Here is a 54,381-nt window from a genome sequence, read left to right on the forward strand (position 1 = left end):
GCGTTTTCACTACCTCTCGGCCTCGGCGCTGCTCGATGTGCCTTATGAATCGAGCCGGGGGAGCTACATCGAACTGGCGCAGCTGCTGCGGCGCATCTCGCGGCAGCCGCAGGAAGACCTGGCCGAGTTGTTCCGACGCATGGTGTTCAACCTGGCGGTGGGCAACAGCGACGATCACGTCAAGAACCATGGCGCGTTGCGGGGCGAAGACGGAAAGTGGCGTCTGGCGCCTGCCTTCGACCTCGTGATGCAGTTGAGCGGCCACACCGGTTATCAGGAACTCGCCATTCTTCCGGGGCAGCACGCGGCCAGCCTCGCGCTGGCGCGTGAGGCGGCACCGCACTTCGGGCTGACGGCCGTCGCGGCGGAAAAAGTCATCGTTGCGATTGGCGAAACGGTTGGCCTTCATGCAGCGGCCAGTGTGGCGTCTGCCGGCGGAAATCAGGCGCTCGTGCGGCGCGTGGCGAGCTTCATCAAGCAGCAGGCTGAACGCGTCGGGGCTTAGGGCTGGCTCGCGGCTTGCCCGACGGCGTTGATGAGGCGCAGTGAATGAGCCCTCGCCATCAGCCGCAGGTTCTGCACGGCCGCGCCCGCGGCACCCTTGCCCAGATTGTCCAGAACCGCGCTCAAGACGATCTGGCCTGTGCGTTCATTGCATGCGACGGCCAGGCTCATGTCGTTCAAGCCGTTGTGGACTTGCGGATCCAGTTCGGTCATGGGCTCGGCAGACGACATCGGCAGCACACGCACATGCGCCGTATCGCGATACCGCTCCAGCAGGCATTCGTGGATGCGTGCGCCCGAAGCATCGGCGGGAAGCATTCGCGCGTGCAGGCCGATGGTGAGCACGATGCCCTGCCGGTAGCTGGCATAGGCCGGCACGAAGAGGGGCCGCTGCGCCAAGCCCGCATAGACCTCGATTTCCGGCACGTGCTTGTGCTCGAGTGCAAGGCCATAGACCTTCAACGAACGCGCCGCCGCCCCCGCTCCCGCCCTTGTTACGGCCTCGTGCGCTTCCGCCCCTGCCCTGCCCTGGCCCGAATAGCCCGAGACCGCATGGATGACAAGCGGATAACCGGCGGGCAACAGGCCCGCATCAGTCAACGGGCGCAGCAGGGCGACCGCAGCCGTGGGATAGCAGCCCGGATTCGTGACCCGCAATGCCGAGGCGATGCGTTCGCCTTGCAGCGCATCGAGTTCCGGCAGGCCGTAGACCCAGCCCGGGCTGGTGCGGTGGGCCGAGCTGGCGTCGATGACACGCACCGAAGGGTTCTCGATCATCGCCACCGCGTCGCGCGCCGCGGCATCGGGCAGGCAAAGGATGGCAATGTCGCACTCGTTGAGCGCGACCCGTCGGGCGGCCGCGTCCTTGCGCAAGTCGGCAGGCAGTGTGCGGATGCGGAATTCCCCGCCCCGCAGGCGGTTTTGCAGGTCCAGGCCGGTGGTGCCCTGGTCGCCGTCGATGAAGATGTTGAGGTCCATGGCGTGCGATCGTAGGGACAGGACATCGATGGCTCCAGCTAAATATATGCAACCCCGGATTAAGAAAAGTTAAATTAGCGGCATGCGTGAACTGAGCCTCGACCATCTGCGCACCCTTGTCGCCATCGCCGATCTCGGCTCCCTGGCCAATGCCGCGCGCGCCCTTCACCTGGCTGCCCCCACAGTCACTGTTCAGATCGCGGAACTCGAGTCGCGCCTGCGTGGCCAATTGCTCGTTCGCGGGCGGGGGCCCGCGCAGCCCACCGCCTTGGGCGAGCGGTTCATCGCGCGCGCCCGCAGGCTGCTGGCGGATGCGGACGACGCCGTGGAAGACGTTCGGCGCCAGCTCGCCGGGCAAACGGGCCGTGTGCGGGTGGGTGCCTCGACGGGCGCCATTGCGCACCTGCTGCCGCCCGCGCTCGAACGTCTTGCCCGGAACCATCCTGGCATCGACGTGAACGTGCAGGTGCTGACCTCCAACGACAGCATGGCCCGGCTCGCCGCAGGCAGCCTCGACCTGGCGGTCGTGGCGCTGCCGCAGCCGCCTGTGCGCGGCGTTCATGTCACGCCCCTGCGGCGCGAGGCTGTCGTCGCCTTTCTGCCGGCGGACTGGAAAGCCCCCAGGCGGCTGACACCGCAGTGGCTGGCCCAGCACCCGCTGATCATGAACGACGCGTCCACACGTCTCTACCGGCTGACCGCGGAATGGTTCTCCGCGGCGGGCGTGCATTGCCGGCCGCGCATCGAACTCAACTACAACGACGCGATCAGGACGCTGGTCGCCGCCGGCTACGGCGCGGCCTTGCTGCCGGAGGAATCGCACGAGCCCACGCGGGACCCTCGCATCGCCGTTCGTCCGCTCAGCCCGGCACTATGGCGCCAGCTGGGTCTGGCGGTCAGCGACAGGGGCGCCAGCGGACCGACACGTTTCGTCCTGGATGCGTTGCTGCCTGAAAAGAACTCGGCCGCATGAGTCCGTGCCGGGCGCTGCGGGGGGCCGACTGCGGGGCCGCACCGCATCCCTCGCAGGACGATGCAACTGACACCGCCGCGATGACGCCGGAGCTTTGACTCACGCCGTCCAGCGAGATGTGCGCCATGACCTTGAGCGTTCTCATGCGGCTCTCCGTGCTTGGGTTGGGGGGTGCGGTTCGGTCGCCCTGGCGAGGCAGTCGCGGTGCGGGCAGCGCGCTGCGAATGGCAGTGGCGACCGGCGGCAACGTCGACAGCCACCGGCGAAAAGCGCCTACAGCGCAAGCCATCCACCGCGTACGCCGGCGTCCGCGCGAACGGCTAGTGTCGAGCTACAAAACCACTCCAACACAAGGACGTCTCATGAAGCTCTCTCGCACTCTGCTCGCGCTCGCTGCCGCTGGCGCATTCCTCACCATGGCCGGCGCAGCCGAAGCCAAAGGCTGCATCAAGGGCGCCGTGGTGGGCGGTGTCGGCGGCCACGTCGCAGGGCATCACGGCCTGATCGGCGCGGCGGGCGGCTGCGTGGTCGGGCGGCACATGGCCAACAAGAAGGACAAGGAAGCCGAAGCGGCCGCCATGCAGCGCGCGCCCGCGGAGCCCTCGTCCAATGCGCCTGCCAAGCAGTGACAGCAGCGCGCGCCAGCTAGGCGCGAAACCAGATCCTGACCGTCACATAGAGCGCATAGCCAAGGGCCACCACGATCCACAGCAGGAAGAACATGTTGGCCCAGTACTCGGCGGCATTGGCGGCCAAGGTATAGACCTGGGCCTTGCAACCTTTGCCCAGGCATGACACTTCGCCCCTGACCAGCGCGCCCAGCAGCGCGAACAACAGGTAGCACGACACGCCGGCGGTCAGCAGGAATCCGAAGGGCCCGACCAACCCTTCGGTACGTTGGTCGTTCTCGTCTCTGTAGCCTTTGCGCAGCTGGTTCTGTCCGAACTTGTACCAGGCGAAGCCGAGCGACAGCATCAATGAGTAGTAAATGACATCACGCATGGCCGCGATTGTCCACGGCGGCTGAACAGATCCGTCGGGTCTTGGGCTTTTGCATGGGTGTGGTCCGGTTCCTTGCGCAGCCTGGCACGGCTGATGCGTAGGGCGATGTGGAAGTGTCACGGGCGTTGCATACGCTGCGTGCTCCTCACCCACAACGCACAACAACAGGGAACGCATGCAACGCAGACTCGCCCTTCTCACCCCAGTGGCCGCCGCACTCGTCGCCACAGGCTGCGCCAGCTTCTCGCCCGGCAAAAGCCAGGCCCTGGCCCCGGGCCACTGGGACGCCTTCAACCGCGCGCAGATCGAGGGCCTGATCGCCGGCCTTGGCAAGGGCAGCCCAGGCTACAACGGCGCCAAGCCGCCCTATGTGGTGTTCGACTGGGACAACACCAGCGTCTTCCTCGACATCGAGGAAGCCTCGCTGATCTACCAGCTCGAGAACCTTGTCTTCAGCGCCACGCCCGCGCAGCTCGAAGTGGCGCTGCGCAAGAACATCCCGAAGAAAGATTTTCTTCCGGCCTTCAACAACGCGGCCGGCCAGCCCGTGAACATCGACCGCGTGGTGCCCGACATCGTGGCCAGCTACACGTGGCTGTACCAGAACTACAAGGGAATGAAGGGCGAGCAGTCGCTCGCGGTGGTGGCGATGAGCCCGCACTACGGCGCCTTCATCACCAAGGTTCGGTACCTGTACGAAGCCATCGGCGACACCTTCGACCACGACACGGCCTACCCGTGGGTGACGTACCTGTTCGCCGGCATGACCGAGGCGCAGGTGCGCAAGCTCACGGCCGACACGGTGGCATGGCAGCTGAAGGAGCCGGTGGTCAAGGTCAAGTGGACATCGCCCACCGCGCTGCCAGGTCGCTCGGGCGTGGTGTCGGTCAGCTGGAAGAACGGCCTGCGCCTGCAGCCCGAAATGCAGGACCTGTACGCCGCCTTCCGCAACGCGGGCTTCGACGTGTGGGTGTGTTCAGCATCGTTCGTCGACGTGATCAAGGAGATTTCCTCCAACCCCGCCTTCGGCTACAACAACCCGCCCGAGCGCGTGCTGGCGATGGAGCTGGAGCGCGACGCCCGGGGCGTGATCCAGCCCGAGTTCCGCCGCGGCTACGACCAGACGCAAGGCCCGGGCAAGACGAAGAACATCCAGCGCTTCCTGGTGAGCAAGTACGGCTACGGCCCGAGCTTCATCGCGGGTGACAGCGAAGGCGACCAGAACATGATGGCCGACTTCGCCGACACGAAGAAGGTGCTGATCGTCAACCGCCTGCGCGACCCGAAGACCGACATCGGCAAGTTCTCCGCCATGGCGGTGCAGAACTACGGCAAGGCCGACACGCGCTACCTGCTGCAGGGGCGCGACGACAACACCGGCGCGTGGGTGCCATCGCAACTGCACACGCCGCTGGGCGCAACGCAGGGCAAGGCGCTCAAGTAAGAGCGCCCTGCCCCGTTCGCAGCGAGGTCACTGCGCCTTCGCCGTCGCCACCGGCTTGATCGCATCGCGCACCTTGGCCACCTGCGCGGCCGTCACGGCCTCGCCCTGGTTGCCCCAGCTCGAGCGCGCAAAGCTCAACACGCTAGCCACGTCGGCATCGGTCAGGCGCCAGCCGAAGTCGGGCATGGCGATGGGCGACGGTGCCTGCGCGGTGCTGGGCATGGCCGAGCCCGCGAGCACCAGGCGGATCAGCGAGGTCGGGTCTTTCGCGTTCACCACGCTGTTGCCGGCCAGCGCCGGAAAGGTCTTGTTCGCACCCGTGCCGTCGGAGCGGTGGCAGGCGTTGCAGTTGTTCAGGTAGACCATCGCGCCGCTGTTGCCTTCGACCGTGCCGTTGCGCAGCGCCAGCGAGGTCGGGTGCTGCGGCGCGGCCGCGACCAGCGATGCCTGCGACGGTACGCCCTGCGCGCCTTCCTTGGCGCCGAGCGACTGCAGGTACGTGGCCACGGACTTCAGGTCCTGCGTGGACATGTGCTGCGTGCTGTTCTGCACCACGTCGACCATCGCGCCGAAGGCGGCCGTGTGGCCGGTGCGACCCGTCTGCAGGTACTGCACGATGTCTTCGGACGACCACTGGGCCATGGTGGGCCGGTCGGTGTGGCGCAGCGGTTGCGCGTACCAGCCGTCGATGATCGCGCCCGACAGGTAGACCTCGCCCTTCTTGTCGCTGGCCGCCTTCACGCCGCCGAGCATGCTGCGCGGCGTATGGCAGTCGCCGCAATGGCCCAGGCCCTGCACGAGGTAGGCGCCGCGGTTCCACTCGGCGCTGCGCGCGCCGTCGTTCTGGTAGACGCCCTTGTCGAGGTAGATCCAGTTCCAGCCGACCATCAGGCTGCGCATGCTGAAGGGCCATGGCAGGTCGGTGGCCGGCGGCTTCTGCGCGACGGGTTGCACGCCGTTGCGAAAGAAGGTGAACAGCGCATGCATGTCGTCGTCGTTCACGCGGGCGAACGACGGGTACGGCATGGCGGGGTAGAGCCGGTGGCCGTCCCTGGCCACGCCTTCGCGCAGCGCGCGGGCGAAGTCGGCCTCGGTGTAGGCGCCAATGCCCGCTTCGGGGTCGGGCGAGATGTTGGTGGAGACTATGGTGCCGAACGGCGTCTTCATCGGCAGGCCACCGCCGAAGGCAGGCTTGCCCGGCGCGGTGTGGCAGCTGACGCAGTCGCCGGCACGGGCCAGGTAACGGCCGCGCTCCAGCACGGGGTCTGCGGAGGCAGCGGGTGCGGCCACAGGCACTGTTGCCGGAGCGGATGCGGATGCCGCGCCAGATGCGGCTGCGGCAGGTGCGTCCGCCTTTTGCGCCACGGCCCAGGCCCCGGCGCAGAACAACACCGCCGCCGCAGCCACGACGCCGCACGCACGGTAAGCACGGCGCGCGCTCATGCCAGCGCCCCCGGGTTCTTCAGGTACTGCTCGCGAATGGCCTTGGCCGACCAGTAGGCCAGCGCGCCCACCATGCCGGTCGGGTTGTAGCCGAAGTTCTGCGGAAAGGCGCTCGCGCCCATCACGAACACGTTGGGCACGTCCCACACCTGCAGGAAGCGGTTGACGGCGCTGGTCGCGGGGTCGGTGCCCATCGGCGCACCGCCGGTGTTGTGGGTCGACTGGTAGAAGCGCACGTCGTAGTGGGCGTCGGGCTTCTGGAAGTTCATCTTCATCTGCTTGGGCCCCATGGCCTTGGCGATCTGCTCGACCTTGGTCCCGATGAACTGCGTCATGGCCAGGTCGTTGGCCTTCCAGTCGAAGGTCATGCGCAGCAGCGGCTGGCCGTGCACGTCCTTGTAGGTCGGGTCGAGGTCGAGGTAGTTGTCGCGGTAGGCCATCACCGAGCCCTGGCTGCCCACGCTGGCCTGGTAGATGTAGTTTTCCTTCACGGCCTTCTTCCAGCCTGCGCCCCAGGCGGGCGCGCCGGGCGGCAGGGCCATCTGCTGGATCGGCCGTCCACCGGTGTTGATGGCGTTGATGGTCGCACCACCGATGAAGCCGAGCGGCCCGTGGTCGAAGTTGTCGCCGTCGAAGTCGTCGATCACCGAGCCGCTGGCACCCGCGCCCACGAAGGGGTTCATCGGCTGGTTCTTGTCGAAGAACAGGCTGGCGCCGCCGTTGAGCTGGTAGGCGTAGTTGCGGCCCACCACGCCTTCGCCGGTGGCGGGGTCGTACTTCTTGCCGATGTTCGACAGCAGCAGCAGGCGCACGTTGTGGAACTGGTAGGCGCACAGCACCACCAGGTCGGCCGGCTGCTCGACCTCGTTGCCTTCGGCGTCGATGTAGGTCACGCCGGTGGCGCGCTTGCCGTCGGGCGACATGTTGACGCGAAGCACATGCGACCTGGTGCGCAGCTCGAAGTTGGGCCGCTTCATCAGCACCGGCAGCAGCGTGGTCTGCGGCGAGGCCTTCGAATACATGTAGCAGCCGTAGCGCTCGCAGAAGCCGCAGAAGTTGCACGGCCCGAGCTGCGCGCCGTGCGGGTTGGTGTAGGCGCGCGACGCGTTGGCGGCGGCCTGCGGGAACGGGTGGTAGCCCAGCTCGCGCGCGGCCTTTTCGAACAGCACCGCGCTGTTGACGGAGGCCAGCGGCGGCAGCGGAAACTCGTTGGCGCGCGCGCCTTCGAAGGGGTTGCCGCCGGGCTGGATCTTGCCGCCGATGTTGCCGGCCTTGCCCGAGGTGCCGCAGATCTTTTCGAACTGGTCGAAGTGCGGTTCGAGCTCCTCGTAGCTCACGCCGAAGTCCTGGATGGTCATGCCCTCGGGAATGAACTTCTTGCCGTAGCGCTCTTCGTAGGTGCTGCGAATGCGCAGGTCGCTGGGCAGCGGTCGCCAGTGGTGGCCGTTCCAGTGAACACCCGCACCGCCCACGCCGTCGCCGGGCAGAAAGGAGGCGAGTTGCCGGTACGGCACGGCGATCTCGCCCGGGGTGTGGCGGATGGTGACGGTCTCGCGCGACAGGTTCTGGAACAGCTTGCCGCGGATGCCGTAGCTCAGCTCGTCGGTGATGCGCGGGTAGGCGAAGTCGGGCTGGGTGTCGCGGTTCTCGCCGCGCTCCAGCGCCAGCACCTTCAGGCCTGCGGCGGTGAGCTCCATGCCCATGATGGCGCCGGTCCAGCCGAAGCCGACCAGCACTGCGTCGACGCTGGGTTTCTTGATGTTTGCCATGGTGGGTGCGCCCTTCAGCCCTGCGGGCCGGCGATGCTCACCGGCGGCAGGTTGTACTTGACGCCAGGGCGGTCGACCCAGTCGGCATAGTCGGCGCGCGCGCCGGGGAAGCCGATCATCTTCCAGGCGGCGGCGTTCTTGTTGCCGCCGTGGATGGGGTCGCTGAAATAGCCTTCCTTGGTGTTCTGCAGCAGGAAGCCGAAGAAGTCGGTCGCACCCACGCCGTCGAGCGTGACGCTTCCCGCCTCCAGGCCCTTGAGCACCTCGTCCTGCTGCGCCGCGCTGAGCTGCGCGAAGAGCTTGTCGGCGAACTGCTTGCGGCAGTACGCGTCGGTGGCCGCGATGCCCGCGCGGTACACCTCGCGCGGCGGCATCTTCTTCTGGTAGCCGAACAGCGGCGACACCTCCACGAACGGGCCCTGCATGTACCAGGTGGCCGCATGGCCGAAGGCGCCCTCCATCTGCCGGTCGATGAACTCGGGCACGCCCGCTTCGACTGCACCGGGGCCGGTGTCGTCGGAGGGGATGAGCCGTGCGACAGCGGCTTGCACGAAGCGCCACTCGTCGGCGTTGAAGTAGACCGGGGTGTAGGGGGACGCCGGGCTGGCTGCGGGAGCTGGAGCGGGTGCGGCGGGCTGCGCGAGCGCCGCCCCCGCAATGCCACCGGCGCCGAATGCCGTGGCGGCTGGCACGATGGCGATGGACCGGCGCAGGAAGCCGCGCCGGTCGGAATGCGAGACGTCTTTCATCGCGTTATGTGCGGCATGGGGCCGCCTGTTGTTGTGCGAACGTTCATCATGGCGATGCCGCGCGCAACATCTTGTAGGAAAGTGTCCTGCCTATCATGGAAGTCGCGCGACGCCTTTCAAGGCGCTTTCAAACCGATCACCCGATGGAGACAAGATGACTGCCACCCGCTACCCGCTCGCCGAACTGAAAGACCTGCCCGAGGACATCCGCACCGCCATCCTCGCGGTGCAGGAAAAGGCCGGCTTCGTGCCCAACGTGTTCCTGGGCCTGGCCCGCCGTCCCGCCGAATGGCGCGCGTTCTTCGCGTACCACGACGCCCTGATGCTCAAGGAGGAAGGTTCGCTCACCAAGGGCGACCGCGAGATGATCGTCACCACCACCAGCGCGGCCAACCAGTGCCTCTACTGCGTGGTGGCGCACGGCGCGCTGCTGCGCATCTACGAGAAGAAGCCGCTGGTGGCCGACCAGGTGGCGGTGAACTACCGCAAGGCCGACATCACGCCGCGCCAGCGCGCAATGCTCGACTTTGCAATGAAGGTCTGCGACCGCTCGCACGAGATCGACGAGACCGACTTTCCGCCGCTGCATGCCCACGGCTTCGACGACGAGGACATCTGGGACATCGCGGCCATCACCGCCTTCTTCGGGCTGAGCAACCGGCTGGCCAGCTTCAGCGGCATGCAGCCGAACAACGAGTTCTTCCTGATGGGGCGGGTGCCCCGGGAGAAGAAGTAAGGCCGGCCGCTGTCAGCCCTTGGCGCGGCAGGACGCGAGCGCGTCGAGGGCGGGCTTGTAGGTGGGCGTGTTCACGTCCATCACGCCCAGCACCGTGTGATAGAGGTTGTCGTGCGTCAGCGGCGCGTCGAGCCCCGCTTCCATGCACGATCGCGAGAGCTTGCGCCGCTCGCTCAGGCCGTCGCTGAACCACGTGACCATGGGCACGTGCTTCTGGGCCTCGGGGGCGAAGCTGTACGGCACGCCGTGCAGGAACAGGCCGTACTCGCCGAGCGACTCGCCGTGATCGCTCACGTAGAGCATCCCAGGGTCGTAGGTCTTGGACTGCGCCTTGAGCCAGTCGATCGTTTCGCCGAGGAAGCGGTCGGTCTGCGCGATCGAGTTGTCGTACACGTTCATCAGCTCGTTGTGCCCGCATTCGGCCAGTGCGTTGGTCTTGCACTCGGGCTGGAAGCGCTTCATGTCGGGCGCGGAACGCTTGTAGTAGGCAGGGCCGTGGCTGCCCATCTGGTGCATGACCAGCACGATGCCCTTGGCACGGCGCTCGGCCGGCAGCGCGGCGATGCGCTCGTCCAGGTTCTTCAGCATCACGTCGTCCAGGCATTCGTCGCCGTCGCACAGCGCCTTCTTGGTGGCGGCGTCGAGGCCGTCGAAGGCCGAGGCGTTGGGCACGCGCACGCACACGCCCTTGCAGCCGGCCTGGTTGTCGAGCCAGAACACCGCCAGCCCGGAGGCCTGCAGCACGTCCATGAGCGACTCGTAGTCGTCCTTGCGCGACTCGTAGCCCTGCTTGCCCAGCGGCGAGAACATGCACGGCACAGAAGCCAGCGTGTTGGTGCCGCAGGAGTGCACGTCGCGGTAGCTCAGCACGCCGCGCTTGGCGAGCTCGGGCGTGGTGTCGCGGGCGTAGCCGTTCAACGCGAAGTGGTCGGCCCGCGCGGTTTCACCCACCACCACCACGAACAGCGGCGGCTTGGTCTGCGCCGCATAGCTCGCGCCCAGCGCCGTGCCGGCCGTGATCGGAATGAGCTTGCCGCTGCGCTTGAACAGCGGCTTGATGAGCAGCGAACCCGTGGAATACAGGGTCGCGATGGGGTTCATCATGTAGCGCAGATGGATGTTGTTGCGCATCAGGGGCGCAAGCTCGCGGTTCATCGCCACGCCCGTGCCCACCGCCACGACGGCGGCCAGCAGCAGCAGGGCCACATTGCGCCAGAGCTTGGACAGGAAGCGCATCGGCAGGATGCGCACGCGCCAGAGCGCCCATCCCGCCGGCAGCGCGACGACCAGCACGTTGAAGGCCATGCGCCAGCTCAACAGGTCGCGCGCCTCGTTCGGATCGGTTTGCAGCGCGTTGGCGATCATGGTCGGGTCCATGACGATGCGGTACTCGAGCATGTAGTGCTGCACCACGGCGGCCAGCACGACCACGGCGAACCACACCGGCTTCATCCAGCGCGACCAGGCCGTGAACGACAGCATGGCCACCAGGCCGCACAGTGTGAGCAGGCTCATCACCGCGATGGTGAGCAGGTAGGTGCTCGGGGCACCGCCGATGCGGGCCAGATCGTTCCAGAGAGGCCAGTTGGTCGTCAGGACCAGGTAGAGGCTGAGCCACAGGACGACGACGCCGGCTGAGCGCGGCTGGGCCAGCCATCGGTCGAGGCGCGCCCACAGGCCGCTGCCCGCTCGTGTCTGCGACGTGCGTGCCTCTTGGGGCTCAGAGATATCCAGGCGCCGCAAGGGTGGGGGCGCAATTCGCGAAACAGACATGCGACAAATGTAAAGAACTCGCCTGAAGGGAGCCTGAACCGATCATTCAATCAACGTTCAGGCGCTGCGCACCCTGGAGCGCCACCGCGCCAGGCGCACGCGCGGCGCCATCAGGCGGCCCAGCGGCCGGCTGACGCAGCGCTCCACCACGATCGACACCAGCGCACCCAGCATCACGGCCGCCAGGATGTCGGAGGGGAAATGCAGGCCCAGGAACACCCGGCTCCAGGCGATGACCGCCGCCACCAGCAGCGCCGTGCGCATCGGGGCGCGCGAGGGCAGGCACCAGAGCGAGAAAGCCACTGCGAAGGCACCCGCCGCGTGCAGGCTGGGGAAGCCGGGTCGCACGCCCTGCGGCACCCACTGGATACCGAGGCCGTAGAACGCAGGCCGGGGAATGGGGGCCGCCGCGCGGATCCCTTTGACCATGAGCCACACCGCCAGCAGGCTCGCCAGCGCAGTGAAGAGCGCGTAGCGCCAGCGCCGACTGAACAGGGCGCACCCTCCGACAACCAGCATCAGCAGGGCGGGCAGCAGGTCGGAGGCGAACTCCGCGAACCGCAGGCTCCACGGGGGCACCGAGGCGCCCGCGTTGACGAGCCTGAACAGGGCGAAATCAAGATCCTGCATGGGCGGGCACGGCCGGCTTCAACACGCTCGCACGGCGGCGCGTGAACGCCACCTCGATGGCGAAGCCGACCGCCCAGCAGACCCAGCCCGTCCAGAGGGTGTGGCTCATGTAGTGAGCGCCACGCAACTGTTGCGACACCCCGAGTGCAAACCCCGCCACCACGGCCACGCCCAGCCAGACCGCCGCGGCGCGATCGGACACCCGGCGCAGCACGAAATAACCGCCCACATAGGCAAAGGCCGCCGAGGCATGGCCGGCCGGGAAGCATCCGCCGGGCCCGCCGTCGTTGACGCCCCACGACCAGTGCGACACGTAGCGCGCCACGCCGCCGAACTCCTGCAGGTCCCAGGGGCAGCTGGTCTGGCTCAGGTTCTTGAGGAGGCTGACGGCGATCACCGAGGCCAGTACCGTCAGGGCCAACTGGGCGCGCGCGCCCGTGGTCAAGCGCTTCAGGAAGCCGAGCGGCCAGCGGATGGCGGCGAGCAGCCCGATGACGAGCACCCAGCTCAGGTCGCGCGCGCCTTCATGCATGACATGGACCATGAAGGGGTTCGAACGCAAGGGAAAACCCAAGGCCGAGCCCGCCATGCGCGCCAGCCACAGGTCTCCACCGGTCGCGTCCCATGCCATCACTGCGGCGAGTGCGACGAGGGTCAGCACCCCCAGGCGGAAATTCGGGAAACGTGTCATGAGCGAAGGCAGGACTGAAAAACAGTCGCGAGCCTACGTTTGCGGCATGAACCGAGCCTGAAGCAACCTGAACCGAGTCTGACCGTTCGATCAGCCGCAACTCGGTGGCGCTAGACTCATTTGTTTCCTGGAAGGACATGGTTGTGCGCATATTGCTGGTCGAAGATGACACCGCGTTGGCGGATGCCGTGTGCAGCTACCTGCTGGCCAAGGCCTTCGTGGTCGACGTGGCGCCCAGCCTGGCGGACGCGCGCGGCGCCCTTCTCTCGGTGCAGTACGCGGCGGTGCTGCTCGACCTGCACCTGGGCGACGGCGACGGCCTGTCGCTGCTGCCGCAGGTGCGCGCCCTGCCCGAACGCCCCATCGTCATCGTGCTGACCGCGCGCGACCAGGTGACCGACCGCATCCGCGGGCTGGACGCCGGCGCGGACGACTACCTCACCAAACCCTACGATCCGGCCGAACTGCTCGCGCGGCTGCGTGCGGTCGAGCGGCGCCGCAGCGCCAGCAGCTCGCCCGTGCTGAAGCTCGGCACGCTGGAGATCGACCTGGCGCACGACATGGTGCGCAAGGACGGCACGCCGATCACGCTGACCCAGAAGGAATGGGCGCTGCTGCGCGTGATGGCCACGCGCCCCGAGCGCATCCACACGCGCGAGAACCTCGCGGACGCGCTCTACGGCTTCGGCGACGAGGCCGACAGCAACACGCTCGAGGTGTTCGTCAGCCGCCTGCGGCGCAAGCTCGGTCGCAGCCACATCCAGACGCTGCGCGGCCTGGGCTACAGGCTGTCGACCTCCGGAGACGACGAAGAATGAGCCTACAGCTGCGCGTGGGCGGGCGCGACTCGCTCGCCGGGCGCCTCACGCGCACGCTGATCCTGTGGGTCGGCGGCGTATGGCTGCTGTGCGTGTTCGCGGTGGTCTGGTATGTGGACCGCGAGATCAACCACAACTTCGACAACGAGCTGGTCGAGGTGTCGCACCGCATGTTCGACATGGCGGTGCAGGAGCTCGACAAGCTGCAGCACGTGAGCGGCAACGGCAACGCCCCCGGCGCCCCGCTGGTCGCGCCCAAGCAGCTGTTCTCGGAAGACGCGGTCATGTACCAGGTGGTCGACGTTCACGAGCACACGCTGCTGCGCTCCGCCGAGGCGCCGGTGGACGCCTTCGACGTGCCGCTGGCCGCCGGCTTCGCCAACAACCAGACCTGGCGCATCTACACCGTGCGCCACCCCACGCTGGGCCTGTACTTCCAGGTGGCCGATCCGCTGGACGAGCGGCGGCGCGCGCTCAACCGCACGCTGTTCGGCCTGATCATTCCGCTGGGGGCCGTGCTGCCGCTGCTCGCGCTGGTGCTGCGCAACGTGGCGCGCGCCGAACTGCGCGTGCTGCAGCAGCTGGCCGGCGAGATCGAGAAGCGCAGCGGCGCCGATCTGCGCCCCATCACCCTGCCCGGCCTGCCGCAGGAGCTGCGCTCGGTGGGCGACCACGTCAACCGGCTGCTGGAGCGGCTGTCGCAGTCGCTGGACGTCGAGCGTGCGCTCGCCGCCAACGCGGCGCACGAACTGCGCACGCCGCTGGCCGCGGCGCGCCTGCGGCTGCAGACGGCGCTCGAGCACGACCTGCGGCGCAACGACGTGCAGGCCGCGCTCGACGCACTGCAGCTGCTGAGCCACCGCGCCGAGAAACTGTTGCAGCTATCGCGCGCCGAATCGGGTGCGTCGCTGGCACGCGCAAGTGTCGACCTGGTGCAGCTTGCCGGCACGGTGGCGCAGGAGTTCTGGCAAGACCCGAACGTCAGCGAGCGCCTGACCTTGAAGGTGCCCGACAGCGCCGCCCCGGTGGCGCTCGGCGATGTCGACGCATTGGCCATCGCCCTGCGCAACCTGGTGGAGAACGCGCTGCGCTACGGCGGCGGTGGGCGCGTGGCGATCGAGGTGATGGCGCCCTGCACGCTGGCGGTGCGCGACTTCGGCGCGGGCGTGAACGTCGAGCAACTGCAAACGCTGCAAAAGCGCCATGTGCGCCACAGCTCGGACCACGCAGGCTACGGGCTGGGCCTGTCGATCGTGGGGACCATCGTCGAGAAGCACAACGCCAAGCTGGTGCTGTCGTCGCCGCCCGCGGGTGCGGCGCAGGGGTTCGAGGCGCGCATCGTGTTGCAGGCGGCCTGAACTTCTTCAGCGCCCGCCGCTTTCCTTCTTCGGCACGTAGCCATACGAGTTGTCGAACCCGAACTGCCCGGCGTCGTACATGGCCGACATCTTCTTCACCAGGTGCTGCTGCACCGCCTTGGGCAACGCGAAGTAGGCGCCGTTGGCGGTGGTCTTGCGCTCGCCGTCGAGGTGCCCGGTGATCGCGTGGATCGTCGCCTTGATGCCCTTGTGGAACGTCACGATCTTGATGCGGCCCACGTAGTCGTCGTTGTCGATGCCATCGGCGCGGTCGGGGTTGTAGAAGCGGTACACCAGCACGGGGTCGACCAGCCCATCGCCGTCGATGTCGGTGAGCTCGATGAGCCTGGAGCGGAAATTGACGCCCGCCTCGTCCTTGCCGGCAAAGTCGCGGATCGCCCATTCCTGCGCCAACGTGTTGTCGCCCTCGACCCGGTACAGCGAAGCCCGGACGACCGAGGACAACTGCTCCTCGGGAAACGGTCGGTCCTGTTTTTCGCCGAGCAGCAAGGCATGGCTGCCGGCCTTGTCGGTGTAGCAATAGCGCTTGAACACGGGGAGTTCGAAGCCTGTTTTCTTCAGCGCGTCGACGCTCAGGAACCGCGCGTCGGCGGGGCATTCACGAGCGGCGGCGACAGTTGGGGTTTTGCCGGCCTGTGCCTGCGCATGGCTCCAGGGGGCCAGCAAGACCAGGGATGCGAGCGCGCAGGACTTGAATTTCATCGGCACCTACTCGCTCACCAGCGTGCGCAGCCAGTCGGGCAGCGCCAGCGCCTTCTGCTTCGGAAAATCGACCCAGATGGTGGTCGCGCCACCGGCCGCGCACACCACGTCGGGCGCCTCTTCGCGTGCCATGGTGGCCCAGCTCTCGAAGGTGGTGCGGCCGGGGTCGCTCACGTACATCTTCAGCAGCACATTGCCCGGGTACTCGATCTGCCGGTAGAAGTTGCAGAAGGCGTTGACGATCACCATGCCCTCGCCGCCCGGCTCGGGTTCGAAGCCGATGGAATGCATCCAGTCGATGCGCGCGGTTTCGAGGTAGCGGAAGTAGGTGCCGTTGTTCAGGTGGCCCATGGCGTCCATGTCACCCCAGCGGATGGGGATAAGCTTCTCGTACACGAGCTTCTTCTTTTCGGGAATTTCGATTCTCATCGGTGCGCCTTGATGGATGCGAGGATGCCCAGCACGAACAGCAGCGCCGCCACCCACTCGGTGGACTGCGGCCAGCGGCCGTCCCAGGCAAAGGAATAGAGCAATGCGAACAGCGTTTCGCTGACGATCAGCTGGCCGCAGAGGCTGGCCGACAGGCGCTGGCTCGCGATGTTCCAGAGAATGGTCGCGAGCCACGACGAGCCGAAGCCGCCCGCCAGCGCGACCCACACGAAAAGCATGCCGTCGGGCCGCGACTGCAGCGTGGCCAGGTCGCTGCCCGCCACCACCCACAGCAGCAACGCGCCCAGGCCGGTGGCAATGCCGAGCCAGTTGGCCCAGTCGGTCGCGTTGAGTTCGGTGTGGCGCTGCAGCCAGGCGGCGTTGAGCAGGCCGTAGAGGGTCCAGCTGACCATCGCGCCCAGCGCGAATGCAACGCCCCAGCCAAAACGCGCGCCCCCGGCGCCCGCGCCGTGCTGCGCGGCCCATGCGCCCCAGACCATCAGCGCGATGCCCGCACCCGTGAGCAGCAACCCGGGCAGCAGTGCGCGCATGCGCAGGCCCGCGGGCCGGCCGAGCAGCATCATCCAGACCGGAATCGTGCCGATGATGAAGCTCGGCACCTCGGTGCCCGCGGCCTCGATGCCGAAGGCCAGCAGCAGGTAGTAACCGCTGAAGCCCAGCACGCTGAGGCCCCGTGCCGCCACTGCCTGCCGGCCGCTGGGCCAACGCACGGCGGCCGGTCGTGCGAACACGGCGAGCCCCGAGACGGCGCCGAACACCAAGAAGCGGGACGCGGTGATGTCGACCATGCCGAAGTAGCCCACCATGCGCGGCGCCACGAACACCAACCCCCACAACGCCCCCGCGGCCAGTCCGGCCGCAACGCCGATCCAGGCCCGCGGGCTCAGAGTGCGAACCCGTCGTCGGCCGCGATGACGGCGCCGTTCACGAAATGGCTCTGGCCGCTGGCCAGCAGCACGATCAGGCCGTCCAGGTCCTCGGGCTTGCCCACGCGCTTGCGCGGCAGCATGCCGACCAGCTTGGCGCCGGCCTCGGTGGACCAGTGCGCTTCGTTCAGCTCGGTCGCGATGTAGCCCGGGCACAGCGCGTTCACGTTGATGCCGAAGCGGCCCCACTCGAGCGCCATGGCCTTGGTCATCTGCACCACCGCGGCCTTGCTCATGCAGTAGGTGCCGATCTGCGGCATGACCTTGAGCGCCGCTGCCGAGGCGATGTTGATGATGCGCCCGCCGATGTAGGTGCCCGGCGCCTTGCCCTTGGCGCGCGCCAGCATGCGCTTGCCGACCTCCTGCGCGACGAAGAAAGAGCCCTTCACGTTGGTGTCGAAGATGTAGTCGTAGTCGTCGGGGGTCACGTCCTCCAGGCGCTGCGTGGCGCTCACCCCCGAGTTGTTGACCAGCACGTCGATGGGGCCGACCTCGGTTTCGGCGCGCGCCACGGCGGCCTTGATGCTGCCGAATTCGGTGACGTCGAGCTCCACCACATGGGCGTCGCCGCCCTCGCCTTCGATGCGCGCGCGCAACTCCTTGAGCTTGTCGACGCGCCGGCTGGCCAGCACCACCGCGGCGCCGGCGCGTGCCAGCGTTTTCGCGAACTGGGCGCCGAGCCCGCTGGAGGCACCGGTGACGAAGGCCACGCGGCCGGAAAGATCGATGCTGTAGGCCATGAACTTGAATCCTGTGGAGTCGCGCAGGTGACGCGCAAGCCGCGCCCACGGATGACGGGGGTTGCGCCTGTACGCCGCATAAAATGCCTCCGCAAACCCGGGAAGCATGTCCCGCGCCTCGAAAAATCATTATCGACCCAACCCACATGACCCACGACGAAATCCTCGCCCAGTTCGGCCCTCGGGAAGCCATGGAATACGACGTGGTCGTGGTCGGCGGCGGCCCTGCCGGCCTCTCGACCGCGATCCGGCTCAAGCAGCTCGCCGCACAGCAAGAGAAAGAAATTTCGGTCGTGGTGCTCGAGAAGGGCTCAGAGCCCGGCGCGCACATCCTGTCGGGCGCCATCATGGACCCGCGCGCCCTGAACGAACTGCTGCCCGACTGGAAGGAACTCGGCGCGCCGCTGAACCAGCCGGTGACCGACGACGCGATGGTGTTCCTGGGTGAAAAGGGCAGCTTGCGCACACCCAACGCCTTCCTCCCGGCCTGCTTCCAGAACCACGGCAACTACATCATCAGCCTGGGCGCCTTCACCAAGTGGCTGGCGCAGCAGGCCGAGAACCTGGGCGTCGAAATCTTCCCGGGCTTCCCGGCGGCCGAGGTGCTCTACAACGAGAACGGTTCGGTGCGCGGCGTGGCCACCGGCAACATGGGCGTGGGCAAGGACGGCGAGCCGACCGAAAACTTCCAGCTCGGCATGGAACTGCTGGGCAAGTACACGGTGTTCGCCGAAGGCGCGCGCGGCCACCTGGGCCGCCAACTCATTGCGAAGTACAAGCTCGACGAGGGCAAGGACCCGCAGACCTACGGCCTCGGCGTGAAGGAGGTGTGGGAAATCGACCCGAAGCGCCACGTGCCCGGCTTCGTGCTGCACACGGCCGGCTGGCCGATGAAGAGCGACACCTACGGCGGCGCCTTCCTGTACCACATGGAGGACAACAAGGTCACCATGGGCTTCATCACAGGCCTGGACTACAGCAACCCGTATCTCAGTCCGTTCGAGGAAATGCAGCGCTGGAAGCTGCACCCCAACATCCGCTGGTACCTGGAAGGCGACGAGGCCAAGGGCATCAAGCCGGCCAAGCGCATCGGCTACGGCGCGCGCGCCATCACGGCCGGCGGCCTGCAGTCGCTGCCCAAGACCGTGTTCCCGGGCGGTGCCCTGGTCGGCTGCGAGGCCGGCTACCTGAACGTGAGCCGCATCAAGGGCAGCCACGCCGCCATCAAGACCGGCATGCTGGCCGCCGAAGCCGCGTTCGACGCAGTGCAGGCCGGGCGCCAGCACGACGAGCTCACGGCCTACCCGGAGGCGTTCGAGAAGAGCTGGCTGCACGCCGAGCTGAAGAAGGCGCGCAACTTCAAGGCCTGGTTCAAGAAGGGCCTGGGCGTGGCCACCCTCATGAACGGCATCGAGCAATGGCTGCTGAAGGGCAACATTCCCTGGACCCTGCGCCGCACCAAGCCCGACCACCTCTACCTGAAGCCCGCCGCCGAGTGCAAGCCCATCGTGTACCCGAAGCCCGACGGCAAGCTCACCTTCGACCGGCTCTCCAGCGTGTTCATCAGCAACACGAACCATGAAGAGCAGCAACCGGCCCACCTGACGCTCAAGGATGCGACGGTGCCGGTGAACATCAACCTGGCCAAGTTCGCGGGCCCCGAAAGCCGCTACTGCCCGGCGGGCGTGTACGAGTTCGTGGGCACCGAAGACGGCAAGCAGCGCCTGCAGATCAACGCGCAGAACTGCGTGCACTGCAAGACCTGCGACATCAAGGACCCGACACAGAACATCGTGTGGGTGACGCCTGAAGGGGGCGGCGGGCCGAACTACGTGGGGATGTAAGGCGCGGACTTCGCCTGTTTTCAGGAGCCCTCTTCGGAGGGCTTTTTTGTTCGACAAGGAGACAAGACAACCATGCACATCGTCATCACCGGCGGCGCCGGCTTTCTGGGCGCGCGCCTCGCCCGCACCCTGCTCGCGCAAGGCCAGCTCTCGCTTGCGGGCGCACCCGCTCGCACTATCCAGCGCATCACCCTCGTGGACCGCGCCCCGCCGCCGGCCGACCTGGCGGCCGACCCGCGCATCGCCGCCGTCACCGGCGACCTCAACGCGCAGCTCTGCGCCGATGCGGACACCACCCTCTGGCGCGAGGCCGACGCCATCTTCCATTTGGCCGCGGCGGTCAGCGGCGAATGCGAGGCCGACTTCGACCTGGGCATGCGCAGCAACTTCGCGGCCACGCACGCGCTGCTCGACAAGGTGCGCGCGCTCGGCACGAAGCCGGTGCTGGTGTTCGCCAGCTCGCTCGCGGTGTTCGGCGACTCGCCCGAGCAGCCGCTGCCCCCGGTCATCGAAGACCACACGCTACCAACGCCGCAGACCAGCTACGGCATCCAGAAGTTCATCGGCGAGCAGCTGGTGGCCGACTACACCCGCAAGGGCTTCGCGCGCGGGCGCAGCGTGCGGCTCATGACGGTGAGCGTGCGACCGGGCAAGCCCAACGGCGCGGCCTCGGGTTTCTTCAGCGGCATGATCCGCGAGCCGCTGGCCGGCTTGCCCGCCGCCTGCCCGGTGCCCGACGCCACGCCTGTCGCCATTGCGTCACCCGCGCGCACCATCGAGGGCATCTTGCGCGCCGCCGAAGCGACCGATGCGCAATGGGGCCCGCGCACCGCGCTCAACCTGCCCTCGCTCGCCACCACTGTGGGCGACATGGCCGCGGCGCTGGAGCGCGTGGCCGGCAAGGCGGCCACCGCCCTGCTCGACCGCACGCCCGACCCCGCCATCCAGCGCATCGTGAAAACCTGGCCCGGCCACATCGAAACCGCGCGCGCCCGGGCGCTGGGGCTCGCGTCGGACGAGAGCTTCGAGGCGGTCATTCGCGATTACGTCCGTGAAAATCCCGACGCGGTAAAGCTCCCGGGTGTTGCATAGTCCGGTGCGCCTGACGCGCACCTGACCCCAACCCGGAGACATCATGAAACTCGGCCACATCGCCGCCGCCTGCCTTTCGCTTGCCCTGGGCACCTCCGCCCTCGCGCAGGCCCCGACCGTCCTGAAGATCGGCTACGCGACCTCCAAGGAGTCGCACTACGGCGTGGGCTCCACGGTGTTCTGCGACGAGATCGAAAAGGGCACGCAAGGCCGCTTCAAGTGCCAGCATTTCGCCAACTCGGCCCTGGGTGGCGAGCGCGAGCAGATCGAGGCCATCCAGCTCGGCACGCAGGACCTGGTGAACACCTCGACCGGCCCGGTGGGCAACTTCGTGCCCGAGGTGAAGATCGTGGACATCCCGTTCCTGTTCCGCGACTACGACCATGCCCGCAAGGTGATGGACGGCCCGATCGGCCAGGACATCCTGACCAAGTTTCCGAGCAAGGGCATCGTCGCGCTGGCCTGGACGGAAAACGGCTTCCGCCACATGACGAACAGCAAGCGCGACATCGTCAAGCCCGCCGATGCGGCCGGCCTGAAGATGCGCACCATGGAAAACAAGGTGCACATGGACGGCTACCGCACCTTCGGCATCCTGCCCACGCCCATGGCCTTCCCCGAGCTGTTCGGAGCACTCCAGCAAGGCACGGTCGACGGCCAGGAAAACCCGATTCCGGTGATCCTGGCGTCGAAGTTTTCGCAGGTGCAAAAGCACCTTTCCCTCACGGGCCACGTGTACTCGCCGGCGCTGCTGCTGCTGTCGCCGAAGGTGTGGAACAAGCTGTCGGACGCCGACAAGAAGGTGTTCACCGACGCCGCGAAAAAGGCCGCCATCGCCCAGCGCAAGAAGGTCAACGACGACGAGAACAACGGCATCGCCCAGCTCGAGAAAGACGGCATGAAGGTCACGCGCACGGTCGACGGCGCCGCCTTCCGCGACGCACTGAAGCCCGCCTACGTGAGCTACGCCAAGGAATTCGGCGCGGACAACATCAAGAAAATCGCGGACGTCAGGTAAGCCGTCACGGCTGAAACGCTTCCACAACGCGCCCGGCCCGCCTCAGTGCGCCGGGCGCTTTGCCTTTTCGACAGAACCGAGACACCTACCGTGCAAGCCTTCGAGCGCTACTTTCTCGCCGCCAACCGCTGGGCGCTGATTCTTCTGCTGGCCGCCATGTCGGTCATCATCTTCACCAACGTCGTGCTGCGCTACACCACGAACCAGTCGCTCGAATGGGCCGAAGAGGTGTCGCGCCACATGATGATCTGGCTCACCTTCCTGGGCGCCGGGCCGGTGCTGCGCTACGGCGGGCACATCGCGGTCGAGAACCTGCAGGACGCGCTGCCGCACGCGGGCGCCGTCGCGGTGCGCGCCTTCGTCGCCGCGCTGCTGTTCGCCTTCTTCGGCTTCATGGTCTGGTACGGCTGGCTCTACATGCAGCGCACCATGTTCCAGCTGACGGCCGTGACGCAGATTCCGTTTGCCTACATCTACAGCGCCATGCTCATCGGCGGCGTGCTGCTGACCGTGCACTGGCTGCTGGTGGTGCGCGGCTACGTGCTGCGGCGCGAGTTCGCCTCCGACGACCACTTCGACGCCAATGCGTCGGCGTCGCTGTAAGGGAACGACCATGGACGCCAGCATTGTTCTGATCGTTTCCGCCTGCGTGTTCCTGGCCATCGGCGTGCCGGTGGCCTTTGCGCTGGGCCTGTCGACCGCCACCACGCTCATCCTTGCGGAGAACTACCCGCTGATGGTGCTGCTGAAGGAAACCTTCACCGGCATCGACAGCTTTCCGCTGATGGCGGTGCCCTTCTTCATCCTGGCGGCCGAGCTGATGAGCGGCGGCTCGCTCACCGAGGTGCTGCTGCGCTTCGCGGGCCAGTTCGTGGGCCACCGGCGCGGCGGGCTGGGCTACACCAACGTGGTGTCGCTGACCTTCTTCTCGGGCATCTCGGGATCGGCGCTGGCCGACGCGGCGGGGCCGGGGTCGATGCTCATCAAGATGATGGCCAAGGCCGGCTACGACCGCTCGTACGCGGCGGCGCTCACGGCGTCGACGGCCATCGTGGGGCCGATCATTCCGCCCTCGATCATCATGATCATCTACGCGCTGCAGGACGAGACGGTGTCGGTGGGCCAGCTGTTCGTGGCCGGCATCCTGCCGGGCATCCTGATTGCGGTGGCGATGTGCATCGTGAACTTCCACGTGTCCAAAAAGCGCAACTACAAGGGCGAAGGCCGCACGCCGCCGCTGCGCGACATTCTCATCACCACCTGGAAGGCGATTCCCGCGATCTTGCTGCCGGTGGTCATTCTGGGCGGCATGCGCGCCGGCTGGTTCACGCCGACCGAAGCCTCGGTGGTGGCGGTGTTCTATGCGCTGGTGTGCGGCAAGTTCGTCTACCGCACGCTCGAGTGGAAAGCGCTGCCGGACATTCTTTCGCGCTCCGCCCTGCTGTCGGCGTCGGTGCTGATCATCATCGGCCTGTCGGCCTCGTTCGCCTGGGTGCTGACCATCGAGGGCATTCCGCAGCAGATGGCCGAATGGCTGGTGGGCATGAACCTCTCGCCGTGGATGTTCCTGATCATCGTCAACGTGTTCCTGCTGCTGTTCGGCATCTTCATCGAGCCGCTGCCGGGCGTGATGGTGCTCGCGCCGATCCTCGCGCCGGTGGCCATGAAGCTGGGCGTGGACCCGGTGCACTTCGCGATGATCGTGATCTTCAACCTCACGCTGGGCATGATCACGCCGCCCGTGGGCGGCCTGCTGTTCGTGACCTGCAACGTGTCGAAGGTGCCGATGTCGGCGCTGGTGAAGGAGCTGGTGCCCTTCCTTTGGGCGCACGGCGCGGTGCTGATGATCCTGACCTTCGTGCCGGCGTTGAGCACGTGGTTGCCGCGGGCGCTCGGGTTCAAGTAGCGCGGTTTCTTCGAAAGCTCAGCCGTCCTGGTGCAGGTACTGGCTGGGCGGCACGCCCAGCGCGCGGCGGAACATGGCGGTGAAGGCGCTCGGGCTCTCGTAGCCGTGCGCCAGCGCCACTTCGAGAATGGACGCGCCCGCGGCCAGCTTCGGCAGGCTCAGCAGCAGCCGCGCCTGCCGGCACCATGCGCCGAAGTTCATGCCCGTTTCGCGCTGGAACAGACGCGCCAGCGTGCGGCTGTTCATGTGCAGGCGCAGCGCCCAGTCGTCCAGCGACGCGGGCAGCGACGGGTCGCGCACCAGTGCCTCGCACAGCGCGGCCAGTCGCGCGTGGCGCGGCATGGGCACATGCAGCGACAGGGCCGGCGCCCGTTCGATCTCGTCGAGGATCAGCTCCATCACCCGTTCGTCGCGACCGCCAGGCGCATAGTCCAGCGCAAGCGACGCCGCCGTGACGATCAACGCCCGCAGCAACTCGCCGACACGGATCACGCGGCAGTCGCCGCCCAGGTCCGCGCGCGTGCCGGGCTCGACGAAGACGGTGCGCATCTTCACCTCGCCCGCCATGCGGATCTGGTGCGCCATGCCGGCCGGCACCCACACGCCGCGCCCCGGCGGCACCACCCAGCTGCCAGCCACCGCGCTGACGAGCATCACGCCTGAAATTGCATGGATCAGCTGCCCGCGCCGGTGCGTGTGCAGCGGAATGAAGGCGTCGCCGTCGGGGTCTGTCGCCAGCACGGCCACCGCGCGCGGGGTCGACTCGCCCTCTTCGGGGCGCAGGTTCAGGCTCGGGTTCGGTTTGTCCATTTCTCGACGATAGATGCCAATTCGTAGCAGGAATATCTTCGCGCGGCTTCATACGATGGCTATTTTCAATGGACATCCAGAAAGCGATCGAATGAACAAGCGCCGCCTCGGCCTGCTCACCGGCACCCATGCCGTCAACGACCTCTACCAGGGCCTCGTGCCCGCCCTGCTGCCTTTCATGGTGCTGGAGCGCGGCTACAGCTATACGGCCGTGAGCGGGCTGATGCTCGCGGCCACCGGCCTGTCGAGCGTGGTGCAGCCGCTGTTCGGCCTGTACGCCGACCGTCACCCGCGCAGCTGGCTGGTGCCCACGGGCTTCCTGGTGGCGGCGCTGGGCGTGGTGCTGGCGGGCATCGGCCAGAGCTACCTGCTGACCTGGATCGCCATCGCGCTGTGCGGGTTGGGCATCGCGGCCTACCACCCGCCGGCCACGGTGGCGGCGCGCGCGGCCGGGGGCGCCTCGCAGAAGGCGATGAGCGTGTTCTCGGTGGGCGGCACCATCGGTGCCTCCTTTGCGCCGGTGCTCGCGGCCACGGTGGTCGGTGATGGAGGCCTGGCGCGCAGCTACCTGCTGGGGGTGCCGGCGCTGGCGATGGGCGTGGTGTGGCTGCTGGCGAATGCAGGGCGCGGCGGTGCGTCCGCCGCCACCGCAGCCGCCGCGCGCAAGGCCGCCGGCGAGGTGCTCAAGCCCCACAACGACTGGCGCGCCTTCGGGCTGCTGGTGGCGACCATCGTGGGCTGGTCGGTCCCGTACGTCACGGTGCTGTCGATGCTGTCGCTGCGCGTCACGCGCGACCTGCACGGCACCGCCTTCCAGGGCGCGGCGGCGCTCACCGGCTTCACCGCCGCGGGCGCGGTGGGCGTGCTGCTCGGGGGCTGGCTCGGCGACCGCATCGGACGCATGGGCACCATCCGCAGCGGCTACGTGCTGGCCCTGCCTTCGCTCGCCGGCCTGGTGCTCGCACCGACGCCCGGCTGGGCGCTGGCCTGCACCGCGCTGCTCGGCATGAGCATGTTCCTGCCCTTCGCCGCGCAGGTGACGCTGGCGCAGGACTACCTGCCGCGCAACCCGGCCACGGCCAGCGGCATCACGCTGGGGCTGGCGCTGTCGGTGGGCGGGCTGGTGTCGCCGCTGTTCGGCATGCTGTCGGACGCGCGCGGGCTGGGCGTGACTTTCACCGCGGTGCTGTGCGTGCTGGGCGCGGCGACGGTGTTGGCGCTGCGGTTGCGCAACCGTGTGGTGCAGGTGATGCCGGAGGGAGCGAAGGGCGCGGCGGCCTGAACGCTGGCGTGCGGTTGCGCAGCGCAAGGTGTCGTTCGATCGCTCGGGTCGAGCCGCAAGACGCTGGCGCTGCAGCGCGTGGGCAACCAGTGGCTCATTCGCAAGGAGATCGCGGGCGGATGACGCCGCCAGCAACCGTTGCCCGTGTAAACCAAACGGTTCATGAAGATGTCACCGCTTGCAACGATGCTGCAGCCCTCGACTCCCGAAAGCTGTGGCTGCCATGTTCCCCACCAAGACCGACAAGGCCCGCGATGAACTCCAGGGCGGCCAGCGCACGCTCAGCCAACGGGAGCGCGCGCTGCTGCTCATGGCGGACGGCCGGCGCTCGCTGACAGACTTCAGCCCGCTGTTCAGTACCCGGGACGAGGCCGACCAGGCGCTCCAGGCGCTGGTGCAGCGGGGCTACCTGCAAGACCCGCAGGCCGTAGCGGCTGCGGCTGCGGCCGCGCAGGCGGCGCAGGCCCCGGCGATACCCGCCGCCGACCCGATCCAGCTGAGCACCTCGGCCGACAACTTCGACGGCAAGCGCTCGCTGGCCACCACGCGCATGTTCCTGTTCGACATCTGCGAGCGCATGTTCGTGCGCCGCGACCCCAAGTTCGCCCTGCAGATGCGCGACGCCCTGCGCGAGGCGCGCGACCGCGAGGCCATGATGACCATCGCCGCGCTGATGCTCAGCGAAATCGAGAAGGCCGCAGGCCCGGAGCGCGCCGAATCGCTGCGCGAACGCATCGACCGGTTGCTGCCGCCGGCTGAAATCGTCCACTGACGCGAAAACCCCGGGCACCGCGATCCACTACACTCGCCCCGGTCAGGAGAGAGCCCCGCGCGACGGGGCCGCCGAAGGCGCAGGGGATTCCCGAACGCTCAGGCAAAAGGACTGACAAGGCGCCGGTACACACCGGCGTTTCCTTGCTGGAGAGAGGCCGCCGTACCTGAAACGATGCAGCGGCCCACCGAAGGAGCAAACCCCGATCGTGGGGCGAATCTCTCAGGTAAAGCGGACAGCAGGGGTGGCCCATGGCTTGCGTCATGGATTTCGTCTGCCCCTTTGGAGCGCCCCATGGCCTCTTCCGCTGCTTCCGCCCCCGACACCCCGCTGCTCAAGACCCCGCTGTACGACCTCCACGTGGAGCTCGGAGCCCGCATGGTCCCGTTCGCCGGCTACGCGATGCCGGTGCAATACCCCGCCGGCCTGATGGCAGAACACAAGCACACGCGCGACGCGGCCGGTCTGTTCGACATTTCCCACATGGGCCAGCTGCGCCTGGCCGGCCCCGACGCCGCTGCGGCGTTCGAGACCCTGATGCCCGTCGACGTGATCGACCTGCCCGCCGGCAAGCAGCGCTACGGCCTGCTGCTGAACGACGAGGGCGGCATCCTCGACGACCTGATGTTCTTCAACGAAGGCAACGGCTCGCTCTTCGTGATCGTCAACGGCGCCTGCAAAGCGGCCGACATCGCCCACATCCGGCAGAAGATCGGCGGCCGCTGCGACGTGCAGCCCCTGCCCGGCCACGCCCTGCTCGCGCTGCAGGGCCCGCAGGCGGCGGCCACGCTGGCACGCCTCTCACCCGGCATCGAGCGCTTCGTGTTCATGACCGGCGGCGCGGTGCGGATCGGCGGCATCGCTGCCTTCGTCACCCGCAGCGGCTACACCGGCGAAGACGGTTTCGAGATCTCGGTGGCTGGCACGGACGCCGAGGCGCTGGCCCGGCTCCTGCTGGCCCAGCCCGAGGTGAAGCCCATCGGCCTCGGCGCGCGCAATTCGCTGCGGCTCGAAGCCGGCCTGTGCCTGTACGGCAACGACATCAACACCACGACCACACCGGTCGAGGCCTCGCTCAACTGGGCGATGCAGAAGGTGCGCCGTGCCGGTGGCGCGCGCGAAGGCGGCTTCCCCGGCGCCGCGAAGATCCTGGCCCAGCTCGCCGCGGCCACCCCGGGGGCCGCCGGCCACACCGATCACGACACGCTCAAGCGCAAGCGCGTGGGCCTCGTCGCCCTGGAGCGCATTCCGGTGCGCGAGGGCACGGTGCTCCAGTCTTTCGAAGGCCACGACATCGGCATCGTCACCAGCGGCCTGCTCGGCCCCACGGCCGACCGCTGCGTGGCCATGGGCTACGTGGCCACAGCGTTCGCGGGGCCGGGCACGCGCCTGCAGGCCATCGTGCGCGGCAAGCCGGTGCCGATGGAAGTCTCGACGCTGCCTTTCGTGCCGACGCGCTATTTCCGGGGCTGACCACGGCTAGGCTCTGCACCCCGAATCAATTTTTTCCACGAGGAGTTTTTCCATGAGCATCAAGTACACCAAGGACCACGAATGGGTGTCGGCCGAAGACGGCGCGGCCACCGTCGGCATCACCGTGCATGCGCAGGACGCGCTGGGCGACGTCGTGTTCGTCGACCTGCCCGAAGTCGGCAAGAGCTTCGCGCAGGGCGAAGTCGCCGGCGTCGTCGAATCGGTGAAGGCCGCCGCCGACGTGTTCATGCCCGTGTCGGGCGAGATCGTCGAAGTCAACGAAGTGCTGCGCGCCGACCCCTCGCTTGCCAACAGCGACCCGCTGGCCACCGGCTGGTTCTTCAAGGTCAAGCTCAGCGAACCCGCGCAACTCGACGCGCTGCTCGACGCTGCCACGTACGACAAGTTCGCCGCCGAATCCTGATGCGCTGAGTTCTTCAGCCGCCTTTTCTTTTCTTCTCCAGCCTTCACCGCCATGCCGATTCCCGCCCTTCCCTCTTTGCAAGAACTAGAGAACGCCGAAGAATTTCTCGCCCGCCACATCGGCATCGATGCGGCGGACGAGGCGCGCATGCTGCCGGTGATCGGCTCGGCCACGCGCGCGGAGCTCATCGACGGCATCGTGCCGGCGGCCATCCGCCGCGCCAGGCCGATGCGGCTGCCCGCGCCGGTGACCGAGGCCGACGCGCTGGCCGAGTTGAAGGCGCTGGCGTCGAAGAACAAGGTGTTCAAGAGCTTCATCGGCCAGGGCTACTACGGCACGCACACGCCCGGCGTCATTTTGCGCAACGTGCTCGAAAACCCCGCCTGGTACACCGCCTACACGCCCTACCAGGCCGAGATTTCGCAGGGCCGCATGGAAGCCCTGCTCAACTTCCAGACGATGGTGTGCGACCTCACGGGCATGGCCATCGCCAACGCGTCGATGCTCGATGAAGCCACGGCCGCGGCCGAGGCCATGACGCTGGCCAGGCGCAGCGTGAAAGCCAAGAGCAACGTGTTCCTGGTGTCGGGCGACTGCCACCCGCAGACCATCGAAGTCATCAAGACGCGCGCCGCGCCGCTGGGCATCGAGGTCAAGGTGAGCACCGTGTCGGAAACGCTGCCGCTGCTGATGGTGAGCGGCGAGTTCTTCGGCGTGCTCGCGCAGTACCCCGCCACCACCGGCCACGTGCACGACCTGCGCCCGCTCGCGGGCCATGCGCACCAGTGCGACGCCGCCTTCATCGTCGCGGCCGACCTGCTGGCGCTCACGCTGCTGGTCGCCCCCGGCGAGTTCGACGCCGACATCGTCTGCGGCACCACGCAGCGCTTCGGCATGCCGCTGTGCAACGGCGGCCCGCACGCCGCCTACCTCGCCTGCCGCGATTCGTTCAAGCGCTCGCTGCCGGGCCGCCTGGTGGGCGTGAGCGTCGACGCGCACGGCCAGCCGGCCTACCGCCTGGCGCTGCAGACGCGCGAGCAGCACATCCGCCGCGAGAAGGCCACGTCCAACATCTGTACCGCGCAGGTGCTGCCGGCCGTGGTGGCCAGCATGTACGCCGTGTACCACGGGCCCGACGGCCTCACGCGCATCGCGCAGCGCGTGGCGGCGCTCACCGCCATCCTGTCGAAGGGCCTGTCGCAGATGGGCCGCGAGCCGGTCAATGCCACCGCCTTCGATTCGCTCACCGTGAGCACGGGTGACGACACGCAGACCATTCTGGAGCGCGCGCAGACGGGCGGCGTCAACCTGCGCCAGCGCCTGCAGCACCACCTGGGCATTTCGCTGGACGAGACCACCACGCGCGCGGACATCGAGACGCTGTGGGCGCTGTTCGTGCCCGCGGGCACCGCGATGCCCCGCTTCGACGACCTGGCCGCCAGCGCCACGCCGCTGATCCCCGAGGACCTGCGCCGCACCAGCGGCTTCCTCACGCATCCGGTGTTCAACACGCACAAGAGCGAAACCTCGATGCTGCGCTACATCCGCAGCCTGTCCGACAAGGACCTGGCGCTCGACCGCAGCATGATCCCGCTGGGCAGCTGCACCATGAAGCTCAACGCCACCAGCGAGATGATTCCGATCACCTGGCCCGAGTTCGCGAACATCCACCCCTTCGCGCCGGCAGACCAGCTGCAGGGCTACGCCCAGCTCGACGCGCAACTGCGCGCGTGGCTGTGCGAGGCCACCGGCTACGCGGGCATCAGCCTGCAGCCCAACGCGGGCTCGCAAGGCGAGTACGCCGGCCTGCTGGCCATCAAGGGCTTTCATGAAGCCAAGGGCCAGGGCCATCGCAACATCTGTCTCATTCCGTCTTCCGCCCATGGCACCAATCCGGCCAGCGCGCAGATGGTCGGCATGCAGGTGGTGGTGACCGCCTGCGACGCGCAGGGCAACGTCGACATGGACGACCTGAAGCGCGCCTGCGAAAAGCACAGCGCCCACCTGGCCGCCGTGATGATCACGTACCCCAGCACGCACGGCGTGTTCGAGACGCGCGTCAAGGAACTCTGCGAGCTGGTGCACGAACACGGCGGGCGCGTGTACGTGGACGGCGCCAACATGAACGCGCTGGTCGGCGTGGCGGCACCCGGCGAGTTCGGCGGCGACGTGAGTCACCTGAATTTGCACAAGACCTTCTGCATTCCGCACGGCGGCGGCGGGCCGGGCGTGGGCCCGGTGTGCGTGGTCGAAGACTTGGTGCCGTTCCTGCCGGGCCATGCGACCGCCGGCCTGGCCTCGCACGGCGTGGGTGCCGTGTCCGCCGCACCGCTGGGCAATGCGGCCGTGCTGCCGATCAGCTGGATGTACTGCCGCATGATGGGCGCCAAGGGCCTGCAGGTCGCGACCGAGACGGCCATCCTCAGCGCCAACTACATCAGCGCGCGCCTGAAGGACCATTACCCCACGCTGTACGCGAGCCCCAACGGCCACGTCGCGCACGAGTGCATCCTGGACCTGCGTCCGCTGAAGGACACCAGCGGCGTCACTGCCGAGGACGTGGCCAAGCGCCTGATCGACTACGGCTTCCACGCGCCCACGCTGAGCTTCCCGGTGCCGGGCACGCTGATGGTGGAGCCGACCGAGAGCGAGCCGCTGGTGGAACTGGACCGCTTCATCGACGCGATGATCGCCATTCGCGGCGAGATCCGCCGCATCGAGGAAGGCGTCTGGCCGAAGGAAGACAACCCGCTCAAGCACGCACCGCACACCGCGGCCAGCCTGCTCGGCACGGAATGGGCGCATCCGTACTCGCGCGAACTCGGCGCGTTCCCGCTGGCCGAACTCAAGAAGGCCAAGTACTGGCCGCCGATCGGCCGTGTGGACAACGTCTACGGCGACCGCAACCTGTTCTGCAGTTGCGTGCCGGTGGGCGACTACAAGGAAGCCGAAGAGGCCTGAGGACCGTTTGAGGACCAGCGACGCGCGAAGGCGCGTCGCTCCCATCGCCCTGCGCGGCCGATGCGCGCGCGCCGGGCCCGCTAGTGGTTAACACTGCCTCGGCCTTCGTTGACTCAGCGAAAAGTTCGCACTTAAAATTTACGTACAGGTTCAGATTTAAAGACCATCTGTGAGATGGCTTTGTCGCGCCTGCATGGTTTGCGTTTGTCCTCTTGCGGATTATTCCAATGGAGACAACTGTGCAACCCAACGCGATCAAGATCCGCGGCATCGACGATGTCATCGCCTACCTGGATTCACGCCAGGGCATCGTCGGCCGGGCCGCCGTCATCTGGTGGCTCGCGCTCGGCGGACTTTTCCTCGACGCCTTTTCCAACTCCGCATTGAGCGCGGGCCTCGGCCCGATGACGCGCAACCTGTCGCTCAGCGCCGCGCAGGTCGCGCTGATGACCTCGATGGCCTCGTGGGTCGCCATTGCGTTCAATCCCATCGGCGGCTGGATGGCCGACCGCTGGGGCCGCATCCGCCCGCTCATCCTGGCCAAGCTGCTGGCCGTGATCGGCGCGGTGCTGGTGGTGTTCGCGCCCAGCTTCGAGATGATCCTGGTCGGCCGCTTCTTCGTGGGCGCGGCCTACGGCATCGACTTCGCCATCGCGATGGCGGTACTGGCCGAGTTCACGCCGGCCAAGCTCAAGAGCCGGCTCAACACCTGGCAGGGCATGTGGTACGCGGCGGTTTGCACCAACCTGCTGCTGGCGCTGGTGTTCTATTCGTGGGAAGTGGGCGACGCGATCTGGCGCTATTCGGTGGCGGCGACCGCGGTCTTCGGCGTCACCATCCTGGTGCTGCAGTTCGCGCTGCTGGTTGAAAGCCCGGTCTGGCTGGCCCGCAAGGAACGGCTCGACGAAGCCGCCAAGGCCATGAGCCGCATCTACGGCCGGCTGTTCGTTGCCGCACCGAACAACGAACGCCTGCCGGTACTCAACCAGGCGCGCCGCGGCGCCGCCAACGTGTTGCTGATCTTTCGCGGCGTGTACCTGCAGCGCACCATCCTCGCGGCCACGGTTCAGGTCGGCCAGTCGATCCAGTATTTCGCGGTGGGCTGGTACCTGCCGCTGATCAGCGCGACGCTGTTCGGCAAGGACTTCGCCCAGGCCACCCTCGGCGCGCTGGCCTTCAACGTGTTCGGCATCTTCGGCGGCTTTCTCTCGCCGTGGATAGGCCGCAAGCTCGGCCTGCGCCGCGCCTCGGCCTTCGGCTTCGCGATGGTGTTCGTCATGCTGCTCACGCTGGGCCTGTTCCACGGCCGCATGCCGCTGTGGCTGGCGGTGACGGTGCCCTCGCTGTTCATCCTGTTCCACTCGGGCGGGCCAGGTGCGAACGGCAAGAGCCTGTCGTCGCTGTCGTTCCGCAGCGAGCTGCGCGCGGGCGCCAACGGCATCATCGGCGCGCTGGGGTCCATCGGCGCGGCGCTCGGGCTGCTGGTGTTCCCGCTGTTCCGCGAAAAGTACGGGCTGGAGCACACCTTCCTCGTGCTGTCGGTGGTGCCGCTCGTCGCGAGCGTGATCTGTTTCGCGATCCGCTGGGACCCGACCCGCACCACCATCAACCCAGACAACGAAGCCGGCGCGCCGCAGTTCAAGGACGACGCGCGCGCGCTTTCCGAACCCCTGCAGCCCGCCGTGGGAAAGATGCATTGATGAAGTCCTTCACCGAGGACGTGATCCTCTCCATCGACGAAGGCACCTCGGGCACCCGGGCGGCCGTGGTCGGCCGCGACGGGCACGTGTCGTGCCTCGAATACGCACCGCTGCAGGTCGACACGCCACGCCCCGGCGTGGTCGAGCAGGACGCCAACGCAATCCTCGACAAGACCTTGGCCGTGTGCCGCACGACCATCGCGCGCGCGCACGCCGAGCACAAGCGCATCGCCGCGCTCGCCATCGCCACGCAACGCTGTTCGGCCGTGCTGTGGGACACGCACACCGGCCGCGCGCTGGTGCCCGCCATGGTGTGGCAGGACACCCGCTACGTCGACGAGCTGAACCGGCTCGCACCGCGGTGGGACACGCTGCTCGTGAAGCAGATGGGCCGCCCGGTCGGCGTGCGCTCCCCCTACCTCTGGGCCACGCACCACCTGCGCGAAACGCCCGCGGTGGCGCGCGCCTTCGACGAACGCCGGCTGGCCTTCGGCACCATCGACAGCTGGCTGCTGTGGCACCTGTCGGACCAGCGCGCCTGCGTGACCACCCCAACCAACGTGACCTCGGGCAGCGCCTACGTGCTGGCCGAGCACCGCTACCACCTCGACTGGATCGAAGCGCTCGGCTTCCCCCAAGAGCTGCTGCCCGAACTTCGCGAGGACGCCGACCTGTTCGGCCGCACCCGCGCCGACCTGCTGGGCATCGACGTGCCCATCCTGGCCTGCGCGGGCGACCAGCATGCGGGCGCCATCGGCCTGGGCTGCCTCGACCGCGAACAGGCGATGTGCGTGCACGGCACGGGCAGCTTCGTCGACGTGATCACCGGCCCGGTGCAGCCTGCCAACGCCGGGCTGCATGACGGCACGCTCACCATGACGGCACGCCGCGCGCAAGGTGTGTCGCACTTCGCGGTGGAGACCTTCGTGGCGACCACAGGCTCCGCACTGAACTGGGTCTGCGACAAGCTGCAGTGGTTCGACAACGCGGCGCAGATCAGCCAGCTCGCAACCACCGCCGGCAGCTCGCGCGACGTCACCTTCATTCCCGCATTGACCGGCCTGCGCGTGCCCGCGATGGAGCCCGCCGCGCGGGCCTCGCTCACCGGCATCTCGATGGCCACCACGCGCGCCGAGGTGGCACGCGCCATCCTCGAAGGCATCGCGCATTCGGTGGCTTCGTGCATCCAGTCGAACGAAGAGGTCTCAGGCGTGCGCGTGTCCGAACTGGTGGTCGGCGGCGGCCTGTCGGGCAGTTCCGCGCTGTTGCAGATCCAGGCCGACCTCACCGGCATGCCGGTGCGGCGCATGAAGGAAACCGACCGCGCCAGCCTGCGCGGCATCGCATTTCTCGCCGGCGCCTCGGGCCTGCTGTGGGACTCGTTGCAGCAGGCCCGCGCCACGCTGGAAAACGACGCGGTGTTCGAGCCGCAGATCGACGGCGGCGAGCGTCAGGCGCGGCGCGCCCTGTGGCACGCACGCGTCGCGTCCGAACTCGCGCACGCGCGCCATTTCAAGAACCTTTCGACAGGAGAACTCCCCTCATGATGGGTTTCCCATCCCTGCGGCCCGGCAAGGACCGCGCCGCGATGACGACCACCGAGCCGCTGCGGCTGAACCGGCAGGAGCAGCTCACGCGCCTGGCCGACGAACCCTTCGACATGCTGATCGTCGGCGGCGGCGTCACCGGCGCCTACGCCGCGCTCGACGCCAGCCTGCGCGGCTACCGCGTGGCGCTGGTGGAGAAGGACGACTTCGCCTTCGGCACCTCCTCCAAGTCGTCGAAGATGGTCCACGGCGGGCTGCGCTACATCGAGCAGGGCAACCTCGGACTGGTGCGCCACTCGCTGCTGGAGCGCCAGCGGCTGCGCCGCAACGCACGGCACCTGGTGCAGCGCCTGCCTTTCCTGTTTCCGGTGATGGAACGCGAAGGCGTGTTCGACAAGCGCCTGGCCAAGGCCTTCGAGAGCCTGCTGTGGACCTACGACATCGCGGGCGGCTGGCGCGAGGGCATCCTGCACCAGAAGCTGTCCACGGCCGAGGTGCTGTCGCACTGCCCCACCTTCCGCGAAGAACACCTGACCGGCGGCTTCATGTACTTCGATGCGCGCGTGGACGATGCGCGGCTCACGCTCAACATCGCGCGCACCGCCGCCTTCCACGGCGCGGCGGTGCTCAACCATGCCAAGGCCGTGGAGATCACGCGCAACGGGCACGGCAAGGTCGACGGCGCGGTGGTGCAGGCCGATGGCCGCGAGATCCGCGTGCGCGCCGGCGTGGTCGTCATGGCCACCGGCGTGTGGCTGCGCGACTGGGACGGCCGCAGGAAGAACGAAGAGAAGACGCTGAACGTGCGCCCCGCCAAGGGCGTGCACGTGGCCATTCCGTGGCTGAAGATCCGCAACGACTGCACCGTGACCATTCCGGTGCCGGGCCGCAATCGGCGCGCGACCATCACGCGCTGGGGCGACGTCTGTTATCTCGGCACCACGGACGAGGACTACACCGGCAACCTCGACGACGTGTGCTGCACGCGCGAAGAGCTCGACTTCCTGCTCGACGGCGCACGCTCCGCGCTGAAGACCGACCTGCGGGCCGAAGACGTGGTCGGCAGCATCGCCGGCTGCCGCCCGCTGGTGGCGCCGCCGGGCGGCAAGACGCTGGAGATCAAGCGCAACCACGAGATCCGCACCGCCTCGGACGGGCTGCTGACCATCGTCGGCGGCAAGCTGACAACGTCGCGCCACATGGCCGAACAGACCATCGACGCCGCGCAGAAGGTGCTGGGCCGGCGCAACAGCTGCAAGACCAAGTCGGCCTTCCTGCTGGGCGCCGCCGGCTACGACGCGCAGGCCATCACCGCCTCGGGCGGCATGGCGGCGCACCTGGGCGAGCGCTACGGCACGGAGGCGCGCTTCGTCACCGACATCCTGCACGCCGATCCGGGCCTGCAAAGGCAGATCGTCGAAGGCCTGCCGCACAGCGAGGCCGAAATCGTCTACGCCGTGCGCCATGAACTCGCCTGCACCGTCGACGACGTGCTGTCACGGCGCATCCGCGCGCGCCTCATGGCACGCGACGCCTCGGGCCGCGCGGCAGCGCGCGTGGGCGAAATCCTGCAGGCCGAACTCGGCCTGTCTTCCTCGGAAACGGCGCGGCAGGTCAGCAGCTACCGCGCCGCCATCGAGCATGAAAAATCCATCCTTATGGGAGTGAAGTAAATGATCAGCAAAGACGCCATCCAGCGCGGCTACAACCGCCGCAACTACGTCGTGGGCGCGCACACGCCGCCGGCCTACGCCAGGACGATCGCCGCCACCGACGGCCCGGCGGGCCTGCAACGCGCCCCCGTGCCGGTGGCAGCCGCGCACATCGAGGCGCTGCGCCAGGCGGCCGACGAGGTGCTGACCGGCACCGCAGACGTCGTGGCATGGACGCGCGACTGGTGGGCCGGCTCGATGGTCAGCGAAACCGGCGGCAAGCCCGCCACGCCGCAGGCCGTGATCGTGCGTGCCTCCACCGTCGAACAGATCCAGGCCGTGATGCGCATCGCGCACGCCGCGTCGATTCCGGTGACCGTGTCGGCCGGGCGCAGCAACGTGACCGGCGCGGCGCTGCCGGTGCGCGGCGGCATCGTGCTGGACGTGTGCGAGCTCAACAGGTTCATCGGCTTCGACGCCGGCAGCCAGATCGTCGAGGTCGAGGCCGGCATGTTCGGCGACGTGTTCGAGGAAACCATCCAGCGCGACCACCGGATGACCATGGGCCACTGGCCGTCGTCCTTCGGCATCAGCACGGTCGGCGGCTGGGTCGCCTGCCGCGGCGCGGGCCAGCTGTCCACCCGCTACGGGAAGATCGAGGACATGGTGTTCGGCATGGACGTGGTGCTGGCCGACGGCAGCCTGGTCACGGTGGGCGGCTATTCGCGCGCGGCCGTGGGCTCCGACCTGCAGCAGCTGTTCATCGGCTCGGAAGGCACGCTCGGCGTGATCGTGCGCGTGCGGCTGAAGCTGCACCGCCTGCCCGACTACGGCCGCGCCATCGCCTACGGCTTCGACAGCTTCGCCACCGGCCTGGAAGCCTGCCGCGAGATCATGCAGCGTGGCGCCAACCCGGCCGCCCTGCGGCTGTACGACGCACTCGAGAGCAAGGTGCAGTTCGAGCTGTCCGACACGCACGTGCTGCTGATCGCGGACGAAGGCGCGCCGGAAATGGTGGACGCCGTCATGACCATCAGCGAACGCGTGTGCAAGGAATTCGGCCGCCAGCTCGACGGCCCGGCAATCTTCGAGCGCTGGCTCGACACGCGCTACCTCACCGGCAAGAGCGCGGAAGGCTTCAAGCGCAGCCCAGGCTTCGTGGCCGACACGCTGGAGATGAGCGGCCGCTGGAGCGACCTCCCCGCCATCTACGACGAAGTGGTGGCCGCCATCAACGCGGTGCCCGGCACGCTGGCCGGTTCGGCCCACCAGTCGCATGCCTACGTGGACGGTGCCTGCCTGTACTTCTCGCTGCGCGGCGAGGTCGAGGTGGCCGACCGCGCCCGCTGGTACCGCGCTGCCTGGGACGCCGCCAACGCGGTGCTGGTGCGCCACAATGCCGCGCTGAGCCACCACCATGGCGTGGGGCTGCTGCGTGCTCCCTACATGGCCGATTCGCTGGGCAGTGCCTTCCCGGTGCTGCAAGCCCTCAAGCGCACGCTGGACCCGAAGAACATCCTGAACCCGGGCAAGCTCGGCCTCACCGACACGTTGCCCACCCACGCAGACTGAGTTTCATCGAATGGACCGATCTCTCGGCGCGCGCCTTGCGCGGCACCCGATCATCGCGACGCTCTACGGGGCGGAGCAGATCGACGCCTTCATCGACAGCCCGAGCGAGATCGCCATCGTCGCGAATGTGGAGCTGCGCAAGCTGCAGGCCGTGGTGGCGGCCATCACGCGCGCCGACAAGATCGTCATCGTCAACATCGACAGTTGCGAAGGCATCTCGCCGGACAAGGGCGGCGTGGACTACCTGGCCGAGATCGGCGCGACCAGCCTGGTGTCCACCCGCGTGGCCACCATCCAGCGCGCCAACCGGGCGGGGCTGCTGACCATGCAGAAGGTGTTCGTGACCGACCGCTCGACCTGGCCGCGCAGCGTGAAAGCGCTGGAGCAGAGCGATCCCAACCTGGTCCAGCTGATGCCCGCGCCGATGCTCTCGCACATCGCCATCAAGGAGCGCAATGCGCTGCCGCCCATCGTGGCCTCGGGCTTCGTGAGCACGCCCAACGACGTGCGCAGCGCGCTGGCGGCCGGCGCGGTGGCCGTATCGACCAGCGACGCGGCGATGTGGAGCGTCGACGTCCAGGCGCTCAAGGGCGGCTGATCAGGGCTGCTTTTTCTTCGCGGCGTTGGCCCCGTTCGCAGCGTTCGCCACCTCACCCGTGGCGATCTGCTGGCGCAGCCCACGCAGGCTGGCCTTCACCTTGCGCTCGTTCTCCGGCCCCATGCGCACCATGATCTTCTGGCCGGAAGACAGCGACTGCAGTTGCGGGTCGACGTACTCGTAGCGCACCCACGGCCGCTGCGAAGGCACGTCGCCCTTCACCTCGACCAGCCGCACCAGCACCGGGCCTGTGGGCTCGGGCGCCTGCAGCAGGTGGTCGATGACGGCGACCAGCCGGTCGTTGAAATAGCGCCCCGGGTAGCCCAGCTCTTCGTACGCCTGCTGGAACAGCGGGTAGAGCCTGGCGTACACGGCCGCGGCCTTGGCCGGGTCGATCGACTGGGCCAGCAGCACGACGCCGTTGTAGCGCGCGGCGTTGTTGGCCGAGATGGCCTGCGCTTCGCCCTCCCCTTCGGTGATGAAGCGCTGGCCCGTGGGCTGCACCGGCCACGCATTGGCCGGGGCCTGTTCGCGCGCGAGGTTGTCCACGGTGGCCACGAAGCGGTTCACGATGCCGTCCGAGCGCAAAAAGGCCTCGGCGTTCTTCGCGCCGAGCAGCCCGGCCAGCGCCTTCATCACGCGCGAGTCGGAGTCGGCCAGCTTGGGCAGCGCGGCGTCGGCTGGCGCCAGTGCATCGACCGGGTTCTTCGGCCCCGTGGGCTCGGCAGCCGCGGGCGGTGGCGGCACGGCCGGCGCGTCGTTGGGTGCGGCGGCCACGGGCACGGGCTCCTTGAGCGTTTGCTGTTGCTGCTGAAACCAGCGCCAGCCGAAGAATGCGGCCGCCAGCAGCACCAGCACCGCCACGACGATGGCGCCTGTGGGCATTTCGCGGCGGGGTCGGAAGTCGGGGGCGTCGCGGTCGTCGCGGTCGGGCATGGGTGGGGTTCCTTTTCGAGGAATGTCAGGGATGGGGAAAAGCCATGGTGCACCAATTCGGGTGGCGGGCGAGCCCTGGCGACGTAACGCCCTGTGAACGCACGAATGCGCGCGCTGTTCGGCACACCCAAGGGTTTTCCCTGTTTGCATACGAATGCAAGCTTTCGACATTGCATTCGTATGCAACACCCAACCCGAAGGCAAACCGAATGATCAGATACCTCAAGCGCGGCAAGGACGTGCAAGTGCGGGCCGACGACGACGCCAAGGTGCGCGCCACCGTCGAAGGCATCGTCAAGGACGTGGAAGCCCGCGGCGACGCTGCCGTGCGCGACTACAGCCGCCAGTTCGACAACTGGAACCCCGCCGACTTCCGGCTCTCGGCCGATGCCATCGAGAAGGCCCGCAAGAGCCTGTCGGCGCGCGAGATCGAAGACATCGCCTTCGCGCAGAAACAGGTGCGCAACTTCGCGCAGATCCAGCGTGACTCGATGAAGGACGTCGAGGTCGAAACCTACCCCGGCGTCGTGCTCGGCCACCGGCACATTCCCATGGACGCCGTGGGCTGCTACATCCCCGGCGGCAAGTACCCGCTGCTGGCCTCGGCCCACATGAGCGTGCTGACGGCCAAGGTGGCCGGCGTGAAGCGCATCGTGGCCACCGCGCCGCCCTACCAGGGCGCGCCGCACCCGGCCATCGTCACGGCCATGGCCATGGCCGGCGCCGACGAAATCCTGGTGCTGGGCGGCGTGCAGGCCGTGGTGGCCATGGCCGTGGGCACGCAGACCATCGCGCCGGTCGACATGCTGGTGGGCCCGGGCAACATGTACGTGGCCGAGGCCAAGCGCCAGCTCTACGGCCGCGTGGGCATCGACCTGTTCGCCGGCCCCACAGAGACGCTGGTGATCGCCGACGACACGGCCGACGGCGAGATGTGCGCCGTCGACCTGCTGGGCCAGGCCGAGCACGGCCCCACGTCGCCCGCCATTTTGCTGACCACGAGCGAGCCGCTGGCGCACGCCACCCTGGCCGAGATCGAGCGGCAGCTGAAGATACTGCCCACCGCCGCCATCGCCGCCGTGAGCTGGGCCGAGTACGGCGAGGTGATCGTCTGCGACACGCAGCAAGAGATGCTGCAAAAGGCCAACGAGCTGGCCTTCGAGCACGTGCAGGTGCTCACGCGCGACCCCGACTACTTCCTGGCGCACATGACCAACTACGGCGCCCTGTTCCTCGGCCCGCGCACCAACGTGAGCTTCGGCGACAAGGTCATCGGCACCAACCACACGCTGCCCACCAACCGCAACGCGCGCTACACCGGCGGGCTGTGGGTCGGCAAGTTCCTGAAGACCTGCACCTACCAGAAGGTGCTGACCGACGAGGCCAGCGCGCTCATGGGCGAGTACTGCTCGCGCCTGTGCCACATGGAAAACTTCGCCGGCCACGGCGAGCAGGCCAACCTGCGCGTGCGCCGCTACGGCACGCGCGCCGAGGTGCCGTGGTACCAGCCGGTGCCGGCGCTGTCGTGACGAGCGCACTGCCACGCTCGCCGGGCTTTCGTGTCGACGGCCAGCGCGCGCTGGTCACGGGCGCGGGGCGCGGCATCGGCCTGGCCGCTGCGGCGGCGCTGGCCCGCGCCGGCGCGCACGTGACGCTGGCCGCGCGCTCGCAGAACGAGCTGCGCGAAGCCTGCGAGGCCATCCGCGCCGAAGGCGGCGCGTGCGACTGGCTGGCGCTCGACGTGACCGACCCGGCCGCCGTGACGGCCACGCTGGGCGCCATGGAGCCGTTCCAGGTGCTGGTCAACAACGCCGGCCTCAACCGGCCCAAGCTGCTGGTCGAGGTGCAGGACGAAGACATCGACGCGGTGTTCGACCTGAACGTGAAGGCCACGCTGTACGTCACGCGCACGGTGGCGCGCGGGCTGCTCGCGGCGAAGCTGCCGGGCTCCATCGTCACCATCTCCTCGCAGATGGGCGTGGTCGGCAGCCCGCGCCGCACGCTGTACTGCGCGAGCAAGCACGCCATCGAGGGCATGACCAAGGCGCTGGCCTGGGAGCTGGGCCCGGCGAACATTCGCGTGAACACCATCTGCCCGACCTTCATCGAGACCGCGATGACGGCGGGCATGTTCGCCGACCCCGCGTTCCGCGGCTGGGTGACGGAGCGCATCGCGCTGGGCCGCCTGGGCAGGACCGAGGAGATCATGGGCGCGGTGGTGTTCCTGGCGAGCGAGGCGTCGAGCCTCATGACGGGCAGCGCGCTGATGCTCGACGGCGGCTGGAGCGCGGCATGAGGTCGAACGCCACCGCGCAGGACGTGGCCAAGCTCGCCAACGTGTCGCAGTCGGCCGTGAGCCGCACCTTCACGCCGGGCGCGAGCGTGGCGGAAGACACGCGTGCCCGCGTGATGATCGCGGCCAAGTCGCTGGGCTACCGGCCCAACGCCATGGCGCGCAGCCTGATCACGCGGCGCAGCCGCATCATTGCGCTGGTCATGGGCTACCTGGAGAACCAGTTCTATCCGCTGGTGATCGAGAAGCTGTCGCAGAAGCTGCAAAAGCAGGGCTACCACGTGCTGATGTTCATCAGCGACGGCGACGAGACCGACGGCGTGCTCGACGAGATCCTGCAGTACCAGATCGACGGCATCGTCATGGCCTCGGCCATGCTGTCGCCCGACCTGGCGCGCCAGTGCGCCGACTCGGGCGTGCCGGTGGTGCTGTTCAACCGCGTGCCCGACACCAGCGCCTTCGCGCGCCACACCACCAGCTCGGTCACCTCCGACAACCGCGAAGGCGGGCGCATGGTGGCCGAGCTGCTGCTCGCGCGCGGCCACAAGCGCATCGCGTTTCTGGCGGGGCTGGAGAAGTCGTCGACCAACCTGGAACGCGAGCGCGGCTTCAACGACGCGCTGGCTGCGGCCGGCGTGCCGGTGTTCCGCCGCGAGGTGGGCCACTACAGCTTCGAGCGCGCACGCGACGCGGCGCGCGCCATGTTCGCCGGCCTTCCCGCCACCCAGCGCCCCGACGCGGTGTTCGTGGCCAACGACCACATGGCCATCGCCGTGATGGACGTGCTGCGCCACGAGCTGGACCTGCGCGTACCCGAGGACGTGAGCGTGGTCGGCTTCGACGACGTGCCGCAGGCGGCCTGGGGCGCCTACCGCCTCACGACGGTGGTGCAGGGCGTGGAGCCGATGGTCGAGGCCACGGTCGAGCTGCTGCACGAACAGATGCTGGACGACGCGCAACCGCGCAACGTGGTCATTCCCTGCCGCGTGGTCGAGCGCGATTCGGTGCGCGCGGCGCCCCGTCCTTCCACGCCGCGCCGCAAGACCACTGCTTCGAAGCCCGCCTGAGCGGGACGATTTCTTTCATTCCAGGAGACAAACCCATGAGCCCCCGAATCCGCCCCACGATGCTGGCCGCACTGGCCCTTGCCGCACTCGCCGCGCTGACCACCGTTGCCGGCGTTGCCCACGCGCAGCCGGCTGCCTGGCCCACCAAGCCGATCAAGTACGTCGTGCCCTTCTCCCCCGGCGGCGTGTCAGACGGCGTGGCACGGCTCGTCGCCCAGCACCTGGGCGAGCGCCTGGGCCAGCCGGTGATCATCGACAACCGCCCGGGCGTGTCGGGCATCGTCGGCACGCAGGCCGTGGCGCGCGCGCCGGCCGACGGCTACACCGTGATGGGCGGCACCATCACCACGCACGCGGTCAACCCCTTTTTCAACAAGAGCCTCGGCTACGACCCGGTGAAGGACTTCGTGCCGGTCAACCTCGTGGGCATGGTGAGCAACGTGCTCGTGGTGCCCGAAGGCAGCCGTTTCAACTCGGTGGCGCAAGTCATCGCCGAGCTCAAGGCCAAGCCCGACAGCCTGACCTACGGCACCGCCGGCCCCGGCACCTCGCAGCACCTGTCGGGCCAGCTGTTCGAGAACATCACGCACACGCGCATGCGCCAGATCGTCTACAAGGGCGGCTCGCAGGCCATCGTCGACCTGGTCGGCGGGCAGATCGACATGGTGTTCGAGACCGTGGCAGCCGCGCGGCCGATGATCGACGGCAAGCGCGTGAAGGTGCTCGGCGTGACCTCGGCGAAGCGGCTGGCCAGCCTGCCCGGCGTGCCCACGCTGGCCGAGGCGGGCGCGCCGAACTTCGAGATGCAGTCGTGGCAGGGCGTGTTCGTGCCTGCGGGCACGCCCAAGCCGGTGGTCGAGCGGCTGGCGCGCGAGATTGCCGCCATCGTCGCGATGCCTGATGTGCAGGACAAGCTGCGCGGCCTGGGCGTGGAGCCCGACGGGCGCACGTCGGAGGCCTTCACGGCCTTCCAGCAGGCGGAGATCGTGAAGTGGGGCAGGGTCATCAAGGACGCGGGCATCCAGGCCGAATGAGAAAGACAGCATGAAGCACACACCCCTCACACCCCTCACACCCGTCATGCACCTGCGCCGCACCGCAGTGCGGGCGGCCGTCGCACTGGCCTTCGTCGGCGGCATCTGCAACCTTGCTTCGGCACAGACGCCCAACGGCCCGGGCGGCTACCCCGCCACCGGCCGCGTCACCATCGTCGTGCCCTTCGCGCCGGGCGGTGCCACCGACATCGTCGCGCGCCTGGTGGCGGAGGAACTCGGCAAGCGCTGGGGCACGGCCGTAGTGGTCGACAACAAGGCCGGCGCGGGCGGCGGCATCGGCACCGAGTTCGTCGCGCGCGCCAAGCCCGACGGCTACACGCTGCTGCTGGGCACGCAGACCGCGCTGTCGGTGAACCCCACGCTGCTGAAGAAGCTGAGCTACAACGTCGACAAGGACTTCGCGCCCGTGACCGAGCTCGCGAGCACGCCGCTGGTGCTGCTGGCGGGCAACAAATCGGGCGCGACCGATGTGAAGTCGCTCATTGCGGTGGTCAAGGCGAAGCCCGATGCGGTGTCGTACGGCTCGAGCGGCAACGGCACCTCGCAACACCTCACGGCACTGATGTTTTTGAACCGCATCGGCGGCAAGGCGGTGCACGTGCCGTACAAGGGCAGCAGCCAGTCGCTGGTCGACCTGGCGGGCAACCAGATCGACATGCAGTTCGACAACATGACCACCGCGCTCGCATTCGCCAGGAACAACCAGGCCAAGGCGCTGGCCGTGACCAGCGCCGTGCGCTCGCCGCTGGCACCCGACCTGCCGACGCTGACCGAGTCGGGCGTGCCGGGCTTCGAGGCGGCGACCTGGCTGGGCCTGCTCGCACCGGCCGCGACGCCCGCGCCGGTGGTCACGTGGCTCAATGCCGAGGTGGTGGCGGTGCTGCGCACGCCCGGTGTCGTGGAGCGGCTGGCCGCGCAAGGCTTCACGCCCAAGCCGATGACGCCGCAGGCTTTTCGCAAGTTCATCCAGGACGAAACCCTGAAGTTCGCCGAACTCATCAAGACCAACCACGTGAGCATCGAATGAGCACCGCCGACCAACCCCGACACCCGACCCACCCGCTGGACACACGCCTTCCCGCCCTGCTCAAAAGCGGCCAGCGCCTGCGCGGGCTGTTCAATTCGCTGCCGAGCCCGGCCATCGTGGAGATGTGCGGCTACGCGGGCTTCGACTTCGTCATCCTCGACAACGAGCACGGCAGCGCGAACCTGGAGACCACCGAGCACATGCTGCGCGCCGCCCGCGCGAGCGGCATCGTGCCCGTGGTGCGCTGCCTGCGCCACGACATCTCGCGCGTGCTCGACATGGGCGCCAGCGGCGTGCAGATTCCCATGGTGGGCAGCGCCGAAGAAGCGCGCGATTTGGTGCAGCAGGTGCGCTACCCGCGCACGGGCCGGCGCGGCAGCGCGTTCAGCCCGCGTGCCGCCGGCTACGGCGCCTTTCCCGGCATGGCGCACACCGAGCGCAGCAATGCGGGCGTGGCGCTGATCGTGATGATCGAGACGCCGCAAGCCGTCGAACAGGCCGCCGAGATTGCGGCGGTGCCCGGCGTCGATGCGGTCTTCGTCGGACCGAACGACCTCTCGCATGCGATGGGCTTCGACAACAACTGGAAGGCGCCCGAAGTCGAGGCGGCCATCCAGCGCGCGCTGTGCGCCATTCGCGATGCGGGCAACTGCGGCGGCGTGATCGCGCTCACACCGGACGACGAGGCGAAGTACGCCCAGTGGGGCGCACGCTACTTCGCGGGCACCACCACGGGCCTCATCACGCAGGCCTTCCAGCAGGCCTCGGGCGCCGGCGGGCGCAGCACCGCGGCAGCGACGCTCGGCTACTGACCGGCGGACGCGACGGTCAGTTTGCGCCGGCCTGCACGCTCGTCGGCCCGCTGAGCGACTGCAGCCACGCCATCGTGGCCTGCAGCTCGGCCGGGCGCAGCTCGTGCGCGCCCGGAAAGTCGGCGCCCGACAGCGTCAGCGGCAGCGTGCGCGCCAGGTCGCGCGTGACCTGCGCAGCGCTCGGTGGAATCACGTTGTCGGCGCTGCCATGGCTCACCCACAGCGCCTTGCCCTCGAAAGCCTCGGGCGGCGCCACCTGCGACACCACCTGCGACAGCAGCCGGCTGTGCCACACCATCGCGGCACGCACGGTCTCGGGCTTGGTGAGCAGCAGCGACAGCGCCATGATGCCGCCCTGGCTGAAGCCGCCGACCACCACGCGCTCGGGCGGCACGCCGAGCTGCTGCGCGGCGGAGGCGATCATTTCGCCGACCAGGAAGCGGCTTTCGCGCTCCTGCACTTCATCGATGTGGCGCTCGCCGTCGGGCAGCACCTGGAACTCGAACCACGCATACGAATCGGGCGACAGCACGTAGGGCGCGCGCAGGCTCAGCACGTGGAACTGCGGGGGCAGCATGCGCGCCAGGCCGAACAGGTCCTGCTCGTTGCTGCCGACGCCGTGCATCAGCACCAGCAGCCAGGGCTCGCGCACGCTGGGCTGGGCTGGGTGTTCCAAAAACTTGAGGGGCAGGTGGAGTTGGGTCATGGGTCAGGCGCTCGGGCGTGCCGGGATAGATGTGAAAGATTCGATGCGAATGTCGCAGCGGTCAGCGAAAGCCCGCCGCCAGCGCGCGCGTGACCTCGGCCGACGACACCTCGCGGCAACCGGTGGCATTCTGGCCCGACCACAGCGGAGAAAAGTCGCCGCTGCCCTTGGCCTCGGCCTTGGCGCGCAACGGCGCGATGCCCGAGGTGGCCAGCGGAAACTCGGGTGCCACCGCGCCCAGCGGCCCCAGCTCGCGCATCACGCGGTTCACGATGCCGCGCGCAGGCCGCCCGGTGAAGAGGTTGGTGAGCGCGGTGTGGCGCGCGGCCTCGCTCTTGAGCGCCGCGCGGTGCGGCGCGCTGGTCGTCGCCTCGGGCGTGAGGAGGTAGGCCGTGCCCGCCTGCACGCCCGCCGCGCCCAGCGCCATGGCCGCGGCCACGCCGTGCGCATCGACGATGCCGCCCGCGGCGATCACCGGCACCTTCACCGCGCGCACCAGTTGCGGCAGCAACGCGAAGGTGCCGAGCTGCTTCGTCAGGTCGTGCGACAGGAAGTGGCCGCGGTGCCCGCCCGCCTCGAGCCCCTGCGCGATGACCGCGTCGGCGCCGTGCGCTTCGAGCCACAACGCCTCGTCCAGCGTGGTGGCCGAGGCCAGCACCTTCGCACCCCAGCCGCGCACCTGCGCCAGCAAGGCTTCGGACGGCAGCCCGAAATGAAAGCTCACCACCGGCGGACGGAACTCGGCCAGCAGGTCGGCCACCTCCGCGCTGAAGGGGTTGCGGCCAGGGCCGGCGGAAATGCCTGCCGCGTCGATGCCGAACTCGACGTAGTACGGCGCCAGCGCCGAGCGCCACGTGGCCTCGCGTTCGGCGCTCGGCACCGGCGGCGTGTGGCAGAAGAAGTTGACGTTGTAGGGCTTGCCGGTGCCGGTGCGGATGGCGGCCAGTTCGCTGCGCATGACGTCGGGGCTCAGCATGGCGCCGGGCAGCGAGCCGAGCGCGCCTGCGTTGCTGACCGCGATGGCCATCGCGCTGCCCTGCACGCCGGCCATCGGCGCCTGGATCAGAGGGAGGTCCGTGCCCAGAAGTTGCTGCAGCGTGGTCATGCGAAGGCTCCTTGTCTTGCGTTGCGCGTCGTCGAATGCCGCGCATTGTCTCGCCAAGCCGGAGGTCGCCGTGGTGGCAGGGTCATCGCCGCGCGGCTTCGGCAAAATAGGGCCATGCCCCGCCTCTCCCAGACACCGTCCCCGTTCGCTCTCCCGAAGCCGTTGCATCGCCCTGCCGCCGTCGCCCTTGCTGCCGCCGGCCTCCTGGCACTCGGCGGCTGCCCGCAGAAGCAAGACGCCGTCGCGTCGCGCGACATACCTGCGCCTGCGACCGCACCTGCCGTTGCGAACACGGCGGCTGGCGCCGCACGCTCGAACACATCGGCCACGCTGCGGCGCGCCGACCTGATGGCGCTGGTGTTCCCCGATTCGCAAAGCCCGAACGCCACGCCGCAGCAACCCGACATCGTCTCGCTCCCCGAGATCGGCAACGACGGCAAGACCGTGCCCGGCAGCGCCGCCGAGCAGAAGGCCCGCGTGTCGCCGCGCGAGGTGGTGAAGCTGGACGACACCCACGCCGTGATGCTGACCGAGACCGTGCAGGTCGACGAACAGGGCCAGGCCATGGACGGCCACGCGAGCGGCGCATGGCTCGGCGCCTACTTCTTCGCGCAGGGCGCCGACGGCTGGAAGCTCGTGAGTCGCAGCGACGCGGTCGACTACCTCGGCTTCATGGGCAACCTCGGCACCACCAAGGTGGAGCGCGTGGCGCCGCAGCGTTTTGCGCTGACCATCACCAGCGGCAGTTGCTGGCAGGGTTACTGCGGACAGTGGCTGTCGGTGTATGCGCTGGAAGCGGGCAAGGTGCGCGTGGTCACGCCGAGCATTGCGCTGTCGGCAAGCAACGAAGGCGCCGACGAGGCCTGCGAGAAGGTGCTCAAGTCGCAAAAGCCCGAAGAGCCCGCGAACGGCGAGTGCTACGACATCAGCGGCACGCCCAGCTTCGTGGCCGGTGCCGACGACACCACGCCGGGCGAGATGCGCATCGCCTTCAAGGGCGAGCGAACCGCCAACGCCCAAGGCAGCCGTGTCGACACTGTCGACAGCACGCTGGTGTACGCCTGGCGCAACGGCGCCTACGTGCTGACCGAGGGCAAGAATCCCGTGCCGTCGTTCTGAGGCCCGGGCCCCCTTCGCGTCACTGCTCGCATCACTCTTCGCTGGTCCACTCCACCTGCACGCCCAGGCTGCGCAGGTTCTCCACGAAGCGCGGATGCGCGCGGCGAATGGGCGCGGCGTTGCGGATCTCCGACTTGCCCTCGATGCTCGCCGCCACCATGAACAGCGCAATGGCCACGCGGATGATGTAGGGGCTTTCGACCACCGCGGGTGTCAGCGGATTGCCGCCGAAGGTGATGAGCCGGTGCGGGTCCGACGAGAACACGTGCGCGCCGAATTTCGAGAGCTCGCCGGTCCAGCCCAGCGCGCCGTCGTACACCTTGTTCCAGAACATCGCGTTGCCCTGGGCGCGCACGCCCAGCGCGATGAAGATCGGCAGCAGGTCGACCGGAAAGTAGGGCCACGGCGCCGCCTCGACCTTGGTCAGCACGTTGCTCGTGAAGGGCGTCTGCACCTTCAGCGGGCCCGTGCGGATGGCGCGCGACCAGCCGCCTTCATGCACGATCTGCACGCCGAACTTCGCGAAGGTGCGGTCCAGCAACGGAAAGTTTTCGGGTGCGCTGTTGCGCACGACCACGTCGCCGCCGGTGATCGCGCCCAGCGCCAGGAAGGTGGTGATCTCGTGGAAGTCCTCGTCGAAGCGGAACTCGCCGCCCGTCAGCGCGCCGCCGCCGTGCACCGTGAGCCGCGAGGTGCCCATGCCCTCGATGCGCACGCCGATCATCGCCATGAAGCGGCAGAACTCCTGCACGTGCGGCTCCGACGCGGCATTGGTCAGTGTCGAGGTGCCGCCCGCGGCGGCCGCGCACAGCACGAAGTTCTCGGTGGTGGTGACCGAGGCGTAGTCCAGCCAGTGGTCGGTGGGCGTGAGGCGTCCCTTGCTGTGCACCAGCAGCGAGCCCTCGGTGCGCTCGACCTCTCCGCCGAAGCGCTGGAAGACCTCCACGTGCGGATCGATCTCGCGCACGCCCAGCGTGCAGCCCTTGACGTTGTCTTCCAGCCGCGCCACGCCGAAGCGCGCCAGCAGCGGCGGCACCAGCATGATCGACGAGCGCATTTCCTCGGGCAACCGGTGGCGCGCCGCGTCGAAGCTGGTCTCGCGGTGGTGCAGTTCGAGCGTGCCGGTGTCGTGGTCCATGTGCACTTCGCTGCCCAGGGTGCGGAAGATGTCGAGGATCTTGCGCACGTCGGTGATGTCGGGCACGCCGTGCAGTCGCAGCGGCTCCCAGGTCAGCAGGGTGGCGCAGAGCACCGGGAGCACGGCGTTCTTGTTGGCGGAAGGGGTGATGCGGCCGCGGAGCGGCGTACCGCCGCGCACGATGAGGTTGGACATGAGAGGCGAGCTGGGGGAAACAAGAGAACGCAGAAAGGGTCACGGACAATCCGAAACCGGGAGACGGGCACTTTACCGTCGGAAAGCAGCATGAACGGCGCTGAAGTTGTAAGAACTTCAAAGCGAAAGCCGACGAATTGACTATTCTTTCGCGCTACATCGTGCTGCCATCCAAGCGAATTCGCCCGACCGACTTCTTGTGCGCACATGGCCGCGCGTGCTGGGCTCTGGTCGCACGAAGCTGGCCTGCAATATGGTCGACTGGGCGAACAGGCCGGCAGCAAGTTCGGTCAGGACAGCCTGGTTTGCGGTGATTCATGATCGCCGCATGGACAACCCGATGCCCCGCGAATCCGACCTTTTCATACGCCTGATCACGTGGATCGAGGAGCGGCTCGACGAGCCCCTCACGCTCGATCTGATCGCGCAGCGCGCGGGCTTGTCGACGCATCACTTCTCCCGCATGTTCACCGCCCGCATGGGCCGCAGCGCCATGGCGCATGTGCGCGGACGGCGACTCGTGCGCGGCGCCCGCAGGCTGGGCACGGAGCCCGACCTGAAGCTCGTCGACCTCGCCTTCGATTGCGGCTTCGAGTCGCAGGAGGCATTCACACGCGCGTTCAAGCGCCTCTTCGGCGTTTCGCCCGGCCGCTTTCGCATCGGCTTTTCTCCCACCCCCATCGAAGGACAATTTCCCATGAACGCACCCAGCAGCACCTCCGCGGCCGTGACCCGGTTGCCGGACCTGGTCCGGCTCGAGGCCTTCAGCGTCGCAGGCCCCGCCCGACGCTTCGACGACGCGACGAAGTCCGAAATTCCCCAGCTGTGGTCCGCACTCGTGGGCGCCTTGCCGCTGAAGGGTCAGAGCCCGAGCTGGGCGACGTACGGCGTGGTCTGGAGCGCAGACCGGGAGACAGGCAGTTTCCAGTACATGGCGGGCGTGGGGATGAGCGGGGGTGCAGGGCCCGACGGCGAGCTCCCCAAGGGCTTCACGGTGAAGCAGATTCCCGCGGCGACCTATGTCGTGTTTCGCATTGCCCTGAATGGGTCTGCGCTGCATCCGCAGGTCAAGAGTGCCATGGCGACCATCTGGGGGCAGTTGATTCCCGCCTCGGGCCTGCGGGTGGCCGACAGTCCCGACTTCGAGTTGTACGACGGCCAGTTCGCGCCCGACCAGCCAGGCGCCGTCATCGACTTCCATGTGCCCGTCGAGGTGTAGGGCCGCGCCCGTTCACGACGAACTTGTTACTCCCCCTTCGCAGCGCCGCCCGGATAGATTGGTCGTCATGCCGATTTCGCGGCGATTTCGAAAGGACCCCGACCATGACCCAGGCCTATACCGGCGGTTGCGCATGCGGCGCCATCCGCTATGAGATTGCAGCCGAGCCGATCTTTCAGAACGACTGCCAGTGCCGCGACTGCCAACGCAAGAGCGGCACCGGCCACGGCTCGTACCTCAGCTTTGCGCGCGGCGGCGTGAAGCACAGCGGCCAGGCCACGCTGTGGGACCTGGTCGGCGACAGCGGCAACGTCAAGACCCGCGCGTTCTGCCCGGCCTGCGGATCGCCCGTCTACATGACCTTTGCGGCAATGCCCGACATCTTCACGGTGCACGCGGCAAGCCTCGACGAGCCCGGCCGGTACAAGCCGCAGGTGGTCACCTACGCGGTACGCGGCCAGGCATGGGATTTTCTGGATCCGGCGCTGCCGAAGTTCGACAGGATGCCGCCGATGTGAACGGCCGGCCGCGACGCACGGCGCGCCTGCGAACGCCGTCAGGCGATCATCGATTCGAGGTCCGCGGCGAGCACGCGCGGCGCCGGCATCTTCTGCACCATTTCCTCGGTGATGCCGATGGCCATCGCGGACTGGCTCGGCCAGAGGCCGCCGACATGGCTCAGGTCCACGCCCTGGCGCTCCAGGGACACGCGCCACACGGCCAGATGAAGCACGCCGCCCAGCGCATCGACACGCTCCGACTGCCCCGGGCTCACGAAGCTCGACAGCGCACCGACCAGCTCGGAAGCGAAGTCCCAGCGCTGCGCCAGCGAGGCGCTCACATCGCCGTAGTGATAGCCGAACTCGACGCGCTCGAGCTGCGCGCGCCCGGGCGCATCGAAGGGGTGGGCGGCATTCAGCGCGGCCATGCGACGGGGCATCGCCTGCGCCATGATCAGGTGGCCGATGGCATGCATGCTGCCCGCTGTGAATGCCAGGTTGGGGTCCACGCGCGAGGTCTTGGACGCCAGGTACCGCGAGACCGATGCCACGCGCAGGCTGTGGGCCCAGAAGTCCGGAAGGTCGACGCCCTCCACCGTCCTGAACGCGCCCGACACACCCGAACTCACGACGAACGACCTGACGGTGGAGATGCCGAGCATCAGGATCGCGCCCTGGATCGAGGAGATCTTGCGCCGAAGCCCGAAGAACGGCGAGTTGACCATCTGCAGCACCTTGGCCGCGAGCACCTGGTCGAGTTCGATGCGGTGCGCGACGTCCGCGAAGGACACGTCGTCGTCGCGCAGCATTTCCATCAGGTCGGACACCACCTTAGGCACGGTGGGAAGCGACGCGTCACTGGCAAAGAGTTGGTCGAGTGTCATGGCGTGGAGGGCGTATTGCCTTGGTATGCGAAAGATTTTCCTCCTGCGGGCCGATTAGTAAATACTCCATTTGCGCGAATCTGTAAGTTCTACGGATTCCGGTAGGGCCGCGGATCGATGGGCGAAATCACGCCCTCGACACTGAGGCTCGCGGTCCACGGCATGGAGGAATATCGAGATGTCTGCTGCCATGTTCGCCGCCCTGTTCTTCACGGTGGCGCTGCTCGTCACCACGGCCTACTTCCTCATGGGTTCCTTGCCGCTTCTGGTGTTGAAGCACGACACACCGCTCGACGCGCGCTTCGTGCGAGGTTTCTTCAACCTCTACTACGTCACCGCGTTCGCGACCGCGACCGCAACGGCGATCAGCTTCGTGTGCGCGGGCCGTCCGGGAATTGCGGCGGGTGCCGCGGCGCTGGCGCTGGTTGCCGTCGTGCTGCGCAAAAAGATCATTCCCAAGATGGATACGCTCGGCACGCAGATCCAGTCGAACTACATGGAGGCCATTCCGGGCTTCCGCAGGATGCACCTCACCGCCATCCTGATCAACCTCGCACAGCTCGTGGCGATCGTATGGACGCTCATATCGCTGAGCAAGTAGCCCGAGGTACCGACCCCCACTGGCAAGGTCAGCCCTTCGCCCTGGCGGCATCGCGCAGGTCGCGGATCTGGTCGTGGTTTTTCTGTGCCCCGGCCGCCTGCCTTTGCACCACGGCGCGAACATCCACCGGAAGGGCCTGTTTCAGCGCCTTGCGGTAACGGGCAATGCCTGTGTCTTCGCCGCGCTCGCAAGACTCGAGGATCGACAGCTCGCTGTCCGCGCCCACGCTGCCCTTGAGCTGAACCCAACCGCGGTGCATCGCGCCCGCTGCGGTGCCGCCTGACGCAGGCTCGCCGCCGTACTTCCTGATGAGTTGATGCAGCTCTTCGCCGGCCTGGCGACACCCTTCGGACCGGGTGAAGAACAGTTGCCTGGCGTTCGCCGTCTCGACCTGCTCCGCGCATGTGCGAAAGCCGTATTCGCCGTCGCGCGCGTTCTCGAGCAGATCGTTCAGGACATCGACGACGCTTTCGTTCGACAGGTCTTCGTGGCTCACGATGTCGCTGCCGTTGGCTTGCTTGGCGTAGTACGTTTCGACCGTGGGTACGCCGGGGGAGACCGTGAGGGAATCGCGGCTCGCCGAGCCTTCGTCGGTCGAGCTGTTGTTGTTTGCCATGCGGGTCTCCTAAAGATGCAGTCTGCAGGTGGAAAGCGCCCCTCGGGATCGAAGGGTTGACGGCACTGTGGACGGCGGATTCGGCCCCGGACGTCAGCACTTCGGTGCCGTTGATGTAGGCGCGCCACGACTTGCGACCCGCTTCGCGCGGTGCCTGCCACATTCACCGCGCTGGACCTCGGCCACTGAAGTACCATGACTCGCACTCCCCCGCCCCATGACCCTGCTGTCCCGCTTTCAAAAAGAGCAAGCGCTCAAGGCCGCTGGTGTGCTTGTGCCCCCGTATCCAAGCGCGGCGGGCGGCGGCGATGCGGGCACTGAGGGGGACATCGCATTCGTCGATGCGGGCACAGCGTGGGAGCACGAGATCGACCGCCTCTATATCCAGCTTCTGTCGAAGAAATCGGAGGAGCCGTCGCAGGAGAGCATCGACAGCTTCGTCGCCGTGTGCGAGAGCCTGGGCCTGGCGGAAGCCCTTGGCCAGCTCAACAGGCGGGTGCCTCACCGATTCACGGCGGTCTATCGGCTCGACGGTGATCTCTTCAAAAACATCGCGCTGGTCGACAAGGCAGGCGAAGCCCGCCCCGAGTATCTGGAAGAAGTGCGATGGGCATCAGCTTTTGCCAGTTCGTGCTGCGAGACGGCGCGTTCCTGACCACCAACTCCGCCCACGACGACAGGCTCGACGGGCATCCCTACAAGGGCGTGATGGTGGCCTACCACGGCGTACCGATACCGGGCGCCGACGGC

At 68.0% G+C, this 54,381-nt stretch carries 53 protein-coding genes and 2 riboswitches (2 of these 55 only partly in view); of the genes, 34 read left to right on the forward strand and 19 right to left on the reverse strand.

Translation table 11 applies throughout. From position 1 onward, the window contains the following. Positions 1-505, forward strand: the end of a protein-coding gene (locus ACSFA5_RS02760; protein WP_435442473.1) for a type II toxin-antitoxin system HipA family toxin. It extends 749 nt beyond the left edge of the window; only the last 505 of its 1,254 coding nucleotides appear in the window; the start codon falls outside the window, past its left edge; it ends in the stop codon at positions 503-505. Here the strand turns inward: ACSFA5_RS02760 and argC are convergent. Beyond that, complete coding sequence (argC, locus tag ACSFA5_RS02765; protein ID WP_435442474.1) at positions 502-1,482, reverse strand: N-acetyl-gamma-glutamyl-phosphate reductase; 981 nt, start codon at positions 1,480-1,482, stop codon at positions 502-504. The two genes, ACSFA5_RS02760 and argC, sit on opposite strands and share 4 nt — an antisense overlap. Before the next feature lie 82 nt (positions 1,483-1,564). On the opposite strand from argC, the gene ACSFA5_RS02770 reads away from it, so the two are divergent. Continuing rightward, positions 1,565-2,455 (forward strand): LysR family transcriptional regulator, encoded by an 891-nt coding sequence (locus tag ACSFA5_RS02770; RefSeq protein ID WP_435442475.1) that lies wholly within the window; start codon positions 1,565-1,567, stop codon positions 2,453-2,455. A 362-nt stretch (positions 2,456-2,817) separates the two neighbouring features. Then, positions 2,818-3,084: a hypothetical protein gene (locus tag ACSFA5_RS02775; protein WP_435442476.1), complete on the forward strand. Its 267-nt coding sequence runs from the start codon at positions 2,818-2,820 to the stop codon at positions 3,082-3,084. Positions 3,085-3,100: 16 nt separating this feature from the next. On the opposite strand, the gene ACSFA5_RS02780 is transcribed toward ACSFA5_RS02775, so the two are convergent. Continuing rightward, on the reverse strand, positions 3,101-3,457 hold the full coding sequence (locus tag ACSFA5_RS02780; RefSeq protein WP_435442477.1) for a hypothetical protein: 357 nt from the start codon (positions 3,455-3,457) through the stop codon (positions 3,101-3,103). A gap of 175 nt (positions 3,458-3,632) precedes the next feature. On the opposite strand from ACSFA5_RS02780, the gene ACSFA5_RS02785 reads away from it, so the two are divergent. Then, positions 3,633-4,901, forward strand: coding sequence for an HAD family hydrolase (locus ACSFA5_RS02785; protein ID WP_435442478.1), 1,269 nt, complete (start codon positions 3,633-3,635; stop codon positions 4,899-4,901). 27 nt (positions 4,902-4,928) lie between these two features. Here ACSFA5_RS02785 and ACSFA5_RS02790 read toward each other — a convergent pair whose 3' ends face one another. The 3 genes from ACSFA5_RS02790 to ACSFA5_RS02800 are packed head-to-tail and all read right to left on the reverse strand — an operon-like array spanning position 4,929 to position 8,862. Further along, a complete protein-coding gene (locus ACSFA5_RS02790) occupies positions 4,929-6,344 on the reverse strand; it encodes a c-type cytochrome (protein ID WP_435442479.1) in 1,416 nt (471 codons plus the stop codon). Next, a complete protein-coding gene (locus ACSFA5_RS02795) occupies positions 6,341-8,113 on the reverse strand; it encodes a GMC family oxidoreductase (RefSeq protein ID WP_435442480.1) in 1,773 nt (590 codons plus the stop codon). The genes ACSFA5_RS02790 and ACSFA5_RS02795 overlap by 4 nt, the downstream gene beginning before the upstream one ends. 14 nt (positions 8,114-8,127) lie before the next feature. Further along, positions 8,128-8,862 (reverse strand): gluconate 2-dehydrogenase subunit 3 family protein, encoded by a 735-nt coding sequence (locus ACSFA5_RS02800; RefSeq protein ID WP_435442481.1) that lies wholly within the window; start codon positions 8,860-8,862, stop codon positions 8,128-8,130. A gap of 154 nt (positions 8,863-9,016) precedes the next feature. On the opposite strand from ACSFA5_RS02800, the gene ACSFA5_RS02805 reads away from it, so the two are divergent. Beyond that, positions 9,017-9,598 (forward strand): peroxidase-related enzyme, encoded by a 582-nt coding sequence (locus ACSFA5_RS02805; RefSeq protein ID WP_435442482.1) that lies wholly within the window; start codon positions 9,017-9,019, stop codon positions 9,596-9,598. Between the two features lie 12 nt (positions 9,599-9,610). On the opposite strand, the gene ACSFA5_RS02810 is transcribed toward ACSFA5_RS02805, so the two are convergent. The 3 genes from ACSFA5_RS02810 to ACSFA5_RS02820 are packed head-to-tail and all read right to left on the reverse strand — an operon-like array spanning position 9,611 to position 12,692. Continuing rightward, positions 9,611-11,371: a phosphoethanolamine transferase gene (locus ACSFA5_RS02810; RefSeq protein ID WP_435442483.1), complete on the reverse strand. Its 1,761-nt coding sequence runs from the start codon at positions 11,369-11,371 to the stop codon at positions 9,611-9,613. Positions 11,372-11,428: 57 nt separating this feature from the next. After that, positions 11,429-12,001 carry a phosphatase PAP2 family protein gene (locus ACSFA5_RS02815; RefSeq protein WP_435442484.1) on the reverse strand — a complete coding sequence of 191 codons (573 nt, stop codon included), beginning with the start codon at positions 11,999-12,001 and terminating at the stop codon, positions 11,429-11,431. Then, positions 11,988-12,692, reverse strand: coding sequence for a phosphatase PAP2 family protein (locus tag ACSFA5_RS02820; protein ID WP_435442485.1), 705 nt, complete (start codon positions 12,690-12,692; stop codon positions 11,988-11,990). The genes ACSFA5_RS02815 and ACSFA5_RS02820 overlap by 14 nt, the downstream gene beginning before the upstream one ends. Positions 12,693-12,835: 143 nt before the next feature. On the opposite strand from ACSFA5_RS02820, the gene ACSFA5_RS02825 reads away from it, so the two are divergent. Continuing rightward, entirely contained in the window at positions 12,836-13,510 is a 675-nt protein-coding gene (locus tag ACSFA5_RS02825) for a response regulator transcription factor (RefSeq protein WP_435442987.1), read from the forward strand. Next, complete coding sequence (locus ACSFA5_RS02830) at positions 13,507-14,868, forward strand: sensor histidine kinase (RefSeq protein ID WP_435442486.1); 1,362 nt, start codon at positions 13,507-13,509, stop codon at positions 14,866-14,868. Before ACSFA5_RS02825 ends, ACSFA5_RS02830 begins: the two co-directional genes overlap by 4 nt. A gap of 6 nt (positions 14,869-14,874) precedes the next feature. Here ACSFA5_RS02830 and ACSFA5_RS02835 read toward each other — a convergent pair whose 3' ends face one another. The 4 genes from ACSFA5_RS02835 to ACSFA5_RS02850 form a co-directional block, all read right to left on the reverse strand. Beyond that, on the reverse strand, positions 14,875-15,591 hold the full coding sequence (locus ACSFA5_RS02835) for a M949_RS01915 family surface polysaccharide biosynthesis protein (protein WP_435442487.1): 717 nt from the start codon (positions 15,589-15,591) through the stop codon (positions 14,875-14,877). 6 nt (positions 15,592-15,597) lie between these two features. Next, the gene (locus ACSFA5_RS02840) at positions 15,598-16,020 is read right to left on the reverse strand and encodes an acyl-CoA thioesterase (protein WP_435442488.1); all 423 of its coding nucleotides are present in this window, start codon (positions 16,018-16,020) and stop codon (positions 15,598-15,600) included. Beyond that, the gene (locus ACSFA5_RS02845) at positions 16,017-16,847 is read right to left on the reverse strand and encodes a DMT family transporter (protein WP_435442489.1); all 831 of its coding nucleotides are present in this window, start codon (positions 16,845-16,847) and stop codon (positions 16,017-16,019) included. Before ACSFA5_RS02845 ends, ACSFA5_RS02840 begins: the two co-directional genes overlap by 4 nt. 77 nt (positions 16,848-16,924) lie before the next feature. Then, a complete protein-coding gene (locus ACSFA5_RS02850) occupies positions 16,925-17,707 on the reverse strand; it encodes an SDR family oxidoreductase (protein ID WP_435442490.1) in 783 nt (260 codons plus the stop codon). Positions 17,708-17,853: 146 nt separating this feature from the next. Between ACSFA5_RS02850 and ACSFA5_RS02855 the strand changes: the two genes are divergently transcribed. From ACSFA5_RS02855 to ACSFA5_RS02875, 5 genes are all read left to right on the forward strand, one after another. Further along, a complete protein-coding gene (locus ACSFA5_RS02855; protein WP_435442491.1) occupies positions 17,854-19,551 on the forward strand; it encodes an electron transfer flavoprotein-ubiquinone oxidoreductase in 1,698 nt (565 codons plus the stop codon). A gap of 72 nt (positions 19,552-19,623) precedes the next feature. Next, the gene (denD, locus tag ACSFA5_RS02860; RefSeq protein ID WP_435442492.1) at positions 19,624-20,643 is read left to right on the forward strand and encodes a D-erythronate dehydrogenase; all 1,020 of its coding nucleotides are present in this window, start codon (positions 19,624-19,626) and stop codon (positions 20,641-20,643) included. A 43-nt stretch (positions 20,644-20,686) separates the two neighbouring features. Then, positions 20,687-21,661: a TRAP transporter substrate-binding protein gene (locus tag ACSFA5_RS02865; RefSeq protein WP_435442493.1), complete on the forward strand. Its 975-nt coding sequence runs from the start codon at positions 20,687-20,689 to the stop codon at positions 21,659-21,661. A gap of 90 nt (positions 21,662-21,751) precedes the next feature. After that, positions 21,752-22,264 carry a TRAP transporter small permease gene (locus tag ACSFA5_RS02870; RefSeq protein ID WP_435442494.1) on the forward strand — a complete coding sequence of 171 codons (513 nt, stop codon included), beginning with the start codon at positions 21,752-21,754 and terminating at the stop codon, positions 22,262-22,264. Positions 22,265-22,274: 10 nt separating this feature from the next. Next, complete coding sequence (locus ACSFA5_RS02875; RefSeq protein ID WP_435442495.1) at positions 22,275-23,567, forward strand: TRAP transporter large permease; 1,293 nt, start codon at positions 22,275-22,277, stop codon at positions 23,565-23,567. Positions 23,568-23,585: 18 nt separating this feature from the next. On the opposite strand, the gene ACSFA5_RS02880 is transcribed toward ACSFA5_RS02875, so the two are convergent. Beyond that, positions 23,586-24,377, reverse strand: coding sequence for an AraC family transcriptional regulator (locus ACSFA5_RS02880; RefSeq protein ID WP_435442496.1), 792 nt, complete (start codon positions 24,375-24,377; stop codon positions 23,586-23,588). Positions 24,378-24,468: 91 nt separating this feature from the next. Here ACSFA5_RS02880 and ACSFA5_RS02885 point away from each other — a divergent pair, with 91 nt between their 5' ends. The 10 genes from ACSFA5_RS02885 to ACSFA5_RS02930 all read left to right on the forward strand — a co-directional run bounded on the left by ACSFA5_RS02885 (position 24,469) and on the right by ACSFA5_RS02930 (position 38,358). Further along, positions 24,469-25,659, forward strand: a complete 1,191-nt coding sequence (locus ACSFA5_RS02885; protein ID WP_435442497.1) for an MFS transporter — start codon at positions 24,469-24,471, stop codon at positions 25,657-25,659. A 223-nt stretch (positions 25,660-25,882) separates the two neighbouring features. Further along, positions 25,883-26,431 carry a hypothetical protein gene (locus ACSFA5_RS02890; protein ID WP_435442498.1) on the forward strand — a complete coding sequence of 183 codons (549 nt, stop codon included), beginning with the start codon at positions 25,883-25,885 and terminating at the stop codon, positions 26,429-26,431. Positions 26,432-26,464: 33 nt separating this feature from the next. Beyond that, a riboswitch (glycine riboswitch) is annotated at positions 26,465-26,555 on the forward strand. 12 nt (positions 26,556-26,567) lie between these two features. Then, positions 26,568-26,680, forward strand: a riboswitch (glycine riboswitch). 45 nt (positions 26,681-26,725) lie between these two features. Then, positions 26,726-27,904 carry a glycine cleavage system aminomethyltransferase GcvT gene (gcvT, locus tag ACSFA5_RS02895; protein WP_435442499.1) on the forward strand — a complete coding sequence of 393 codons (1,179 nt, stop codon included), beginning with the start codon at positions 26,726-26,728 and terminating at the stop codon, positions 27,902-27,904. A 52-nt stretch (positions 27,905-27,956) separates the two neighbouring features. Then, positions 27,957-28,328, forward strand: a complete 372-nt coding sequence (gene gcvH, locus ACSFA5_RS02900; protein WP_435442500.1) for a glycine cleavage system protein GcvH — start codon at positions 27,957-27,959, stop codon at positions 28,326-28,328. Between the two features lie 51 nt (positions 28,329-28,379). After that, positions 28,380-31,289, forward strand: coding sequence for an aminomethyl-transferring glycine dehydrogenase (gene gcvP / locus ACSFA5_RS02905; RefSeq protein WP_435442501.1), 2,910 nt, complete (start codon positions 28,380-28,382; stop codon positions 31,287-31,289). A gap of 239 nt (positions 31,290-31,528) precedes the next feature. Further along, a complete protein-coding gene (locus ACSFA5_RS02910; RefSeq protein WP_435442502.1) occupies positions 31,529-32,989 on the forward strand; it encodes an MFS transporter in 1,461 nt (486 codons plus the stop codon). Next, complete coding sequence (locus ACSFA5_RS02915) at positions 32,989-34,536, forward strand: FGGY family carbohydrate kinase (protein WP_435442503.1); 1,548 nt, start codon at positions 32,989-32,991, stop codon at positions 34,534-34,536. Before ACSFA5_RS02910 ends, ACSFA5_RS02915 begins: the two co-directional genes overlap by 1 nt. Continuing rightward, positions 34,533-36,209 carry a glycerol-3-phosphate dehydrogenase/oxidase gene (locus tag ACSFA5_RS02920; protein WP_435442504.1) on the forward strand — a complete coding sequence of 559 codons (1,677 nt, stop codon included), beginning with the start codon at positions 34,533-34,535 and terminating at the stop codon, positions 36,207-36,209. The genes ACSFA5_RS02915 and ACSFA5_RS02920 overlap by 4 nt, the downstream gene beginning before the upstream one ends. Then, complete coding sequence (locus tag ACSFA5_RS02925) at positions 36,210-37,760, forward strand: FAD-binding oxidoreductase (protein ID WP_435442505.1); 1,551 nt, start codon at positions 36,210-36,212, stop codon at positions 37,758-37,760. 10 nt (positions 37,761-37,770) lie between these two features. After that, complete coding sequence (locus ACSFA5_RS02930; protein WP_435442506.1) at positions 37,771-38,358, forward strand: glycerol-3-phosphate responsive antiterminator; 588 nt, start codon at positions 37,771-37,773, stop codon at positions 38,356-38,358. Here ACSFA5_RS02930 and ACSFA5_RS02935 read toward each other — a convergent pair whose 3' ends face one another. Continuing rightward, positions 38,359-39,294 carry a DUF3014 domain-containing protein gene (locus tag ACSFA5_RS02935; RefSeq protein ID WP_435442507.1) on the reverse strand — a complete coding sequence of 312 codons (936 nt, stop codon included), beginning with the start codon at positions 39,292-39,294 and terminating at the stop codon, positions 38,359-38,361. 209 nt (positions 39,295-39,503) lie between these two features. Between ACSFA5_RS02935 and hisD the strand changes: the two genes are divergently transcribed. From hisD to ACSFA5_RS02965, 6 genes are read left to right on the forward strand one after another with little or no spacing between them, the layout of a single operon-like run. Then, on the forward strand, positions 39,504-40,823 hold the full coding sequence (gene hisD, locus ACSFA5_RS02940; protein ID WP_435442508.1) for a histidinol dehydrogenase: 1,320 nt from the start codon (positions 39,504-39,506) through the stop codon (positions 40,821-40,823). Beyond that, positions 40,820-41,590, forward strand: a complete 771-nt coding sequence (locus ACSFA5_RS02945) for an SDR family NAD(P)-dependent oxidoreductase (RefSeq protein ID WP_435442509.1) — start codon at positions 40,820-40,822, stop codon at positions 41,588-41,590. The genes hisD and ACSFA5_RS02945 overlap by 4 nt, the downstream gene beginning before the upstream one ends. After that, a complete protein-coding gene (locus ACSFA5_RS02950) occupies positions 41,587-42,654 on the forward strand; it encodes a LacI family DNA-binding transcriptional regulator (protein WP_435442510.1) in 1,068 nt (355 codons plus the stop codon). The genes ACSFA5_RS02945 and ACSFA5_RS02950 overlap by 4 nt, the downstream gene beginning before the upstream one ends. A 35-nt stretch (positions 42,655-42,689) precedes the next feature. Continuing rightward, a complete protein-coding gene (locus tag ACSFA5_RS02955; RefSeq protein WP_435442511.1) occupies positions 42,690-43,688 on the forward strand; it encodes a Bug family tripartite tricarboxylate transporter substrate binding protein in 999 nt (332 codons plus the stop codon). 10 nt (positions 43,689-43,698) lie between these two features. Further along, positions 43,699-44,736, forward strand: a complete 1,038-nt coding sequence (locus tag ACSFA5_RS02960; RefSeq protein ID WP_435442512.1) for a Bug family tripartite tricarboxylate transporter substrate binding protein — start codon at positions 43,699-43,701, stop codon at positions 44,734-44,736. Beyond that, positions 44,733-45,548, forward strand: coding sequence for an HpcH/HpaI aldolase family protein (locus ACSFA5_RS02965; RefSeq protein ID WP_435442513.1), 816 nt, complete (start codon positions 44,733-44,735; stop codon positions 45,546-45,548). The genes ACSFA5_RS02960 and ACSFA5_RS02965 overlap by 4 nt, the downstream gene beginning before the upstream one ends. Positions 45,549-45,564: 16 nt before the next feature. Here the strand turns inward: ACSFA5_RS02965 and ACSFA5_RS02970 are convergent, their stop codons facing one another. Beyond that, positions 45,565-46,254, reverse strand: coding sequence for an alpha/beta hydrolase (locus ACSFA5_RS02970; RefSeq protein WP_435442514.1), 690 nt, complete (start codon positions 46,252-46,254; stop codon positions 45,565-45,567). Between the two features lie 61 nt (positions 46,255-46,315). Next, a complete protein-coding gene (locus ACSFA5_RS02975; protein ID WP_435442515.1) occupies positions 46,316-47,359 on the reverse strand; it encodes an NAD(P)H-dependent flavin oxidoreductase in 1,044 nt (347 codons plus the stop codon). A 114-nt stretch (positions 47,360-47,473) separates the two neighbouring features. Between ACSFA5_RS02975 and ACSFA5_RS02980 the strand changes: the two genes are divergently transcribed. Beyond that, positions 47,474-48,478, forward strand: a complete 1,005-nt coding sequence (locus ACSFA5_RS02980) for a hypothetical protein (RefSeq protein ID WP_435442516.1) — start codon at positions 47,474-47,476, stop codon at positions 48,476-48,478. A 31-nt stretch (positions 48,479-48,509) separates the two neighbouring features. Here the strand turns inward: ACSFA5_RS02980 and ACSFA5_RS02985 are convergent, their stop codons facing one another. Next, complete coding sequence (locus ACSFA5_RS02985) at positions 48,510-49,811, reverse strand: UDP-N-acetylglucosamine 1-carboxyvinyltransferase (protein ID WP_435442517.1); 1,302 nt, start codon at positions 49,809-49,811, stop codon at positions 48,510-48,512. Positions 49,812-50,151: 340 nt separating this feature from the next. On the opposite strand from ACSFA5_RS02985, the gene ACSFA5_RS02990 reads away from it, so the two are divergent. Both ACSFA5_RS02990 and ACSFA5_RS02995 read left to right on the forward strand, forming a co-directional pair. Beyond that, entirely contained in the window at positions 50,152-51,030 is an 879-nt protein-coding gene (locus ACSFA5_RS02990) for a helix-turn-helix domain-containing protein (RefSeq protein ID WP_435442518.1), read from the forward strand. Between the two features lie 104 nt (positions 51,031-51,134). After that, a complete protein-coding gene (locus tag ACSFA5_RS02995) occupies positions 51,135-51,548 on the forward strand; it encodes a GFA family protein (protein WP_435442519.1) in 414 nt (137 codons plus the stop codon). Between the two features lie 38 nt (positions 51,549-51,586). On the opposite strand, the gene ACSFA5_RS03000 is transcribed toward ACSFA5_RS02995, so the two are convergent. Beyond that, entirely contained in the window at positions 51,587-52,414 is an 828-nt protein-coding gene (locus tag ACSFA5_RS03000; protein WP_435442520.1) for an HDOD domain-containing protein, read from the reverse strand. A 178-nt stretch (positions 52,415-52,592) separates the two neighbouring features. On the opposite strand from ACSFA5_RS03000, the gene ACSFA5_RS03005 reads away from it, so the two are divergent. Then, entirely contained in the window at positions 52,593-53,015 is a 423-nt protein-coding gene (locus ACSFA5_RS03005; protein WP_435442521.1) for a hypothetical protein, read from the forward strand. A 28-nt stretch (positions 53,016-53,043) separates the two neighbouring features. Here ACSFA5_RS03005 and ACSFA5_RS03010 read toward each other — a convergent pair whose 3' ends face one another. Beyond that, positions 53,044-53,631, reverse strand: a complete 588-nt coding sequence (locus ACSFA5_RS03010; protein ID WP_435442522.1) for a ferritin-like domain-containing protein — start codon at positions 53,629-53,631, stop codon at positions 53,044-53,046. Positions 53,632-53,848: 217 nt separating this feature from the next. On the opposite strand from ACSFA5_RS03010, the gene ACSFA5_RS03015 reads away from it, so the two are divergent. Together ACSFA5_RS03015 and ACSFA5_RS03020 are read left to right on the forward strand one after the other, a co-directional pair. Then, the gene (locus tag ACSFA5_RS03015) at positions 53,849-54,286 is read left to right on the forward strand and encodes a hypothetical protein (protein WP_435442523.1); all 438 of its coding nucleotides are present in this window, start codon (positions 53,849-53,851) and stop codon (positions 54,284-54,286) included. Further along, positions 54,238-54,381: the 5' portion of a hypothetical protein gene (locus tag ACSFA5_RS03020; protein WP_435442524.1), read on the forward strand. The gene runs 114 nt beyond the window's last position; 144 of the gene's 258 nt are visible here — the first part of the coding sequence; it begins with the start codon at positions 54,238-54,240; the stop codon falls past the right edge of the window. Before ACSFA5_RS03015 ends, ACSFA5_RS03020 begins: the two co-directional genes overlap by 49 nt.

It is taken from the genome of Variovorax monticola (assembly GCF_051216855.1).
Taxonomy (GTDB): Bacteria; Pseudomonadota; Gammaproteobacteria; order Burkholderiales; family Burkholderiaceae_C; genus Variovorax.

Bases quoted from the DNA above. Each gene is read 5' to 3' on its own strand.
- argC (WP_435442474.1), bottom strand. From the start codon at position 1,482: ATGGACCTCAACATCTTCATCGACGGCGACCAGGGCACCACCGGCCTG.
- ACSFA5_RS02770 (WP_435442475.1), top strand. From the start codon at position 1,565: ATGCGTGAACTGAGCCTCGACCATCTGCGCACCCTTGTCGCCATCGCC.
- ACSFA5_RS02775 (WP_435442476.1), top strand. From the start codon at position 2,818: ATGAAGCTCTCTCGCACTCTGCTCGCGCTCGCTGCCGCTGGCGCATTC.
- ACSFA5_RS02780 (WP_435442477.1), bottom strand. From the start codon at position 3,457: ATGCGTGATGTCATTTACTACTCATTGATGCTGTCGCTCGGCTTCGCC.
- ACSFA5_RS02785 (WP_435442478.1), top strand. From the start codon at position 3,633: ATGCAACGCAGACTCGCCCTTCTCACCCCAGTGGCCGCCGCACTCGTC.
- ACSFA5_RS02790 (WP_435442479.1), bottom strand. From the start codon at position 6,344: ATGAGCGCGCGCCGTGCTTACCGTGCGTGCGGCGTCGTGGCTGCGGCG.
- ACSFA5_RS02795 (WP_435442480.1), bottom strand. From the start codon at position 8,113: ATGGCAAACATCAAGAAACCCAGCGTCGACGCAGTGCTGGTCGGCTTC.
- ACSFA5_RS02800 (WP_435442481.1), bottom strand. From the start codon at position 8,862: ATGAAAGACGTCTCGCATTCCGACCGGCGCGGCTTCCTGCGCCGGTCC.
- ACSFA5_RS02805 (WP_435442482.1), top strand. From the start codon at position 9,017: ATGACTGCCACCCGCTACCCGCTCGCCGAACTGAAAGACCTGCCCGAG.
- ACSFA5_RS02810 (WP_435442483.1), bottom strand. From the start codon at position 11,371: ATGTCTGTTTCGCGAATTGCGCCCCCACCCTTGCGGCGCCTGGATATC.
- ACSFA5_RS02815 (WP_435442484.1), bottom strand. From the start codon at position 12,001: ATGCAGGATCTTGATTTCGCCCTGTTCAGGCTCGTCAACGCGGGCGCC.
- ACSFA5_RS02820 (WP_435442485.1), bottom strand. From the start codon at position 12,692: ATGACACGTTTCCCGAATTTCCGCCTGGGGGTGCTGACCCTCGTCGCA.
- ACSFA5_RS02830 (WP_435442486.1), top strand. From the start codon at position 13,507: ATGAGCCTACAGCTGCGCGTGGGCGGGCGCGACTCGCTCGCCGGGCGC.
- ACSFA5_RS02835 (WP_435442487.1), bottom strand. From the start codon at position 15,591: ATGAAATTCAAGTCCTGCGCGCTCGCATCCCTGGTCTTGCTGGCCCCC.
- ACSFA5_RS02840 (WP_435442488.1), bottom strand. From the start codon at position 16,020: ATGAGAATCGAAATTCCCGAAAAGAAGAAGCTCGTGTACGAGAAGCTT.
- ACSFA5_RS02845 (WP_435442489.1), bottom strand. From the start codon at position 16,847: ATGGTGGGCTACTTCGGCATGGTCGACATCACCGCGTCCCGCTTCTTG.
- ACSFA5_RS02850 (WP_435442490.1), bottom strand. From the start codon at position 17,707: ATGGCCTACAGCATCGATCTTTCCGGCCGCGTGGCCTTCGTCACCGGT.
- ACSFA5_RS02855 (WP_435442491.1), top strand. From the start codon at position 17,854: ATGACCCACGACGAAATCCTCGCCCAGTTCGGCCCTCGGGAAGCCATG.
- denD (WP_435442492.1), top strand. From the start codon at position 19,624: ATGCACATCGTCATCACCGGCGGCGCCGGCTTTCTGGGCGCGCGCCTC.
- ACSFA5_RS02865 (WP_435442493.1), top strand. From the start codon at position 20,687: ATGAAACTCGGCCACATCGCCGCCGCCTGCCTTTCGCTTGCCCTGGGC.
- ACSFA5_RS02875 (WP_435442495.1), top strand. From the start codon at position 22,275: ATGGACGCCAGCATTGTTCTGATCGTTTCCGCCTGCGTGTTCCTGGCC.
- ACSFA5_RS02880 (WP_435442496.1), bottom strand. From the start codon at position 24,377: ATGGACAAACCGAACCCGAGCCTGAACCTGCGCCCCGAAGAGGGCGAG.
- ACSFA5_RS02885 (WP_435442497.1), top strand. From the start codon at position 24,469: ATGAACAAGCGCCGCCTCGGCCTGCTCACCGGCACCCATGCCGTCAAC.
- ACSFA5_RS02890 (WP_435442498.1), top strand. From the start codon at position 25,883: ATGTTCCCCACCAAGACCGACAAGGCCCGCGATGAACTCCAGGGCGGC.
- gcvT (WP_435442499.1), top strand. From the start codon at position 26,726: ATGGCCTCTTCCGCTGCTTCCGCCCCCGACACCCCGCTGCTCAAGACC.
- gcvH (WP_435442500.1), top strand. From the start codon at position 27,957: ATGAGCATCAAGTACACCAAGGACCACGAATGGGTGTCGGCCGAAGAC.
- gcvP (WP_435442501.1), top strand. From the start codon at position 28,380: ATGCCGATTCCCGCCCTTCCCTCTTTGCAAGAACTAGAGAACGCCGAA.
- ACSFA5_RS02915 (WP_435442503.1), top strand. From the start codon at position 32,989: ATGAAGTCCTTCACCGAGGACGTGATCCTCTCCATCGACGAAGGCACC.
- ACSFA5_RS02920 (WP_435442504.1), top strand. From the start codon at position 34,533: ATGATGGGTTTCCCATCCCTGCGGCCCGGCAAGGACCGCGCCGCGATG.
- ACSFA5_RS02925 (WP_435442505.1), top strand. From the start codon at position 36,210: ATGATCAGCAAAGACGCCATCCAGCGCGGCTACAACCGCCGCAACTAC.
- ACSFA5_RS02930 (WP_435442506.1), top strand. From the start codon at position 37,771: ATGGACCGATCTCTCGGCGCGCGCCTTGCGCGGCACCCGATCATCGCG.
- ACSFA5_RS02935 (WP_435442507.1), bottom strand. From the start codon at position 39,294: ATGCCCGACCGCGACGACCGCGACGCCCCCGACTTCCGACCCCGCCGC.
- hisD (WP_435442508.1), top strand. From the start codon at position 39,504: ATGATCAGATACCTCAAGCGCGGCAAGGACGTGCAAGTGCGGGCCGAC.
- ACSFA5_RS02950 (WP_435442510.1), top strand. From the start codon at position 41,587: ATGAGGTCGAACGCCACCGCGCAGGACGTGGCCAAGCTCGCCAACGTG.
- ACSFA5_RS02955 (WP_435442511.1), top strand. From the start codon at position 42,690: ATGAGCCCCCGAATCCGCCCCACGATGCTGGCCGCACTGGCCCTTGCC.
- ACSFA5_RS02960 (WP_435442512.1), top strand. From the start codon at position 43,699: ATGAAGCACACACCCCTCACACCCCTCACACCCGTCATGCACCTGCGC.
- ACSFA5_RS02965 (WP_435442513.1), top strand. From the start codon at position 44,733: ATGAGCACCGCCGACCAACCCCGACACCCGACCCACCCGCTGGACACA.
- ACSFA5_RS02970 (WP_435442514.1), bottom strand. From the start codon at position 46,254: ATGACCCAACTCCACCTGCCCCTCAAGTTTTTGGAACACCCAGCCCAG.
- ACSFA5_RS02975 (WP_435442515.1), bottom strand. From the start codon at position 47,359: ATGACCACGCTGCAGCAACTTCTGGGCACGGACCTCCCTCTGATCCAG.
- ACSFA5_RS02980 (WP_435442516.1), top strand. From the start codon at position 47,474: ATGCCCCGCCTCTCCCAGACACCGTCCCCGTTCGCTCTCCCGAAGCCG.
- ACSFA5_RS02985 (WP_435442517.1), bottom strand. From the start codon at position 49,811: ATGTCCAACCTCATCGTGCGCGGCGGTACGCCGCTCCGCGGCCGCATC.
- ACSFA5_RS02990 (WP_435442518.1), top strand. From the start codon at position 50,152: ATGCCCCGCGAATCCGACCTTTTCATACGCCTGATCACGTGGATCGAG.
- ACSFA5_RS02995 (WP_435442519.1), top strand. From the start codon at position 51,135: ATGACCCAGGCCTATACCGGCGGTTGCGCATGCGGCGCCATCCGCTAT.
- ACSFA5_RS03000 (WP_435442520.1), bottom strand. From the start codon at position 52,414: ATGACACTCGACCAACTCTTTGCCAGTGACGCGTCGCTTCCCACCGTG.
- ACSFA5_RS03005 (WP_435442521.1), top strand. From the start codon at position 52,593: ATGTCTGCTGCCATGTTCGCCGCCCTGTTCTTCACGGTGGCGCTGCTC.
- ACSFA5_RS03010 (WP_435442522.1), bottom strand. From the start codon at position 53,631: ATGGCAAACAACAACAGCTCGACCGACGAAGGCTCGGCGAGCCGCGAT.
- ACSFA5_RS03015 (WP_435442523.1), top strand. From the start codon at position 53,849: ATGACCCTGCTGTCCCGCTTTCAAAAAGAGCAAGCGCTCAAGGCCGCT.